The organism is Shewanella piezotolerans WP3 (assembly GCF_000014885.1).
Classification (GTDB): Bacteria; Pseudomonadota; Gammaproteobacteria; order Enterobacterales; family Shewanellaceae; genus Shewanella; species Shewanella piezotolerans.
Genome location: NC_011566.1, coordinates 5,190,589 through 5,248,102, shown reverse-complemented (window position 1 = coordinate 5,248,102; position 57,514 = coordinate 5,190,589). Strand labels below are relative to the sequence as shown.

57 protein-coding genes, 1 pseudogene and 1 riboswitch (1 of these 59 cut by a window edge) are annotated in these 57,514 nt (G+C 44.1%); of the genes and pseudogenes, 39 read left to right on the top strand and 19 right to left on the bottom strand.

Features of this window, described 5'->3' with window-relative positions:
- The 6 genes from fdh3B (SWP_RS22265) to SWP_RS22240 form a co-directional block, all read left to right on the top strand.
- Positions 1-280, top strand: partial view of a formate dehydrogenase FDH3 subunit beta gene (fdh3B, locus tag SWP_RS22265; RefSeq protein ID WP_020914971.1) — the final stretch only. It extends 308 nt beyond the left edge of the window; the window shows 280 of its 588 coding nt (coding positions 309-588); its start codon lies off the left edge, out of view; its stop codon occupies positions 278-280.
- A 50-nt stretch (positions 281-330) separates the two neighbouring features.
- A complete protein-coding gene (locus tag SWP_RS22260) occupies positions 331-1,341 on the top strand; it encodes a formate dehydrogenase subunit gamma (RefSeq protein WP_020914970.1) in 1,011 nt (336 codons plus the stop codon).
- A gap of 659 nt (positions 1,342-2,000) precedes the next feature.
- Positions 2,001-2,198 carry a twin-arginine translocation signal domain-containing protein gene (locus tag SWP_RS22255; RefSeq protein WP_020914969.1) on the top strand — a complete coding sequence of 66 codons (198 nt, stop codon included), beginning with the start codon at positions 2,001-2,003 and terminating at the stop codon, positions 2,196-2,198.
- Between the two features lie 18 nt (positions 2,199-2,216).
- Entirely contained in the window at positions 2,217-5,072 is a 2,856-nt protein-coding gene (locus SWP_RS22250; protein WP_020914968.1) for a molybdopterin-dependent oxidoreductase, read from the top strand.
- Positions 5,073-5,101: 29 nt separating this feature from the next.
- On the top strand, positions 5,102-5,671 hold the full coding sequence (fdh3B, locus tag SWP_RS22245; protein WP_020914967.1) for a formate dehydrogenase FDH3 subunit beta: 570 nt from the start codon (positions 5,102-5,104) through the stop codon (positions 5,669-5,671).
- Between the two features lie 80 nt (positions 5,672-5,751).
- On the top strand, positions 5,752-6,735 hold the full coding sequence (locus SWP_RS22240; RefSeq protein ID WP_020914966.1) for a formate dehydrogenase subunit gamma: 984 nt from the start codon (positions 5,752-5,754) through the stop codon (positions 6,733-6,735).
- A gap of 72 nt (positions 6,736-6,807) precedes the next feature.
- On the opposite strand, the gene SWP_RS22235 is transcribed toward SWP_RS22240, so the two are convergent.
- From SWP_RS22235 to SWP_RS22220, 4 genes are all read right to left on the bottom strand, one after another.
- Positions 6,808-7,131: a hypothetical protein gene (locus SWP_RS22235; RefSeq protein WP_143711222.1), complete on the bottom strand. Its 324-nt coding sequence runs from the start codon at positions 7,129-7,131 to the stop codon at positions 6,808-6,810.
- A 7-nt stretch (positions 7,132-7,138) separates the two neighbouring features.
- Positions 7,139-7,615: a hypothetical protein gene (locus tag SWP_RS22230; RefSeq protein ID WP_020914964.1), complete on the bottom strand. Its 477-nt coding sequence runs from the start codon at positions 7,613-7,615 to the stop codon at positions 7,139-7,141.
- A gap of 25 nt (positions 7,616-7,640) precedes the next feature.
- Positions 7,641-8,849 carry a radical SAM protein gene (locus SWP_RS22225; protein ID WP_020914963.1) on the bottom strand — a complete coding sequence of 403 codons (1,209 nt, stop codon included), beginning with the start codon at positions 8,847-8,849 and terminating at the stop codon, positions 7,641-7,643.
- A gap of 125 nt (positions 8,850-8,974) precedes the next feature.
- Positions 8,975-9,178 carry a hypothetical protein gene (locus tag SWP_RS22220; protein ID WP_044556192.1) on the bottom strand — a complete coding sequence of 68 codons (204 nt, stop codon included), beginning with the start codon at positions 9,176-9,178 and terminating at the stop codon, positions 8,975-8,977.
- 612 nt (positions 9,179-9,790) lie between these two features.
- Between SWP_RS22220 and SWP_RS22215 the strand changes: the two genes are divergently transcribed.
- Entirely contained in the window at positions 9,791-11,119 is a 1,329-nt protein-coding gene (locus tag SWP_RS22215) for a coproporphyrinogen III oxidase family protein (protein WP_020914961.1), read from the top strand.
- 89 nt (positions 11,120-11,208) lie between these two features.
- Here the strand turns inward: SWP_RS22215 and SWP_RS22210 are convergent, their stop codons facing one another.
- The gene (locus tag SWP_RS22210; protein WP_020914960.1) at positions 11,209-11,388 is read right to left on the bottom strand and encodes a hypothetical protein; all 180 of its coding nucleotides are present in this window, start codon (positions 11,386-11,388) and stop codon (positions 11,209-11,211) included.
- Positions 11,389-11,741: 353 nt separating this feature from the next.
- Here SWP_RS22210 and SWP_RS22205 point away from each other — a divergent pair, with 353 nt between their 5' ends.
- The 5 genes from SWP_RS22205 to SWP_RS22185 all read left to right on the top strand — a co-directional run bounded on the left by SWP_RS22205 (position 11,742) and on the right by SWP_RS22185 (position 15,902).
- Positions 11,742-12,581 carry a PfkB family carbohydrate kinase gene (locus SWP_RS22205; protein WP_020914959.1) on the top strand — a complete coding sequence of 280 codons (840 nt, stop codon included), beginning with the start codon at positions 11,742-11,744 and terminating at the stop codon, positions 12,579-12,581.
- A 222-nt stretch (positions 12,582-12,803) separates the two neighbouring features.
- Positions 12,804-14,261, top strand: a complete 1,458-nt coding sequence (locus SWP_RS22200) for a sensor domain-containing diguanylate cyclase (protein ID WP_020914958.1) — start codon at positions 12,804-12,806, stop codon at positions 14,259-14,261.
- A 4-nt stretch (positions 14,262-14,265) separates the two neighbouring features.
- Positions 14,266-14,805 carry a GNAT family N-acetyltransferase gene (locus SWP_RS22195; RefSeq protein ID WP_228371093.1) on the top strand — a complete coding sequence of 180 codons (540 nt, stop codon included), beginning with the start codon at positions 14,266-14,268 and terminating at the stop codon, positions 14,803-14,805.
- Between the two features lie 20 nt (positions 14,806-14,825).
- Positions 14,826-15,524 (top strand): MOSC domain-containing protein, encoded by a 699-nt coding sequence (locus SWP_RS22190; RefSeq protein ID WP_020914956.1) that lies wholly within the window; start codon positions 14,826-14,828, stop codon positions 15,522-15,524.
- A 51-nt stretch (positions 15,525-15,575) separates the two neighbouring features.
- Entirely contained in the window at positions 15,576-15,902 is a 327-nt protein-coding gene (locus tag SWP_RS22185) for a DUF4870 domain-containing protein (protein ID WP_020914955.1), read from the top strand.
- A 50-nt stretch (positions 15,903-15,952) separates the two neighbouring features.
- Here the strand turns inward: SWP_RS22185 and SWP_RS22180 are convergent, their stop codons facing one another.
- Both SWP_RS22180 and SWP_RS22175 read right to left on the bottom strand, forming a co-directional pair.
- On the bottom strand, positions 15,953-17,869 hold the full coding sequence (locus SWP_RS22180; protein WP_020914954.1) for a methyl-accepting chemotaxis protein: 1,917 nt from the start codon (positions 17,867-17,869) through the stop codon (positions 15,953-15,955).
- Positions 17,870-18,190: 321 nt separating this feature from the next.
- Positions 18,191-19,840, bottom strand: a complete 1,650-nt coding sequence (locus tag SWP_RS22175; RefSeq protein ID WP_020914953.1) for an electron transfer flavoprotein-ubiquinone oxidoreductase — start codon at positions 19,838-19,840, stop codon at positions 18,191-18,193.
- A 252-nt stretch (positions 19,841-20,092) separates the two neighbouring features.
- A riboswitch (molybdenum cofactor riboswitch) is annotated at positions 20,093-20,229 on the top strand.
- On the opposite strand from SWP_RS22175, the gene moaA (SWP_RS22170) reads away from it, so the two are divergent.
- The 16 genes from moaA (SWP_RS22170) to SWP_RS22095 all read left to right on the top strand — a co-directional run bounded on the left by moaA (SWP_RS22170) (position 20,217) and on the right by SWP_RS22095 (position 32,326).
- The gene (gene moaA, locus SWP_RS22170) at positions 20,217-21,197 is read left to right on the top strand and encodes a GTP 3',8-cyclase MoaA (protein WP_020914952.1); all 981 of its coding nucleotides are present in this window, start codon (positions 20,217-20,219) and stop codon (positions 21,195-21,197) included. Its footprint overlaps the riboswitch before it by 13 nt.
- Before the next feature lie 83 nt (positions 21,198-21,280).
- Positions 21,281-21,805 carry a molybdenum cofactor biosynthesis protein B gene (moaB, locus tag SWP_RS22165; protein ID WP_020914951.1) on the top strand — a complete coding sequence of 175 codons (525 nt, stop codon included), beginning with the start codon at positions 21,281-21,283 and terminating at the stop codon, positions 21,803-21,805.
- A gap of 143 nt (positions 21,806-21,948) precedes the next feature.
- Positions 21,949-22,380, top strand: a complete 432-nt coding sequence (gene moaC, locus SWP_RS22160; RefSeq protein ID WP_420804956.1) for a cyclic pyranopterin monophosphate synthase MoaC — start codon at positions 21,949-21,951, stop codon at positions 22,378-22,380.
- 5 nt (positions 22,381-22,385) lie between these two features.
- Positions 22,386-22,637 (top strand): molybdopterin synthase sulfur carrier subunit, encoded by a 252-nt coding sequence (gene moaD / locus SWP_RS22155; protein WP_020914949.1) that lies wholly within the window; start codon positions 22,386-22,388, stop codon positions 22,635-22,637.
- A 1-nt stretch (position 22,638) separates the two neighbouring features.
- Complete coding sequence (gene moaE / locus SWP_RS22150) at positions 22,639-23,088, top strand: molybdopterin synthase catalytic subunit MoaE (protein WP_020914948.1); 450 nt, start codon at positions 22,639-22,641, stop codon at positions 23,086-23,088.
- Between the two features lie 84 nt (positions 23,089-23,172).
- Positions 23,173-23,952, top strand: coding sequence for a molybdate ABC transporter substrate-binding protein (modA, locus tag SWP_RS22145; protein ID WP_020914947.1), 780 nt, complete (start codon positions 23,173-23,175; stop codon positions 23,950-23,952).
- Entirely contained in the window at positions 23,952-24,632 is a 681-nt protein-coding gene (gene modB / locus SWP_RS22140) for a molybdate ABC transporter permease subunit (RefSeq protein ID WP_020914946.1), read from the top strand. The genes modA and modB overlap by 1 nt, the downstream gene beginning before the upstream one ends.
- On the top strand, positions 24,613-25,737 hold the full coding sequence (locus SWP_RS22135; protein ID WP_020914945.1) for an ABC transporter ATP-binding protein: 1,125 nt from the start codon (positions 24,613-24,615) through the stop codon (positions 25,735-25,737). The genes modB and SWP_RS22135 overlap by 20 nt, the downstream gene beginning before the upstream one ends.
- Before the next feature lie 101 nt (positions 25,738-25,838).
- The gene (locus tag SWP_RS22130; RefSeq protein ID WP_020914944.1) at positions 25,839-26,189 is read left to right on the top strand and encodes a NirD/YgiW/YdeI family stress tolerance protein; all 351 of its coding nucleotides are present in this window, start codon (positions 25,839-25,841) and stop codon (positions 26,187-26,189) included.
- A 44-nt stretch (positions 26,190-26,233) separates the two neighbouring features.
- Positions 26,234-26,755 (top strand): hypothetical protein, encoded by a 522-nt coding sequence (locus SWP_RS22125; RefSeq protein WP_020914943.1) that lies wholly within the window; start codon positions 26,234-26,236, stop codon positions 26,753-26,755.
- Positions 26,756-26,758: 3 nt separating this feature from the next.
- Entirely contained in the window at positions 26,759-27,436 is a 678-nt protein-coding gene (locus SWP_RS22120) for a response regulator transcription factor (protein ID WP_020914942.1), read from the top strand.
- 49 nt (positions 27,437-27,485) lie between these two features.
- Positions 27,486-28,742: a sensor histidine kinase gene (locus SWP_RS22115; protein WP_044556593.1), complete on the top strand. Its 1,257-nt coding sequence runs from the start codon at positions 27,486-27,488 to the stop codon at positions 28,740-28,742.
- Between the two features lie 51 nt (positions 28,743-28,793).
- A complete protein-coding gene (locus SWP_RS22110; protein WP_044556191.1) occupies positions 28,794-29,468 on the top strand; it encodes a TIGR01621 family pseudouridine synthase in 675 nt (224 codons plus the stop codon).
- A gap of 157 nt (positions 29,469-29,625) precedes the next feature.
- Entirely contained in the window at positions 29,626-30,108 is a 483-nt protein-coding gene (gene coaD / locus SWP_RS22105; protein WP_020914939.1) for a pantetheine-phosphate adenylyltransferase, read from the top strand.
- A 36-nt stretch (positions 30,109-30,144) separates the two neighbouring features.
- Positions 30,145-31,629, top strand: a complete 1,485-nt coding sequence (locus SWP_RS22100; protein WP_020914938.1) for a capsule assembly Wzi family protein — start codon at positions 30,145-30,147, stop codon at positions 31,627-31,629.
- Between the two features lie 31 nt (positions 31,630-31,660).
- Complete coding sequence (locus SWP_RS22095) at positions 31,661-32,326, top strand: TVP38/TMEM64 family protein (RefSeq protein WP_338057148.1); 666 nt, start codon at positions 31,661-31,663, stop codon at positions 32,324-32,326.
- Here the strand turns inward: SWP_RS22095 and mutM are convergent.
- Both mutM and SWP_RS22085 read right to left on the bottom strand, forming a co-directional pair.
- Positions 32,323-33,138: a bifunctional DNA-formamidopyrimidine glycosylase/DNA-(apurinic or apyrimidinic site) lyase gene (mutM, locus tag SWP_RS22090; protein ID WP_020914936.1), complete on the bottom strand. Its 816-nt coding sequence runs from the start codon at positions 33,136-33,138 to the stop codon at positions 32,323-32,325. The two genes, SWP_RS22095 and mutM, sit on opposite strands and share 4 nt — an antisense overlap.
- Before the next feature lie 45 nt (positions 33,139-33,183).
- Positions 33,184-33,636 carry a hypothetical protein gene (locus SWP_RS22085; RefSeq protein ID WP_044556189.1) on the bottom strand — a complete coding sequence of 151 codons (453 nt, stop codon included), beginning with the start codon at positions 33,634-33,636 and terminating at the stop codon, positions 33,184-33,186.
- A gap of 572 nt (positions 33,637-34,208) precedes the next feature.
- Between SWP_RS22085 and SWP_RS22075 the strand changes: the two genes are divergently transcribed.
- Positions 34,209-34,640: a GNAT family N-acetyltransferase gene (locus tag SWP_RS22075; protein ID WP_020914931.1), complete on the top strand. Its 432-nt coding sequence runs from the start codon at positions 34,209-34,211 to the stop codon at positions 34,638-34,640.
- 1,086 nt (positions 34,641-35,726) lie between these two features.
- On the opposite strand, the pseudogene SWP_RS22065 reads toward SWP_RS22075, so the two are convergent.
- Positions 35,727-35,969 (bottom strand): annotated as a pseudogene (locus tag SWP_RS22065) (GTP 3',8-cyclase MoaA); the annotation flags it as partial.
- A 572-nt stretch (positions 35,970-36,541) separates the two neighbouring features.
- Between SWP_RS22065 and lepB the strand changes: the two are divergent.
- On the top strand, positions 36,542-37,228 hold the full coding sequence (gene lepB / locus SWP_RS22055) for a signal peptidase I (RefSeq protein ID WP_020914929.1): 687 nt from the start codon (positions 36,542-36,544) through the stop codon (positions 37,226-37,228).
- Positions 37,229-37,615: 387 nt separating this feature from the next.
- Here lepB and moaA (SWP_RS22050) read toward each other — a convergent pair whose 3' ends face one another.
- From moaA (SWP_RS22050) to SWP_RS22025, 6 genes are all read right to left on the bottom strand, one after another.
- The gene (gene moaA / locus SWP_RS22050; protein ID WP_020914928.1) at positions 37,616-38,602 is read right to left on the bottom strand and encodes a GTP 3',8-cyclase MoaA; all 987 of its coding nucleotides are present in this window, start codon (positions 38,600-38,602) and stop codon (positions 37,616-37,618) included.
- A gap of 20 nt (positions 38,603-38,622) precedes the next feature.
- Positions 38,623-40,419, bottom strand: a complete 1,797-nt coding sequence (locus tag SWP_RS22045; protein WP_020914927.1) for a bifunctional molybdopterin-guanine dinucleotide biosynthesis adaptor protein MobB/molybdopterin molybdotransferase MoeA — start codon at positions 40,417-40,419, stop codon at positions 38,623-38,625.
- Positions 40,416-41,030 carry a molybdenum cofactor guanylyltransferase MobA gene (mobA, locus tag SWP_RS22040; RefSeq protein WP_020914926.1) on the bottom strand — a complete coding sequence of 205 codons (615 nt, stop codon included), beginning with the start codon at positions 41,028-41,030 and terminating at the stop codon, positions 40,416-40,418. Before mobA ends, SWP_RS22045 begins: the two co-directional genes overlap by 4 nt.
- A gap of 97 nt (positions 41,031-41,127) precedes the next feature.
- Positions 41,128-41,853 (bottom strand): ATP-binding cassette domain-containing protein, encoded by a 726-nt coding sequence (locus SWP_RS22035; RefSeq protein ID WP_044556186.1) that lies wholly within the window; start codon positions 41,851-41,853, stop codon positions 41,128-41,130.
- Positions 41,853-42,560, bottom strand: coding sequence for an ABC transporter permease (locus SWP_RS22030; protein ID WP_020914924.1), 708 nt, complete (start codon positions 42,558-42,560; stop codon positions 41,853-41,855). Before SWP_RS22030 ends, SWP_RS22035 begins: the two co-directional genes overlap by 1 nt.
- A complete protein-coding gene (locus SWP_RS22025) occupies positions 42,557-43,369 on the bottom strand; it encodes an ABC transporter substrate-binding protein (RefSeq protein ID WP_020914923.1) in 813 nt (270 codons plus the stop codon). Before SWP_RS22025 ends, SWP_RS22030 begins: the two co-directional genes overlap by 4 nt.
- Positions 43,370-43,648: 279 nt before the next feature.
- On the opposite strand from SWP_RS22025, the gene SWP_RS22020 reads away from it, so the two are divergent.
- The 3 genes from SWP_RS22020 (at position 43,649) to SWP_RS24685 (ending at position 47,916) form a co-directional block, all read left to right on the top strand.
- Complete coding sequence (locus SWP_RS22020) at positions 43,649-45,031, top strand: sigma-54-dependent transcriptional regulator (protein ID WP_044556185.1); 1,383 nt, start codon at positions 43,649-43,651, stop codon at positions 45,029-45,031.
- 22 nt (positions 45,032-45,053) lie between these two features.
- A complete protein-coding gene (locus SWP_RS22015; RefSeq protein ID WP_044556184.1) occupies positions 45,054-47,186 on the top strand; it encodes a sensor histidine kinase in 2,133 nt (710 codons plus the stop codon).
- A 598-nt stretch (positions 47,187-47,784) separates the two neighbouring features.
- Positions 47,785-47,916: a hypothetical protein gene (locus tag SWP_RS24685; protein ID WP_020914920.1), complete on the top strand. Its 132-nt coding sequence runs from the start codon at positions 47,785-47,787 to the stop codon at positions 47,914-47,916.
- A 345-nt stretch (positions 47,917-48,261) separates the two neighbouring features.
- On the opposite strand, the gene SWP_RS22010 is transcribed toward SWP_RS24685, so the two are convergent.
- The 3 genes from SWP_RS22010 to SWP_RS22000 form a co-directional block, all read right to left on the bottom strand.
- Positions 48,262-48,720 (bottom strand): GNAT family N-acetyltransferase, encoded by a 459-nt coding sequence (locus tag SWP_RS22010; RefSeq protein WP_020914919.1) that lies wholly within the window; start codon positions 48,718-48,720, stop codon positions 48,262-48,264.
- Positions 48,721-49,006: 286 nt separating this feature from the next.
- Complete coding sequence (locus tag SWP_RS22005; protein WP_020914918.1) at positions 49,007-49,666, bottom strand: 7-cyano-7-deazaguanine/7-aminomethyl-7-deazaguanine transporter; 660 nt, start codon at positions 49,664-49,666, stop codon at positions 49,007-49,009.
- A gap of 214 nt (positions 49,667-49,880) precedes the next feature.
- Positions 49,881-51,239 carry an isochorismate synthase gene (locus SWP_RS22000; protein ID WP_020914917.1) on the bottom strand — a complete coding sequence of 453 codons (1,359 nt, stop codon included), beginning with the start codon at positions 51,237-51,239 and terminating at the stop codon, positions 49,881-49,883.
- A 418-nt stretch (positions 51,240-51,657) separates the two neighbouring features.
- Here SWP_RS22000 and SWP_RS21995 point away from each other — a divergent pair, with 418 nt between their 5' ends.
- Genes SWP_RS21995 through SWP_RS21970 form a run of 6 tightly spaced genes read left to right on the top strand, consistent with a single transcriptional unit; the run spans position 51,658 to position 57,308 of the window.
- The gene (locus tag SWP_RS21995) at positions 51,658-53,685 is read left to right on the top strand and encodes a TonB-dependent receptor plug domain-containing protein (RefSeq protein WP_020914916.1); all 2,028 of its coding nucleotides are present in this window, start codon (positions 51,658-51,660) and stop codon (positions 53,683-53,685) included.
- A 17-nt stretch (positions 53,686-53,702) separates the two neighbouring features.
- The gene (locus SWP_RS21990; RefSeq protein WP_020914915.1) at positions 53,703-55,067 is read left to right on the top strand and encodes an ATP-binding cassette domain-containing protein; all 1,365 of its coding nucleotides are present in this window, start codon (positions 53,703-53,705) and stop codon (positions 55,065-55,067) included.
- Entirely contained in the window at positions 55,057-55,752 is a 696-nt protein-coding gene (locus SWP_RS21985) for an energy-coupling factor transporter transmembrane component T (RefSeq protein ID WP_020914913.1), read from the top strand. Before SWP_RS21990 ends, SWP_RS21985 begins: the two co-directional genes overlap by 11 nt.
- Positions 55,749-56,294, top strand: coding sequence for a hypothetical protein (locus SWP_RS21980; RefSeq protein ID WP_020914912.1), 546 nt, complete (start codon positions 55,749-55,751; stop codon positions 56,292-56,294). The genes SWP_RS21985 and SWP_RS21980 overlap by 4 nt, the downstream gene beginning before the upstream one ends.
- 31 nt (positions 56,295-56,325) lie before the next feature.
- The gene (locus SWP_RS21975) at positions 56,326-57,081 is read left to right on the top strand and encodes a hypothetical protein (protein WP_020914911.1); all 756 of its coding nucleotides are present in this window, start codon (positions 56,326-56,328) and stop codon (positions 57,079-57,081) included.
- Between the two features lie 8 nt (positions 57,082-57,089).
- Positions 57,090-57,308: a hypothetical protein gene (locus SWP_RS21970; protein ID WP_020914910.1), complete on the top strand. Its 219-nt coding sequence runs from the start codon at positions 57,090-57,092 to the stop codon at positions 57,306-57,308.
- Positions 57,309-57,514: the final 206 nt, after the last annotated feature.

Here is a 57,514-nt window from a genome sequence, read left to right as displayed (position 1 = left end):
ACCTCAGTTCCCTAAGAAGACAGCATTTGGTAGTCGTGGCAAGATGGATAAGTGTACTTTCTGTGCCGGTGGCCCAGAAGAGACACATTCAGATGCTGAGCGTCAGAAGTATGGTGCAAACCGTATTGCCGAAGGTAAATTACCAATGTGTGCGGAGCTTTGTGCAACCAAAGCACTGTTAGCGGGCGATGCTGGTGTAGTATCTGATATCTACCGTGAGCGTATTGCTGCTAGAGGAAACCCTGGTGCGATATGGGGTTACACCCCAACGACGGGCTAGGGCTGAATAGGGCTATGCACTTTGGTGCATAGCCTAATTAAGGAGTGAATATGTCTATGAAATCACTGCGCAGCTTGTTCGCAATGCTAGTTATCCCGCTCTTTTTTGCGATGGGGTTGGGATTAAGCACATCAGCAATAGCGGCGGATGAGCAAAATAGCCAACAGCAAGCGGGTAAAACCAGTGAAGCTGATCTTTGGCGCGCGGTAAAAGCGGGTGACTCAGGTTTTACAACAGCCCAAGGTATTGAACCTGGAGTACTGATCAACGTTGTAGGTAACCAAGGTAAAGATGTTAGAAACGAGTATTTAACTCCAGTAATGGGGATCGCCGTCGTCGGTGTATTTGTAGCGTTTCTATTTTTCTATCTGTTGAACGGCCCTTCAAAGTTAAGTAAGGGTTTTTCTGGGAAAATGGTATTGCGTTGGTCAAAAGCTGACTTATGGATCCATTGGGTATTGGCATCATCTTGCATGGTATTGATCTTTACGGGTCTAAATATCATGTTAGGCAAACATGTGTTGCAACCTTATATCGGAGAGGGCCTTTGGGCTAGCTTGATTTATGGTAGTAAGTTCATTCACGACTGGGTCGGACCAATCTTTATTGTGTCTTGGGTCTTGTGTGTTGTGAAGTGGATGCCGATGCAGACTTTCAAAATGTACGATCTTAAATGGTTTTTAGTGGTTGGTGGTTATATCAACTTCGGTCCATTTAAAGGTCAGCATCCTGATAGTGGATTTGCTAATGCTGGCGAAAAGATGTGGTTTTGGACGTTAACTATTTTTGGTTTGTTCATTGCGGCATCAGGATTAATGTTGGTTTTGCCAGGTCTTGAGCTACCACGTGAAGCATCAATGGCTGCACTGCTGATTCATGCGATTAGTGCCATTATCATTATCGCTTTTACCATCGTACATATTTGGATGGCGACGGTATTGAGTGAAGGTGGTATGGAGTGCATGGTGTCTGGTTATTGTGATGAAAACTGGGCTGCTCAGCACCACAACGTTTGGTATGATGAGATCAAAGAGAATAACTCAATTGTCTATAAAGACTAATTAAGATTCTTTGTTAAAAACGCCTCGACATTGTCGAGGCGTTTTTGTTTCTAATCGCATCAAGTATGTCATCGATTAAAAGCTCCCGACTCCATTTTAAATGAATAAAGATTGTTATTATTGTGGATAGATATCTACTTTTTACGATGATATGGCTCTTCAGCAAAACGGTGATTTTAACGAGGATTAAACCACTTGGTTTTATGCCTGTATCGAAGGAAAGTTTTGACCTCTATTTAACGCCTATTAGTGATCACCATTGCCGTTATTGAGCACTATGTTTAGCCCTGTTAATTAGCAATCATTCTCAGTTGGAACTATCAGTAACCCGCTGTAGTTGTTACATTTTGTTAAACATTTTTAGAGGCGTATTCCAGTTAATTTTAGCGTCGTTTATCAGCCTGTTTTTAGCAAACACGTTCAGGTTAACACTTCTTGAAAAATCTGCACTTATCTGCCGTTTTTACCCTGTTTAGATCAACTTTTATAACAACATTTTTCTTTATATTTAGCGGGCAATTTGTTGGGTGCTTTTTATCGATGGATATGGTCCATTTTTTAGGGTCACTTATTAACATGCTGTTAACGCGGCAAACGTGGCAAAAAGTAGAAAGCACCTTGATATATAACCAGAGTATTCCGTTCTACCAGGAGTAAAGATGAAGAAGCAACAGCCTGATCTGAACCGCAGATCTTTGCTGAAAGCGCTCACTATTGGTGGCACCGCAGGTGTCGCAATCGCCGCAACAGGCGTGAGTGTAGCTCAAGCAAGTGAAAACAATGTCAGCACTAAGAGTGCTAATGGCTATCAAGAGACTGCACATATTCGCAGTTATTACAATAGCTTACGCGGCTAGTTTAGGAGAATTTAAGCGATGCAATTAACTCGCAAATCCAACGCGGCACCGACTGTAGAGAAAAAGACTCTAGGTATTAGCCGTCGTCAATTTATGAAGCAAGCTGGTATCACATCTGGTGGTATTGCTGCAGCTTCTTTGTTGGGTACAGGCATGATGCGTAAAGCTGAAGCCAAAGATATCCCACATGATGCACCAACTGAGATCAAGCGTACTGTATGTAGTGCTTGTGCTGTCGGTTGTGGTTTATACGCAGAAGTACAAAATGGCGTATGGACAGGTCAAGAGCCAGCTTTCGATCACCCATTCAATGCGGGCGGTCACTGTGCTAAAGGTGCTGCACTACGTGAACATGGTCACGGTGAAAAGCGTCTTAAGTACCCAATGAAATTGGTTGATGGTAAGTGGAAGAAGCTATCTTGGGAGCAAGCTTTTAACGAGGTTGGCGACCAGATGCTAGATATCCGTAAGGAATCTGGACCTGATTCACTTTACTTTATGGGTAGTGCTAAGTTCTCGAACGAAGGCTGCTACATGTATCGTAAATTTGCGGCAATGTGGGGCACGAACAACGTCGATCACTCTGCACGTATTTGTCACTCTACCACGGTAGCCGGTGTTGCTAACACTTGGGGTTACGGTGCGCAAACTAACTCTTTCAACGATATCCAGAATGCAAATGCAATCTTCTTCATCGGGTCAAACCCGGCTGAAGCGCATCCAGTTGCAATGCAGCATATCATGATCGCGAAAGAGAAAAACAACGCAAAAATTATCGTTGTTGATCCACGTTTCTCTCGTACTGCAGCGCACGCTGACCTACATTGTGGTCTACGTCCTGGTACAGATATCCCATTCATTTACGGTATGCTTTGGCATATCTTTGAAAATGGCTGGGAAGATAAGACATTCATCGAGCAGCGCGTGTTCGAGATGGAATCTATTCGCGAAGAAGTGAAGAAGTTCCCACCTAAAGAAGTGGCGAACATCACTGGCTGTAGCGAAGAGGAAGTTTATCAAGCTGCTAAGATGATGGCTGATAACCGTCCAGGTACTGTTGTTTGGTGTATGGGTGGTACTCAGCATCACGTCGGTAATGCTAACACTCGTGCTTACTGTATCCTTCAATTAGCGCTAGGTAACATGGGCGTTAAAGGCGGCGGAACAAACATTTTCCGTGGCCACGATAACGTACAGGGCGCAACTGACTTAGGTCTACTGTTCGATACGCTACCGGGTTACTACGGTCTTAAGACTGGTTCTTGGAAACATTGGAGCCACGTTTGGGATCTAGAATTTGATTGGGTTAAGAGCCGCTTCGATCAAAACGAATACTTAGGTCGCGTTCCAATGAATACTCCTGGTATTCCTTGTTCTCGCTGGCATGACGGTGTTCTAGAAACGCCTGAAAAACTAGCACAGAAAGATCGCGTTCGTATGGCGTTCTTCTGGGGACAATCAGTTAACACTGAAACACGTCAACGTGATGTTCGTGAAGCACTAGACAAGATGGACACTGTAGTTGTTGTGGATCCTTTCCCAACAATGGCGGGTGTTATGCATCGTCGTCAAAATGGTGTTTACCTTCTACCTGCAGCCACTCAGTTTGAAACTGAAGGTTCAGTCTCTAACTCTGGCCGTAGCCAGCAGTGGCGTGAGAAGGTTATCGAGCCATTATTCGAATCTAAGACTGACCTTGAGATTATGTACCGTCTATCTCAAAAGCTTGGTTTTGCAGACGAGTTCACTAAGCGTATCGCTAAAGATGCAAACGATGTAATGGTTATCGAAGACATTACTCGCGAAATCAACCGCGGTATGTGGACTATTGGTATGACAGGTCAAAGCCCTGAGCGTCTTAAGATGCACACCCAAAACTGGGGTACATTTAGCAATAAGACTCTTGAAGCTGCCGGCGGCCCTGCTAAAGGTGACACCTACGGTCTTCCTTGGCCTTGTTGGGGTACACCAGAGCAGAAGCATCCTGGTACTCAGATTCTGTATAACACGCACAAACACGTGCTTGAGGGGGGCGGTAACTTCCGTGCTCGTTACGGTGTTGAGTACAAAGGTGAAAACCTACTTGCAGAAGGTAGCTTCTCTAAAGGCGCCGAAATCCAAGACGGTTACCCAGAGTTCACCGCTGACATGCTGAAGCAGCTTGGCTGGTGGGACGACCTAACTGCTGAAGAAAAAGCTGAAGCAGAAGGTAGAAACTGGAAGACTGATATTTCTGGTGGTATCCAACGTGTTGCTATGAAGCACGGTTGTATCCCATTCGGTAACGCTAAAGCGCGTTGTATTGTTTGGACTTTCCCTGACCAAGTACCTGTTCACCGTGAGCCGCTTTACACGCCACGTCGTGATCTTGTGTCTAAGTACCCAACCTATGATGACATGCAAGTTCATCGTCTACCGACGCTGTACAAGTCAATCCAAGAGAAAGACACGGCAGCTAAGTACCCACTAGGTCTGACTTCTGGTCGCTTGGTTGAGTACGAAGGTGGTGGTGAAGAGTCTCGTTCAAACCCATGGTTGGCTGAACTTCAACAAGAGATGTTTGTTGAAATGAACCCTGCTGATGCGGCAGATCGCGCAATTCGCGATGGCGACACAGTATGGCTAGAGGGTGCTGAAGGTGGTCGTATTAAGATCAAGGCTATGGTCACTCCACGCGTTAAGCCTGGTGTTACTTGGATGCCTTACCACTTCGCGGGTGAGATGCACGGTGAAAGCCTTGCGCCTAACTACCCAGAAGGCACTGTTCCTTACGTTATCGGTGAATCAGCTAACACTGCATTGACTTACGGTTATGACCCTGTGACTCAGATGCAGGAAACCAAGGCATCGCTTTGTCAGATCGTTAAAGCGTAATTGCAGAATTAGCTAGGAGAATTGCCAGAATGGCTACAATGAAATTTTTATGTGATACCAAGCGCTGCATCGAGTGTAACGGTTGTGTCACAGCATGTAAGAACGAAAACGACTCTGCTCTTGAGTGGGGAATCCAACGTCGTCGCGTAGTGACTATCAATGACGGTGAGAAAGGCGAAGCGTCTATCTCTATCGCTTGTATGCACTGTAGTGATGCACCTTGTATGGCTGTTTGTCCTGCAAACTGTTTCTACAAGACCGAAGACGGCATCGTACTGCACGACAAAGATACTTGTATCGGTTGTGGTTACTGTCTATATGCTTGCCCATTTGGTGCACCTCAGTTCCCTCAAGGCGGCGCTTTCGGTGCTCGCGGTAAGATGGACAAGTGTACTTTCTGTGCCGGTGGTCCTGAAGAGAACCATTCTGATGCAGAGCGTCAGAAGTATGGTGCTAACCGTGTTGCAGAAGGCAAGCTACCTATGTGTGCCGAACTGTGTGCAACTAAGTCGCTACTAGCGGGTGATGCTGAAATTGTTTCTGCAATCTTCCGTGAGCGTGTTGCATACCGTGGTTCTAAAAACGCAATCTGGGGTTAATTAACTTAGGTTAATAACTTCAAATCTACTGCTTGTTGGCTCAATACGTTGAGCCAACGAGGAGTAACAGAGGACGTATTATGAACAAATGGTTTAAACAGATAGGTATTGCAATTGCACTGTTATTCAGTGTAACTGCTTTTGCCCATGATGGTGCTGAGCACACTCATGACGGACAAGCAACTGAAGGCCAAATTTGGTCACAGCTAAAAGCCGGTGCTGAAGGTCGTACGACTTCAACAAGTGAGTTCCATGCTCAGCCAATCAACACCTATGACCTACGTGTACTTGAGCTACGCAGTGATATTCTTGCACCAGCGTTAATGGCTGCCCTTTTTGGCATGATCATTATCTTTGTACTGTTTATCAAAGTGAACGGCATCTCTAAGCTGCACGGTGGTTTCTCAGGCAAGTTAGTGTATCGCTGGTCTAAGTTTGATGTCTCTATTCACTGGTTGGGCGCTATTCCGTGTCTGCTGCTGATTTTGACTGGCTTAACGCTACTTGCTGGACGTTTCTTCTTCCAGCCATACATTGGCGAAGGGTTATGGTCAAACCTAGTCTACGCGGCTAAGCAAGTGCACGACATCATGGCGATCCCGTTCATGATTGGTTGGGCGTTAATGACTGTGCTTTGGGCTAAGAACCAACTGCCTAAAATGTATGACCTTAAATGGATGATGGTTGTTGGTGGTTACATCAACTTTGGCCCATTCAAAGGTAAGCACCCTGATGCTGGTTTTGCCAACGCGGGTGAGAAGTTGTGGTTCTGGGCCTTTGCAGTATTTGGTTTAGTAATTTCGGCATCAGGTATGTTGCTACTATTCCCGAACTTGTTCGAGCCTAGCCGTACATTGAGCTTGATTGCACTCGTGCTTCACTCTGTCAGCGCTATCATCATTACAGCTTTCTCAATCGTGCATATCTTTATGGCAACGGTTATGTCTGAAGGTGGTATGGAGTGTATGGTTTCTGGCTACTGTGATGAAACTTGGGCAAGCCAACACCATAATCTTTGGTTCGATGAGATCAAAGAAAATGGAACACTTAAATACAAAGAGTAATCTTTTGTTTATTTAAAGCTTGAAATACAAACACCTCAGTCGATTTATTCACTGAGGTGTTTTTGTATGTGGCTATATGTCTTGCATTATCGGTCTAAAATGCCTTTTGCCGACAAGGATCATCACTCGTTGTTTTTCGGCCAGTGCCGAGCCTATTTTCTTGACCGCACTCTTATCTCTGTATGTATCGACTAAGGTACGAATATTGCTAAATGTACTGAACTCAGCTTGCTCAAGCAGGTGGGCAAATTTACCGCCACTGGTAATACTTTGCCATGTGAATTCGGACTGGGTTAATTTTTTTAGTGCTTGATTAAGCGCTACTGAGTTATAAGGCTTGCTATCTATATTATAATCGCTAGCAATCATGCCATCTCTTCCTAATAGCTGATTCATAGCCTCATCAAGCGCGGCACCACTTTGTACTAATTGCGGCACCTGCCTTAGTGCATAGTATACTTTGAGCGCCTCTGGTGTTGTACTTTTCTAATACAGATAAAGCTTCCTGCTTTAAATTTCCCTCCCAAGTTTCCACTTGAATGCTGGACTGTTCGGCTAAAAAGGTCATAAACCCCATCTCACCACAGCATTCGACGGCTGCTTCAATGTTGTTTTTTGAAGGCCAGGTTCCACCTTCTAATAGTACTAAACTTGGCTTAAAGGTTTCAAAAATTCGCTTTAGATCTGTCAGCTGTTGGTGTTTAACGTCGAAGGTATGTGCCACACCCAATAGTACAAAGCTACCTTCTTGCTCTGTTTGCGCTTCTGAATGTAACACCCAAGTGTTAGATTTTGGTTTGTAAGGACTGTCACCAGCCTGAAGTTGGAAGGGTAATAGCAGTAATAATAGTAAAAGGCAGTTTTTAAAATGGAGTAGCATATATTATATCCTTGCTGGGCTATTTTTAGGCGATTTGCTTGATCCTAATTTTAGGAGAGTGAGGAGGTAAAATAGTTAGTCTTTTATTATTAGACAATTTTTCTTCTAATAGGCTTTTATCTAATCCGCTTTTCAACATAATCGTAGTTAAAAAGGAAAAAAATGATTTTAATGAGTCACAGTAAACTGATTTATTATTAAACTCATTTTCTGTGCTGTATCTGCTTAATGTTGAACCCGTTCCTGAGCCTCCAACACAATAATTTTTCCAACAACAACCTTGGCAATCATTGGGTAAAGAAGTTTTTAACGATTCAAATTTCAAGAAGTATTCAGAATTTACAAACTCATATATTGAAGAGTTTTCAATGTTATATTTTGAATATTTATTTTCGATCGTTTTGAATTCATCATCTACATCAAACTGACCACTTGATGATATACCAATAACATAATGAAAGTTATCACCTCTACTTTTTATAGAGGAAGATTTAAGGAAAGAGGCAAATTGATTTAGTATCCTTACTTTTGCTTGTCGATGACCACGACCAATATGATATAACAAAATTTCATCAAGGTAATTTGTCAATGATTTATTAATATTTTTTGCACTGGTTTCATGCGTTAGCATTGGTAGTAAAAAATTTATGTTAGTAAAAAGTAGATCTTCTACCACATGTTGGTATATTTTCTTGCCAGAGACGTTTGGATCGATAACGATTAGTAGACCTGGTTCTGATATTTCTTGTCTGTGAGCTGCTGACTGGAGATTTTTTATACCTCTAAGTGTTTTCTTATAAGTGCCATTCCCTTTATGGTCTACTCTGTGAATATCATTGTATTCTTCAGGTCCATCAATGCTTACACCAATGGATATTTTGTATTTGCTGAATATATCAATCCAACTTTGATTGACCAAAATAGCATTTGTCTGCATCCTAATTTTTAGTTTTACTTTATGGGATAGTGTGGCAATAATTTGTTCACACATTTCTATGAAGCGAGGTTTCCCCATTAATAATGGTTCACCACCATGAAGTATAATATCTAATTGATCAAGATTAAGTTTTTTTATGCTATCCTTTAAAGATTGATAGACATTTTTAATAGTGTTTATGCTTATAAATTTGGGGTTTTCCTTGTAATCATCATTACCCAAATTGAACATATAGCAATAGTCGCAGTTGATATTGCATCGCTCAGATACCTTAAGAACAACCTCTATTTTCTTCATTATTAATTACTCATAGCTTTGGTTTGTATTTTTAATGCTTTTCATTGGGTATCTTTTACTAATTAGTAATAACGAACAGGGCTAAAAGCAGCACGCTATACAAGATAGCGTGTACTTGCTTATTTTTATGATCCTTTCAAAAAACCTTCTCCTGGCGAGAGTGTTCCTGTCTCATCTCCTGGTTCACAATTCAACCAAAAATCTTGACCATCTCGACCTGGTGCCCCTCCCCCTGATATTTGGCTGAAAAAATCAGAACCTAATTCCATGCTTGCCTTTTTCTCAGTTGTTAATAATTGAAGTTCAAGGTCTTTTAAAATGTTATTCATTTATTGTTCCTTAATTGAAGTTAATAGGTGCTTGAGTATAGACAACTGCTTTAAAGATAAAAGGAAATACCTTTTTTGGGATGCAGTATGCAATACTGAGCCTTTGAGCTGGGCGGGTAAATAGCACATTAGTCTGAATCGAGTGTTCAATTTTGATATTTGGCGCTACACAGTAAAACCTACCGGTTTTCAACTGTTATTATCAAACATGGATTTTCCCTGGGTCTCCTCTTTGAGCGTTTGGGCACCGGGCGCTATGATAGAGAGTTTGCAGATATGCCGCCTTTGGTTCGATGAGATCAAAGAGAACGGAACACTTAAATATAAAGAGTAATCTTTTGAGTATTTAAGGTTTGATCTGCAAACACCTCAGTCGATTTTATCACTGAGGTGTTTTTGTTTATGCTGATAAAAAAACAGACTGCTCATATTATGAGTTTTTGCTAAAGTATGACTTACTTAACAAAAAGCTATACATTTCCTTGATAGGAAACGGTAACTTATAACCAAATCACGTTTTGGGGTGATTTAAAGTGTTAATTTTGCTCTCCGCTGGTTCAATTCGTTCAGCCTCTTTTTAATTTTGAACCGCTATCTTTGATAGGAATTTTTATGTCATCAATTATTTTGCCCGATAGTGCCCAACCTTATAAAGCCAATATCACCACGCCTGATTGGATGATTAATGGTATGGAAAAGGTGATGCAATTCTATGTGGATCGCAATCTAAGACTGGATACGATTTCTGCAGAGATGATGCCAAATCCCGTAGAAGGTAAGAAATACATGCTGTATGCGCATGTGCCTTTTTGCCACACGTTATGCTCTTTTTGTACTTTCCACCGCTTCCTATTTAAAGAGGATAAAGCTCGTGCCTACTTTGTCTCTTTGCGTAAAGAGATGGATATGGTCAAAAACCTTGGTTATGACTTCGAGTCTATGTATATCGGTGGTGGCACCACAACTGTACTGGAAGATGAATTAGCGCGGACTATTGAACATGCTAAAAAGCTGTTTCCCAGTATCAAAGAGGTCTCTTGTGAGTCTGACCCACAACATTTAGATAGCCCTGGGTTTAAGCAGCTTGAAGGTCTGGTTGATAGAATGTCGATTGGTGTGCAAAGCTTTAACGATGACATTCTTACCATGACCGACAGAATCGAAAAATTCGGCTCTGGTCAGCAAACCTTTGACAAGATTATGGCAGCCAAAGAGCTGTTCCCGATCATCAATGTTGACCTTATTTTTGGTTTTAGAGGTCAAACTGATGAAGTGATCCAGCATGACTTGGATATGGCATCAAAGTTAGATCCACGGCAAATTACGACATATCCATTAATGATCACTCACCAAACCCGTAAGAGTGTGAAGGGCAAATTGGCTGCACCCCATGGTGATATGGTACGTCAATACCGTCAAATTTTGAATAGTTTAAATGGTCAATATAACCAACTGTCTGCTTGGGCTTTTGGTAAAACCAATGACGAAGGTTTTGATGAGTATGTGATTGATTATGATGAATACTTAGGTGTTGGTTCTGGCTCATTCAGTTTTTTGGATGACACGCTTTACGTGAATACTTTCTCATTGAAGAAGTATCAAGAGCGAGTGTCGAGTGGCCACATGGGCGTGGAACAGCAGAAGAATTACGGCCGTAAAGAAGTGATGCAATACCGTTTCCTACTCGGGATGTTCTCGGGCCGACTCTCCCGGAAGTATTTCCGTGAAACCTTTGGCGTAAATTTAGATACAGCACTGTTTAAAGAGATGACCTCAATGAAAGCCATTGGGGCCATCAAAAATGATCCGACCGATCCCGACAATCTTATTGTTACTGATAACGGCAAGATGATGGGTTTGTTGATGATGAAAGAGTTTTACTCTGGCATGGACAATGTCCGTGCTCAGCTACGTAAACCTCTACAAGATTGCGATATGTAGTGAGTCGGTTACGCTAAAAGGTTTAGTGCTTTAGCTGAGTGACTTGTAGCGGTAAATACAGCGATGTATTTGCCGCTTTTTATTGGGCATTAGTACTGCTGAGCGATAAGCCGCTCTAGCTTGGCGATATCTTCTCTGATCTGCACAATATAAGTATCGGTATACTTTAGTTTCTCAAATTCATAAAGACATGCTTTATAGCGTTCGAGTCGCACTTCGAGTGGTTCATGGAACTCCGTGAGTTCATCCATACTAATAATTGAGTCCATTCAACTATCCTGTTACGTGGGGATGTCACCATAGTACACAGCTCCGCTGTGGACTGGCCTGTAACTGTAAGTATAGTTAAAATGGCTGAGTTAGCAGAAAAGTTTGACAATACATAATTACTAGTACTTTCTGCTGCTTATCTTTTGGTTTTTATGAATGTTTAACTGAAACTATCTTTTTGCGCACGAGGGTTTGAGATATCTCTCACAAGAAAAGACCGATAATCACATTGTATGATGAGGGCGGCTAATCGGATTACGATGATATAAAAACTAAAGAGAGTGGCATATCACTTGGCGCACCAATATAAATCTCTTACTATCAAGTTATCGCATGCTATTACTGAGTCGTCATGGCTAATATTTTACTTGTCGCAAACTTAAACTGTGATCGTATTTTTAACCTCAATAAGCCACTAAAAACCGGTGGCAGATTTCATTATCAAGATGGTGGTCTACGGCTAGGTGGTGGCGGCGCTAATACAGGTATTGGATTAGTTTGGGCTGGTCATCAAGTGACCCTTGTCACCGAGGTCGGTCGTGACGATGTGGGTGATTGGTTGTTGGCTGAGGCAAGCACTCAAGGGATAAATTGTAGTCTTATCCAGCGCCGACCTGGGGCAACAAATGAGATGTTGTTGATGATGACGCCTGATGGAGAGCGTACCATTATCCGCCCTGAACGTCCTATCTTTGAACTGCCTATTCCGCCCAAATGGGATACGGTGGATGCGTTTTATATTAATTCATCATCTGAAGGGGCGGCTAGCTGGGCAAAGACAGCGATTGAACATTGCAGGGTAGTGGCGCAGCTTGCTAAAGATGAGCGAGCGAGACCATGTCATATTCTATTGGCGTCACTCAGCGACATGCAGGGGCGTTGTACGGTGCCACCGTGGCAGTTTGCGCGGTCAATTGCTGGGGACAGTTTACAGTATTTTATCGTCACTGATGGCGAAAATGGTGCGACATTATATAGCGAAAAACAGCAGCAGCGAGTTGCGGCGCTACCCAGCCGAGTGGTCGATACTACAGGCGCTGGAGATGCTTATGCTGCTGGGCTTATTAATGGCTTAGTTAAGAAGTTGACCATCATTGAATCAATGCAGGAGGCTTCAATTTGGTCTAGCCATGCCGTGGCTTGTGAAAGCTCTATACCCGGAAAGGAATTAAAAGCTTATCTAACGACTTAGTATTATCGACTTAGACTTAGGGATTTAATCTTTAAGGCCTAATTTGAGGCTATTCCATCTTTATGTACGATGTGGTGGGTGTGTTAGCTTCAAAAGATTCAACCTAGCTTATCGTTAATAATCAATGCGGTCAAAGTGCTTTTCGGGTAACATTCACAGTTAATTAACAAGTGTTGCTTGTTTGAGCGAGTTCAATTATTAATTGTGTGAAGTGAGCGTAGTATGGGTCATAAGGTATGGAACGATAAAAAACGGTTTATCTGGATCTTAACTGTGTTGTTATTAGGTGCTTTTGTCGTTACCAGTGGCATCAGCTATCAAGTTGCACACGACTCGCTAAGTGAACAGATCGAAGAAAATACGTTGCCGCTCACCAGTGATAATATCTATTCAGAAATCCAACATGATCTGCTCAAACCCATCTTTATTTCCTCTCTGATGGCGCAGGACACTTTCGTGCGTGATTGGACGTTAGAACAGGAGCAAACACCCGAAAAACTGGTGCGCTACCTGAAAGAGATCCAAGATAAATACGGTACCGTAACGAGCTTTTTTGTTTCTGAATCGACCCGTAATTATTATCACTCCAGCGGTGTGCTGAAAAAGATTGATGATATCGATCCCAATGATGCTTGGTATTTCAGAGTGCGTTCGCTACCCAAATCTGAGCAGTATGAAGTCAACATCGATCAAGATACCGCTAACCGTAATAGAACAGTAATCTATGTGAATTATAAAGTGTTCGATTTTGACGGTAATTTCATTGGTGTTACCGGCGTTGGCTTAGCTGTAGAAAGCGTTAAGAAGATGATAGAGCTTTATCAAACGCGCTATAACCGCAGCGTATATTTTACAGATAGGCAAGGAAACATTACCTTGCACAGTAAAGACTTTGCTGGCGGAGATACTTTGCAAAATACTCCTGGGCTAGAGAAGTTAGCTACCCGTATTTTAACTAGCCCAAGCGCTTCTTTTTCCTATCAACGTGATGGTAAAACCATTTTCCTTAATAGTCGTTTAGTTACAGATTTTAAGTGGTATTTACTGGTTGAACAGGACGAGACGATGGGGAAGCAGAAGTTGTTGACGACCTTCTGGGCAAACTTAGGCATGAGTATCTTTGTGACTCTGGCTATTTTATTGATTGCCAATCTTACACTGGGTAAATATCAACGCAAACTGGAGTTAATGGCGTCTACTGATAAGCTCACTGGTGCTGCCAATCGCCAGGCTTTTGAGGAGTATTTTAGTCGTTCACTGGCGCGTTCAGTATTAGATAGCACACCAATGTCGGTGCTATTAGTGGATATTGATCATTTTAAATCTGTTAATGATCAGCATGGGCATAATATTGGTGACCTGGTGATTAAGACCGTGAGCAACATGCTTAAAGCGGAGCTTAGGGAACAAGATTTGCTTTGTCGCTGGGGTGGTGAGGAGTTCTTGATCTTGTTACCTAATATTGACTTGAGTCACGCCTGCGAAATTGCCGAACTGATTAGAAAATCAGTTGCTGAGCGACGTATTCATGTTAATGGCTGTGAGATTAACGTAACGATCAGTAGTGGTGTTGCAGAATACAGAGTCACAGAGAAAGCAGAGGACGTTGTTAATCGTGCGGATATAGCCCTTTATCAAGCTAAAGAGCAAGGCAGAAATAGGGTGGTACTGTCTTATTAATCCATTGATAGTAGCCAAGACTGCCCGGCTGGAATTACGACAGTTTTCAGTGGCTGACGCGGAAGGTTTCTATCGACTTAATAAGGATCCTCAAGTGCTCAAATATACCGGTGACACTGCATTTGTCGATGTTGCTCAGGCCGCTAGCTTTATCGCTAACTATGACCAGTATCGTTTAACTGGCTTCGGTCGCTGGTCGCTCTATTTAAGTGATACACATGAGTACATAGGTTTTTGCGGTTTAAGTCGGCCCAATGCTATGGCTGATGTGGATCTCGGCTTTAGAATCGCACGTCAACATTGGCGCCAAGGCTACGCCACTGAGGCTGCGCAAGCTGCAATTATGCTTGCCTCTACGCGTTATGGTTTAAGCCGTTTGATTGGTCGAGCTAAGCTTGATAATCTCGCTTCAGTTTCTACGCTCGAAAAGCTCGGTTTTATTGCCGACCCAAACGTTTGTAAGGATGACATATGGCGGCACTTTTCATTAAATCTCGATGATAATTTTGCTGATTCAGAGCATGTGAATATTAGTATCATTTAAGTTTTTTAGGATAGGTATAGATGGCATCTCAAGTATTGGTAAAGCAGATTTCCGGTTTGTATCGCGGTTCAAGTATTGTTGATTTGGGATCGGTTCAGTCGGCTATCAATAACAAATCAGCTGTGGATCAGTTGCTTGTAGGTTCTGAACATGTTGAGGGTGATGCGCAAGCTGACCCTAAGCACCACGGCGGCCTTGATAGAGTATTGCACCATTTCCCGCGTGAACATTATGGTCAGTATCGTCGTTGGGATTTAATCTCAGGCTTTAAAGATGCGCCAGCGATGGGCGAGAATATCAGCACTGTTGGGCTCGATGAACACCAAGTAAACATTGGTGACATTATTCAAATTGGTGAAGTAAAACTGCAGGTGACTCAGCCTCGCTCACCCTGCTTTAAGCTAAATCTACAGTTTGACCACCAAGAGTTTGCTTTGGCGATGCAGCAAAGTGGCCGTTGTGGTTGGTTCTACCGGGTGCTGGAGTCAGGAACTATACATACGAGCGATACGATTACGCTGTTAGAGCGTTGCTCTGATATCAGTGTTGCTGAAGCGATGCATATCTATTTTTTACCGGAATTTGATGCCTTTCAATATCAACGTTTAGCGGATTGTTCGGGATTAGCTGCTTCTTGGGTGAGCAGTTTACAGCGCCGCATCAATAATAATGCCATTGAAGATTGGCAAATGCGCTTATATGGCGTACAACAAGCTTAGTTTTTATTAACCATTTCAAGGAATAGAATTGTGACACAAGATGAAAAAAACATGGGGATCGTGGTGCATTTGGCTAGTTTTTCAGGCTATTTGATCCCATTTGGCAGTATTTTAGGCCCACTAATTGTTTGGTTGATGAAGCGAGATGAGCTGCCATTTGTCGATAGCTGTGGTCGCAACTGCTTAAACTTTAAAATTAGTATCGCAATCTACGCGATGATCAGTGTTGTTTTAATGTTGGTTGGTATCGGCTTTATATTGCTGGGCATTATTGCGATTGTCGATATTGTATTTACCATTATTGCAGCGATGAAAGCCAGTGAAGGTGAGAGTTATAAGTACCCAATGTCGATTAACTTTATTAAGGCTCGCTCATAGGTATGTGATTGCCTATCGAGAGGGGTCGATAGGCAATGACGGTCTTAGCACTATACTTTAAAGTTGGCCACTAATGAGTCGAGTCTATGTGCTAGATGGGTTAATGATTGACTCGCCCGCGCAGCATCTTCAGCAGTGTCGGCAGTGCGCTGAGTAATATCATTAATATCACTGACGTTACGGTTAATATCTTCCACTACCGTAGACTGTTCTTCAGTGGCAGCTGCAACTTGAATATTCATATCACTAATAGAGCCAATGCGTTCGCTAATGCCAGTGAGCGACTGGCTCGCTTCATCAACTGCATTGACTCCTTCAATTGAACGAGAGCGACTTTTTTCCATCGCTTCAACCGCGCGGCTAGCTTCCGCTTGTAGCTTATCGATCATCACTTGCACTTCGTTGGTTGATGTTGCAGTGCGTGAAGCAAGGTTACGCACTTCATCTGCTACTACGGCAAAGCCGCGACCTGCTTCACCCGCTCGAGCAGCTTCAATAGCTGCGTTAAGTGCGAGCAGATTAGTTTGCTCCGAAACGGCTCTAATCACGTCAAGAATGCTTTCGATAGACTTAGTATGAGTAGCGAGTGATTCAATCACTTCACCCACTTGCTCGACATCATTAGAAAGTTGACTAATGGTTTCTCGAGCTCGAGTCACCACCACTTGGCCATTATTTGAATCGGTATCAGCGGCTCTCGCTGTATCGGCAGCTTGGGCGGCGTTGCTGGCAATTTCGTTCACTGTGGCCCCCATCTCGTTAATTGCTGTCACAACCATGATGGTTTGATCTTTCTGTTGCTGGCTATCCTCTAGCGTACGCTGAGCTTGATGAGAGACATCAATAGCGGAGGCGCCAAGTAATTTACTGGTATCGGCAACCTCAATCACAGAGGTTTGAATTTTGCTGATAAAGCTATTAAACCCTTTTGCTAATTGCGCGAGTTCGTCACTGCCATCTACAGGTAAGCGTTGACGAAGATCGCCTTCTCCTTCCCCAATGTTGTGCAGCATGTCTGCAACCTTAGCAATTGGGCGGCTGACGGAACTGGCAACTAAGCTAGATAGTGCAATAAACACCGCTGCAATCAGCGCGGTCCAAATTAGGATCTTATAAGCAGACTCCTCAAGGAGTGAGAAAATCTCGCTTTCGGGCACTTGTGCTACTAAATACCAATCCATTGAGGGGATATAGCTGCTAGCAATGAGCATCTCTTCGCCATTGACATTGGTTTTCATTAGATTGAAATCAGTGCGCTGCATTAAGCTCGCAGTATCAGTATTACGGTATAAATTATTAAGACTCATCTTGCCAATTTGGCTAGTATTTGGGTGTAGTTTTACCTGTCCTTGGCTATCAACTAAGTAAACAAAGCCTGATTGTTCAATTTTGAATGATCTTAACAGTTGCACCATATCGTCGAGTGACTTACCTAAGCCAACAAGGCCACGGCCATTGGGTTGCTGGTAATTGATAAACAGCTTCACATCACCGTTGGCTTCGGTGAAAACGTTAAGCATCTTCTCTTGGCCGCTATTCTTGTAGTCAAAGAACCAAGCGTCTTGTGTTGGAGTGAGAACTCTTAAAAAACCATCTTGTGTGTAGTAGGCAGCCGTTTCTCTATCGGCAAACGAGGCTTGGGCTAAGCCGTATTGACGGGCGACGTCATTAAGCTGGTTGACCACTAATGCTTCATCTATTGCAGGGCGGCCATTTTGAAGCCATTGGAGTAACATACGGTTATTGGCGAGCTGCTCTGCAGCATTCATCAAGGTTGATATATTGAGTTCAACTTTGTTGCGAATTTGCGCCAGCATATTGGGCATTTCTGAGGTCAGCATCCTCTGCTCTACCACTTGTTTAGCGCTTTGCTGGCTAAGTATGCCAACAAGGGCGGTGGAGAGTAATACTGTCACTGTGACAGTGAGGAGAATTTTCTGTTTGATCGTGAGCATATTCAATTTCATAAAAATTCGATCGCCTAAAGCAGCCGTGATTGAAGGCTGAAAGTAGTTAGTGGTAGCAGATCCGTCGTAAGGCTAGCGAAACCGTTTAACGCATATTTTTGTATAGATGGATCTATTTTGTAACGTGTAGGATGTAAGGCAGGTATCTGAATTTCAGCTTGAAATTATTACTCTTATATTAGCGCCGCGGATTATGTCTACTTTTTGTTATATTCGCAACTAAAAATGCACACCTAATGGTGTGCATTTTTGATTTACCTAGTAATCAGCAAAATTATCAAACCGTTAATAGGTTAAAAGTTTTGTGGCTAATCTCAACAACTACATGTTGGGGTAATTAGGACCACCGCCGCCCTCAGGGGTTACCCAGGTAATATTCTGGCTTGGGTCTTTGATATCACATGTCTTGCAGTGGATGCAGTTTTGACCATTAATCACAAACTTTTTCTCACCGGCTTCTTCAATGATCTCATAAACACCCGCTGGACAGTAGCGCTGTGCAGGTTCATCAAACTTGACCAAGTTTACATCGATTGGGATGCGGGCATCTTTTAAACGTAGGTGGCAAAGCTGGTCTTCCTCATGGAAGGTATTTGATAAATATACCGATGACAGTTTGTCAAAACTCAACTTCCCATCAGGTTTGGGGTAATCAATTTTGCTGTAGGCACTTGATTCAGCCATCTGGGCATAATCAGGTTTCTCGTCTCTAAGGGTGACGGGAAACTTACCGCCAAACCAGTTTTGATCGACAAAGTTAAAGGCGCCACCAAGGTAGGTGCCAAACTTATGCATAGCAGGACCAAAATTGCGCGAGCAGTATAACTCCTCTTTTAACCAGCTTTCGTCAAAGCGATCTTGTAAGCAGTCAAGATCTTTACCCGCATCAACGCCAGCCAACATTGCCTGAGCTAATGTCTCTGCAGCCAACATACCGCTTTTCATGGCGGTATGGGTGCCTTTAATCTTGGCAAAGTTTAAGGTACCTGCATCGCAACCGATAATCATGCCACCAGGGAAGGTCAGTTTGGGCAGTGAATTTAAGCCGCCCTTAGTAATTGCCCTAGCACCATAGGAAATACGCTCGCCACCAGTTAGTGTTTTTGCAATTACAGGATGGGTTTTATAGCGTTGAAATTCATCAAATGGGCTCAGGTGTGGATTGGCATAATTGAGATCAACAATTAAGCCTACCGCAATTTGATTATCTTCAAGGTGATACATAAAGCCACCACCAGATGCGCCTTCAGTTAACGGCCAACCGCCAGTGTGGACCACTTTGCCTAGCTCATGTTGCTCACTGGGTACGGTCCAGATCTCTTTAAAACCAAGGCCGTAATGTTGTGGTGTTTTACCGTTATCAAGTTGGAACTTCTCAATCAGTTGCTTGCCCAAATGGCCGCGGCAACCTTCACCGAATACGGTATATTTGGCATGTAGCTCCATGCCTGGCTCATAGCCATCTTTAGGTTGACCATCTTCGCCAACTCCCATATCTCCGATTTGAATGCCTTTGACACTGCCATCCTCGTTGAATAGTAGTTCGCTAGCGGGGAAGCCGGGAAATACTTCGACACCGAGCTCTTCAGCTCGCTCTGCTAACCAACGGCATAGGTTGCCAACACTAATAATATAATTGCCTTCGTTGTGCATGGTTTTAGGCACTAACGCATTGGGCATTGCACGGGAATCATTCGCTGAGCTCAGCATGTGAATTTCATCTTGAGTGACGGCGGTGAGCAGCGGTGCGCCTGTGGTTTTCCAGTCGTCAAAAAGTTCGCCTAATACTTTAGGCTCAAACACTGCACCGGAGAGAATATGCGCTCCGACCTCTGAGCCTTTCTCTACCACACAAACAGTTAACTCTTGGCCACTGTCTTTAGATATTTGCATTAAACGACATGCTGCTGCTAATCCTGAGGGCCCTGCACCCACGATTACAACATCGAATTCCATCGATTCGCGTTCCATCAGTTCACCTTCCTTCATTTTCCCCCGATAACTTACAGCGATTTCAACCGAGCTCACTATAAACGGGTGTTTTAATATATTGCCCACCTTACCTCAAAATAACACTATGGCACAGAGTTTAAACAGTTCCAGTGCAGTAAATTTAAGCATTTTTTGAGGTGATTAGTGTCACAAAAATTCCACACGTGCTGCTTTTTAGCGCTATTTGGGCTCAATTGACTATGGTTTGTCATCAAAATACGCCTATAATCAAATCTGACGGTTCTCCGAGCTTCTAATCCTACGTCGAGACAGATACGGGTTTTTAGCCGTGGCAATAACGCCACCGGGGTGAGAAAAGAAATGATCTCACCTCCCCTTACTTGGAAAGGTGATCATGTCCCAACTACAAGACAATTTTGGTCGACGGTTTCATTATCTGCGCATGTCAGTGACTGATGTGTGTAACTTCAAATGCACGTATTGCCTTCCTGATGGTTATCGACCTGACGGTAAACCTAAATTTCTCGATCTCAATGAGATAGAGCATCTCGTTTCGGCATTCTCGCAAGTCGGTACGCAAAAGATCCGTATTACAGGTGGTGAGCCTTCATTGCGTAAAGATTTCACCGACATTATTCGCATTATTAAAGACAACGATAGGATCAATACGATTGCTACCACAACCAATGGTTATCGTTTAGCGAAGCATGCTCAAGAGTGGTACGACGCAGGGCTGAGGCGCATCAATATTTCAGTTGATAGTCTTGATCCTAAGATGTTTTATCAAATTACCGGTGAAAACAAGTTTGATGAGGTGATGCGTGGTGTTGACGCCGCCCTGGAAGCTGGCTTTGAGCGAGTAAAAATCAATGCGGTTTTACTTAAAGGGCTCAATGATAAAGATCTACCACGGTTTTTACATTGGATAAAAAGTACGCCGATTGACTTACGTTTTATTGAATTAATGGAAACTGGCTTAGGCCATGACTATTTTAAAGCCCACCATTTAGCGGGAGCTGATATTAAAACTCAGCTTGAGCAGGCGGGTTGGCAGTTTGATACTCCAGCGGCAGATGATGGTCCCGCGCAAAACTTCAGCCATACAGATTATCAGGGGCGCATTGGCTTAATCATGCCCTACGCAAAAAACTTTTGTGCCAGCTGTAACCGCTTGCGAGTATCAGCTAACGGCAAGCTACATCTGTGTTTATTTACTGAAAATGGTGTTGACCTGCGAGATCTGCTGCAAACCCCTGAACAACAGTCAGAGTTAATTGAGCGCTTACATGGTCAACTCGCACAGAAAAAAGAGACACACTTTTTGCATGATGGGATCACTGGCGTTACCCAACATCTTGCTTCTATTGGTGGTTAATTCCTGATGTGGCGCAAATACCTTACGTCACATCGCCGCTATAATCGCTGCATTGCCTAAATTAGTTATTTAAAGAGACCGTTATGGGACATTGTACTCAGAGCCAATTTTTGCCACTCAACATTGCTGTTTTAACCTTGTCAGATACGCGTAGTCTTGACAACGACACTTCTGGGCAGTTTTTAGAAAGTGCGCTGCTAGAAGCAGGGCATAACTTGGCTGACCGTCAAATTATCAAAGATGATAAATATCAAATTCGTTCGGTGATCTCACAATGGGTCGCTTCAGAGAATGTGCAGGTGATTATCACCACAGGTGGCACTGGTTTTACCGAAAGAGATAATACTCCCGAAGCTGTAAAACCGCTTTTTGATCGAGATATCGAAGGATTTGGCGAACTGTTCCGTCACATTACCTATACCGAGCTAGGCACCTCCACAGTGCAATCACGTGCGTTAGGTGGTATTGCTAACAAAACGGCAATATTCTGCCTACCAGGCTCTACAGGAGCTTGTAAAACAGGTTGGAATAAAGTGCTCAAAGAGCAGCTTGATGCTACGCATCGACCATGTAATTTTGTGATGCACGTTAAGAAAATAATAGACTAACTTATAGATAATACGGTGCGCTCAGACAACGCATTGCAGAGCATACTGGCAATCTATTCCGTGTTTTGAAATATATTGATTAAGAAGGTTTTACTCTAATGACAAATGCTTTTACCCACATTAATGCGGATGGTAATGCGCACATGGTTGATGTAACTGATAAATCAGTCACTGAACGTGAAGCGAGAGCAGAAGCTTATATCGAGATGGCGAGTGACACGCTCGAAATGATCATGAGTGGTAGCCATCACAAAGGCGATGTGTTCGCGACCGCGCGTATTGCAGGCATTCAAGCTGCTAAGAAAACTTCCGACCTTATCCCGCTTTGCCACCCGTTGATGCTGACCAAAGTTGAGGTTGAACTCGAAGCTCAGCCAGAACACAACCGCGTTTGGATCCGCAGCCTATGTAAGTTGTCAGGTAAGACTGGTGTCGAGATGGAAGCATTAACTGCAGCCTCTACTGCTGCGTTAACCATATACGATATGTGTAAAGCGGTACAAAAAGATATGGTGATTTCTCAAGTTCGTCTACTTGAGAAACGTGGCGGTAAATCGGGTCACTTTAAGGTATAAATGAAATGATAAACGTACTGTTTTTTGCTCAAGTAAGAGAGTTGTTAGGCACTGCTAGCGTTAAAGTGGAAGCGGGCGAGCATACTCAAACAGCCGAAGGGCTGCGAGCGACACTAGCTGCTACCGATGATAAATGGGCCAAAGTGATGGCCTCGGACAAGTTACTTGTTGCTGTAAACCAAACTATCAGTCAGTGGGACACCGCCGTTGAGGATGGTGATGAAGTGGCTTTCTTTCCGCCAGTGACTGGAGGTTAAAATGATCCGCGTACAAACAACAGACTTTAGTGTTCCTGATGAATATCAACTGATTAGCCAAGATAATGGCGATGGTGCCGTAGTCACTTTTGTGGGTAAAGTGCGTGATTTTAATGATGGGAGTGCCGTTACCGATTTAACGCTTGAGCATTATCCAGGCATGACCGAATCGGTATTGAATCAAATAGAAGCACAGGCGCGTGAACGTTGGCCGCTGAACCATGTCACGATTATCCACCGCGTAGGTAAAATGGCGTTAGGAGAGCAGATTGTGTTTATTGGCGTGACCAGCGCCCATCGTAAAGCTGCTTTCGCCGCTTGTGAGTTTCTAATCGACTTTTTGAAAACCAAAGCGCCATTTTGGAAGCTTGAAGCGGGTGAAGAAGGTGCAAGTTGGGTAGAAGCGCGTGACAGCGACGAGCAAGCAGCTGATGTGTGGAATAAAAAATAGCTGACTATACCCATTCGGCTAAATACCTGTTAAATGAGTACTTGAAGTACAATGGGTATGAATAAAATTTGAGGGTGTTGCCTGATGAAGCTTAGGATTTTTTTACTATCGGCTTTAATGCCGTTGATGTTACTGAGTCAACAAGCTTTGGCAGCTGAAGATGTACCGGCTATTGCTGCAGCGTCAAGTATTAAGTTTGCCTTAGATGATGTCGCGAAACAGTTCCAGCAAGATACGGGGGCTAAAGTGCGAATCACCTATGGCTCATCTGGGAATTTCGTTGCACAGATAAAGCACGGTGCGCCGTTTGAGTTATTTCTATCTGCCGATGAACGCTACACCAACCAGTTGAGCAATGCAGGCCAAGCTCAAGGAGAGGGGGCTGTTTATGCCGTCGGCAAACTGGCCTTGGCGGCACCGAAGAACTCACCACTTGAACTGGATGAGCAACTCAATGGTGTGAAGCAGTTAATTAACAGTCAGCAGCTGAAACGTTTCGCTATTGCCAACCCCGAGCATGCGCCCTACGGTGAGCGAGCCGAAGAGGTGCTGAAAAACTTAAACTTATGGCAAGCCATTCAACCACAGCTCATTTTCGGTGAAAATGTTTCCCAAGCGGCGCAGTTTGCACTTAGTGGTTCAACCCAGGGCGGGTTAGTTGCTCTGTCTTTGGCATCCGCCGAAAGATTTAAACGCCGCGCCAATTATATTGTGATTCCACAATCTCTATACACACCGCTTAAACAGCGTATGGTATTGACGCTTAAGGCTGGTCAAACAGCGGAAAATTTCTATCACTATATTCAAACCGATAAAGCGCAGCATATTTTTGCTGAGTACGGTTTTGGCAAAGCGGATAACTAATGGATTGGGAAGCACTTTGGCTGTCGATTAAACTGAGTACGGTTACCGTGGTTATTTTAGTGCCGATGGCTATTTTGGCTGGGCGCTTTTTGGCTTATCGTCAATTTCGTGGAAAATCATGGGTAGAGGCGCTGGTGATGGTGCCGTTAGTGCTACCACCGACAGTCATCGGCTACTATTTGTTGGTGGGACTAGGCAGTGAGTCTTGGTTAGGGCAATTGCTAGAGCAGTTACTTGGTCATCAGCTGGTATTCCATTTTTCAGGGCTAGTCATAGCCTCTATTTTGGTAAATATTCCTTTCGCTATTCAACCTATTCAACGCGCTTTTGAAGCTGTGCCTGAAGATGTGCGTGATGCTGCTGCTTGTTGTGGTATGAGCCGTCTGAAAGTGTTGTTTAAAATAGAGCTACCTATGGTTTGGCCTGGTGTCCTGACGGCAATGGTGCTTTGTTTCTCCCATGTACTAGGCGAGTTTGGCGTGGTGCTGATGATGGGCGGTAATATTGCAGGCGAAACTAAAACTATTGCCATCTCTATATACGATAGTGTGCAGGCGTTTGATTTTGCCAGTGCGGGCAATATGTCATTAGTGCTATTGCTATTTGCGATTACAGTATTGGCGCTAACCACTAGTTTATCGCGACGCGTGGGAGGACAACATGTCTCAAGTCGTCGCTGATCTATACTGCCGGGTTAAACAAACAGAGCATATCAACCTTGACGCTGAATTTGTCTGTAAAGCGGGCGAGGTGCTTGCCGTTGTGGGTCCATCTGGTGGTGGGAAATCAACTTTGCTGCGAATGATTGCTGGCCTCAATAAGCCGCAATCGGGCGAAATTCGCTATGGCGACGTCAGCTGGTTTTGTGGTGATAAATCTATTCAACTCACTCCTCAGCAGCGGCATTTGGGCTATGTTCCACAACATTTTGGACTATTTCCGAATCTCACGGCTTTAGAGAATGTGATTGCAGCATTAGATCATATCCCAAAGTCTGAACGTGCGCCGAGAGCTAAAGATTGGCTTGAGCGAGTAAACTTGCATGGATTACCTGATAGATTGCCCGCCAACCTTTCTGGTGGTCAGCGACAACGTGTCGCCTTGGCGCGTGCATTGGCACGAGAGCCCTCTGTATTGCTACTTGATGAACCTTTCTCTGCCGTTGATAGGGAAACCCGAGAACGCTTGTATTTGGAACTTGCGCGTTTAAAGGAGCAGTTAGCGATTCCCGTAATAATGGTGACACATGATCTCAATGAAGCCTTGCTATTGGCTGATAGCATGATCTTGATAAGCCAAGGCAAAATGTTGCAACAGGGCTCACCTAGAGAGGTGCTGACAAGGCCACGTGATGAAGCGGTTGCTAAACAAATGGGACTGCGTAATATCTTTGATGCCCATGTGATAGCACAAGAAGAGGAGCGGCAGATTACTTGGCTAAAATTTGGTGAGCATCTGATTGCCAGCACCTATTTTGAAAGTTTAGATGTCGGTACCAAAGTCCGCTGGGTCATACCCAATCAGGGCGTTAGATTTAATTCGATTAAGCAAGGTAGGCTATGTCGCAGTTTTAACAAACTAGATATTACTATTGAATCTATGTTGATTATGGGCGAGACGGTAAGAGTGTTAGCAAGTGTTGTCGGAGTAAAGCATAAAATTAATGCTGAGGTGCCACTGCACCTAGCTAAAAAGCTGGAGCTTGTTGAAGGAGGGGAGACAACGGTAGCGTTGAAGTCTGAACTGATCCATATTTTGGAGCTTCAAGCTGAAGCAGAAAGCTAGTATTTGGCAAAATGAATGATCAAAGTTTAATCTTTACGTCACCTTGCTGTTATGTGGTTTTTTATAAGATGGACACCTAATCTTGACGGGGAGTTTATTCAGTGAAAAAAGCACTAACTGGTTCAATCATTTTATCTGCGGTATTAACCATGCCTGCAATGGCTGCTTATAATGCCCCAGGTGTAGCGGGTCATTCTTCGACCGCCGCTGATGCTGCTAAGGCAAAAGATGATACCCCCGTTGAGTTAACCGGTTATCTAGTCCAAAGTTTAGGTGATGAAAAATATCTATTTCGCGACGAAAGTGGTGATGTAGAAGTTGAAATTGATAATGCATTGTGGCGTGAAATGGACGTCTCTAGTGACACTAAGGTGACTTTGATTGGTGAAGTTGACGATGAATGGCAAGGCATTGAAATAGAAATTGACAGTATGCGTCTGGTTTCTCAATAATTCTTTATAGAAAGTGATTTAGCGTTTTAGTTTTCGGAGGAGCCATGGCTCGTTGGCTAGTTGGGTTGTTATTAGTATCAGGTAGTGCATTTGCAGGACAAGGTTTGTATCCGCTCATGTCGACCGGTGATTATCCATCGCCGATAGAGATGATGCAAAAGCTCGAACAGCTGCACCCTGGCGTGATCTCTGAATTTGAAGCCGAACTCAAAAATGGAGAGTTGGTCTATGAGTTTAAGGTGATCGATCCAGAGGCAAAAACGAAAATAGAGTATGAATACCGCACGCTAGATGGCAGCCTCAAGGAGCGCGAGGTTGAACGCTTGAAAAATGGCGACAACGACGAGCTTGCTGGCATTATGATGCTGAAAGAGAATGGAATCACATTCTCTGAGATGCTCACGATTGTTTGCAAAGACAGCGGCGGCCACTTAGTTAAAGCAGAGGTCGATAATGACCTTGGCATAAGCTACATAGAGTTAGAAATTTTAGAGGTTGATGGTAAACGTAAGTTAGCCTTCGACATGGAAAACAAGCAATTACTACCACTGCTCAAATGGGATTAAAGTATGAAAATACTCATGGTCGAAGACGACGCGACGACAGTTGAATATGTTGTAAAAGGATTTATAGAGCAGGGGCATAACATTGAAACCGCTACCGATGGTCATCAAGGATTGTTGCTAGCAACCAGCATGAAGTATGACTTAATCATATTAGACCGAATGTTACCTCAGCTCGATGGCCTTAAGTTATTAGCAGCGCTACGTGCAACTGGCAGCCAAACACCTGTTCTTATCTTATCGGCATTAAGCCATGTTGATGAGCGTGTTAAAGGCCTGCGTGCTGGTGGTGATGATTACATGACTAAGCCATTTGCGTTTTCAGAGCTGTTAGTGCGGGCAGAAAAATTGATGCAGCGCGGCGAATCTCAGCCAATGGTGACAGATTTAAGTGTTGGTCCACTGTCGATTGAATTGTTAACCCGTAAGGTGACCCTTGATGGGCAAGAGATCTTACTGCAACCGAAAGAGTTTCAGTTACTGAAATACCTGATGGAACATGAGAATCAAGTGATTAGCCGCACCTTGTTATTTGAAGCTGTGTGGGATTACCACTTTGACCCGCGTACTAACGTAATTGATGTGCATATTGCTAAGCTTAGACGTAAATTTGAAGAACTAGGCCACGGTGAGCTGATTGAAACTGTCCGAGGGGCAGGTTATCGCTTACGCCAAGGGCATTAAGCCCTACCAAAGTAGTGCGTGGCGCATTACTATTATTTTCTCTGCATTGGTGACTTTGATTATTGGCACCTTGCTTTTAGGCATGTACCGACAGTTGATTAATGAGCAAGAGTATCAACTGGATCTACACCTTGATGCAGAGAAAACCCGCTATCAACAGATGGCGCTCACGCTTGATAGACGCAGCTTTGCAACTCAAGTGCGCAGTGCCGATCCTAAAGTCGCCCTCATTGTGTGGCGCAACTCCTTTGATCTTATTGGTTCTCTAAGCATGATCCCAAATGACATGCCTATGCTACCTGCTAAGCGAGAGTTCCCGGTGTTTACCGGCGGACCTGATAAATTACACATTCTCACTGGCGGCATGGTGATGACTCGCTATGGCCCAGTGTTAATTGCGACGCGAGTCGACCAACTCGGTACCCTAATCGATAAGTTTACCAATGCAGCGATTACTGCATTGATGCTCACTGTGGTGCTAACTTTAGCGCTGGGTTACCTGTTTTCAAAGGCCATTTTGCGAAGGTTAGTGCAATACAACCGCTTAAGTGAACAGATAGAGCAGGGGCAATATTCAACTCGATTGCCGGTGAGTTGGCGTCAGGATGAGTTTGACATGTTGGCGCAGCAATTTAACAGAGTGCTGGACACCTTAGAAAAGAACTTAGCGGCCGTTCGTGGTGTGACCGACAATATTGCTCATGACCTGCGGACGCCACTGTCGCATTTGCGTATTGGCTTGGAGCAGTTACCAGACAAGCCACAAGAGGAGCTAGCTGAGGGGTGCGCCATTATTACCGAAGAGTTAGATCACTGTTTGGCAACGTTTGACGCTATGCTGTCTCTGACGCGTATTGAAGAGGGGCAACAGACCTTGGAACTACAGTCATTGAGCTTACAAAATATCAGCCGAGATCTGTTTGAGATGGCTGAGGCGATGGCAGAGTTTAACGGCCAGTCACTAAAATTGATGACGGGGGAAGAGTTTAAAGTTAGTGGCGACAAGTATCTGCTATTTCAAGCGCTATTTAATTTAGTCGATAATGCCATTAAATACTCCGGTGAAGGGGCTGAGATTGTTATCTCACAGAATCGTAATGTGATATCTATTCAAGATAATGGGCCAGGGATCCCTGTTGGTTCTCGCGATAAAGTGTTTGAGCGCTTAGTGCGCTTAGACCCAAGCAGACATCACAAAGGTACAGGCTTAGGTTTATCTATGGTGAAGGCGATTCTGTCGCGGCATAATGCTAAAATAGCCTTAATGGATAACCAGCCGGGATTAAAAGTACTGATTACTTTTTGATACCCGAGCATCTTGGTTGTTAAATTGCTCACGCCTGTTTGTGGAATTCTTATGTACCAAATCATTGCCGATGAAGCTGATTTTATCGTTATTTGTAAGTCAGCTAATATCCATTTCCACAGTCAAGATGGCTCCGCTGGTGTGGTTGCTCAGGCGGAGCTCGATCTAGGGATTAAGTTATATTCAGTACACAGATTAGATACCATGACCTCTGGTTTACTGATCCTTGCTAAGTCTTCGGCTGTTGCAGCGGAGTTTACTCGTCAATTTAGCGAACATAAGGTGCAAAAGTACTACTTAGCGCTAGCAAAGGGTAAACCCAAAAAGAAACAAGGTTGGGTGATTGGCGATATGGCCAAATCTCGGCGCAGTATGCATAAATTATTGCGCAGCATGGATAACCCCGCTAAAACACAATTCTTCTCTCACTCTGTTGGCGATGGCTTGCGCCTCTATCTGCTCAAACCTTTAAGCGGTAAAACCCACCAACTACGTGTAGCATTAGCCAGTATTGGGGTTCCTATTTTGGGCGATGAACTTTATGGCGGTGATGCGTCTGACAGAGGTTATCTGCATGCCTACAGCCTAAACTTCAGCTATAAAGCACAAGCCTATCAATACAGTGTCGCCCCGCCTTCAGGCGTTGCTTTTAACAGCCAAGCGGTGATTGAGCAGCTACAGCACTGGCAATCCCCCGAGCAGCTAACTTGGCCTAAGGTAAAGTAGTTTCAAGTTTGCTGGCAATCTCGCTTAAGGAATATCTAAGCTTCTGCATTCACAATCTAGCAGATAGCGCGTAATATAGTCGCCGCTAAATACTGTTGTTATAGTGTCTAACTGGCGTATAACTAACCCTTTTCTGTTTAAACATGAGTAGATAATTGTGCATACACGAGCCATATATCCAGGAACATTTGATCCCGTTACTAATGGTCACGCTGATCTGATTGAGCGTGCGGCTAAATTATTTAAGCATGTGGTTATCGGCATTGCGCTTAACCCATCTAAAAAGCCGCGCTTTACGCTTGATGAGCGCATTGAACTGCTTAAGACGGTCACTGCTCATTTGGATAATGTCGAGGTGGTTGGTTTTAGCGGGCTGCTGGTGGATTTTGCCAAAGAGCAGCAAGCAAGTGTGTTAGTTCGAGGCCTTAGAGCGGTTTCTGATTTTGAGTATGAATTCCAGTTAGCCAACATGAATCGCCGTCTTAGCCCTGATTTAGAAAGTGTATTTTTGACCCCAGCAGAAGAAAACTCTTTTATTTCATCGACTTTAGTTAAAGAGGTTGCCCATCATGGTGGTGACGTCAGTCAGTTTGTCCATATTAAAGTCGCTAATGCACTAATGAAGAAAGAACAGGGTTAATCAGCAAATATGAGAAAATACGCATCATCACTCGGTATGAAGTCACTCGGTATTAAGCTGCTGGCACTTTTGAGTTTATGTAGTTCGGCGATGTTAAGTGCGGCGCCATGGGTTGATACTTCTGATATTTACTTAAGAGCGGATATTCAAGCATTGGCAGATGCTGGAGTCATTACCGTGCCAGTAAATACCTATCCGTTAATGTGGTCCGGTATAGGTGCTGATCTTGCCAAAGCGGAACCTTCAACTTTGTCCCCTGCGTTAGTAGATGCTTATTCTCGTGTCAATTTTAACTATCGTAATGCGGTTGAGAATCGCGGTAATACTCGTATTAAGCTTGCTGCAGCAAGCGATCCTGCTCGTTTCCAACATTTTGGTTCGGACTATCGTGAGCAGGGAGAAGCTAACGCTTCCTATGAATACTTAGGTGATAGATTTGCCTATAAAGTATCGGCTTCGGCTAATTATGATCCGGTAGATGAAGAAGAGTTTCGTTTTGATGACTCTTATCTCGCCATGGCGATGGGTAATTGGATGGTGACGCTAGGTGCTGTTGAACAGTGGTGGGGGCCAGGGTTTGACTCTTCATTGCATAAATCCAACAACGCCAGACCCATGCCATCATTAATGTTAAGCCGCAATAATGCTCAAGCATTTGAAACGCCATGGCTATCATGGATTGGTCCGTGGAACTTTACCGCCGGTGTCAGCATGATGGAGGAGGAACGGGCTGTTCCCAATACTCTGTTGTGGAATCTACGTGGCTCTATCCGTCCATTTAGACAGTTAGAGATTGGTGTTTCTTGGACAACGCAATTTTGTGGTGACGGCCAAGAGTGTTCATTTGAGAGTGCCTTTAAATCGATTACTGGACAGAAAGATTGCCGTAATGAAGAAGCCTTAGGAGGTTGTACCAACTACGGTAACCAGATGGCCGGCTATGATATCCGCTTTAGCGATACTTGGTATAATGTGCCATTTGGCCTTTATTATGAAAGAACCTGTGAAGACTCAAAAGGGTCAATGCCATGGGATATCGTAGACTGCGGCTCGATGTTTGGTGCTGACAGCCGTTTTAACTTCGACGGTCAGCAGTACAAATTATTCTTTGAGTACACAGATACCATGGTCTTTTGCCAGGAAGATGCCAATGCTTTTAACTGTTTTTATGAGCACTCAACCTATCAAAGTGGTTCACGCTACTACGGCCGTTCGCTTGGTAGTACCTATGACAGCGATGCTAAAGTCTATGTGTTAGGTTTAATTGGACAATATGCCAATAGCAAAGGCTTTACCTCGTTGCTGCGCTACGCTCAGCTTAATAATGATGGCAAGACGCCAAGCTCTCCATGGGCGCCACAGCCACCTAAAGAAGACTTGCTGATGCTAGAGCTGAGTTACCGCATGCCTATGTGGAAAGGGATGATGAGCGTTGGTGGGACCGTGTCACAATCTGAATTTGAAACTGAAGAAAATGATACCGATGCCACTGTGTTTGGTACCTATGAATACCGTTTCTAACAGCCCTTTTCTCGCTTCACAGAGATAACAGGTGAATATTAAGCTGTTCGTCAGGCTCGTTGGACTGCTATTTATGGCTATATTGGTGGCTGTGACCGTTCAGCAAGGCTTTTTTCAGCGCTTGAGTGATAGTCAGTGGGTGGCTGATTATGTCGCAGATAATGGCTCCCGCGCTGTGGCTGAACTGGTATTGATGGGGGCTTTTTTCTCCTGTATTGCTGGGCCAAGGCAAGTACTGGCGTTTGTTTTTGGCTATGCCTTGGGTGGTGTGCAGGGCGCTATCTTTGCCACTATCGCGGCGCTGCTGGGCTGTATCATCCTATTTTACTTTTCCCGCTTTGTATTTCGCGAACAGATTAAACGCCGCTTTGAGAAGAAACTTACTAAATTAGAAGCGCTTATTATCCACAAAACTTGGCTTAAAGCCTTGATGATCCGTTTATTGCCTCTAGGCAGTAATTACATCACCAACCTGCTTGCGGGAACCACCTGTGTTAGCCCGTGGCAGTTTTTTGTGGGTAGCGGTATTGGCTTTTTACCGCAGATGTTCATCTTTAGTTTTGCCGGAGCGGGCGTTAGCCTGAGCGACGAGCATCATCTGCAGGTGAGCGTAGCGCTATTTGCAATAGCGCTAGCAATAGGCATCTACCTTTATCGCACTCGATTAGGCAAGCAGCTTATAAAAGCTGGCGATTAACGCTGTTGGCAGATGCTACAAAATACAGTGGCTCGCTGGCCTAAACGTATTTCACTGAGTAACTGACCGCAATGAGTACAAGTATCACCACCTCGACCATATACATGTAGCTTTTGGGCGAAGTAGCCCGGTTTCCCCTCGGCGTTGGTGAAATCTTTCAAGGTGGTGCCGCCTTGCTTAATCGCTCGGGCAAGGATCTGTTTTACCTCTGCAACTAATATGCTAATGCGCTCAGCATCGACCTTACCCGCCTCTGCTTGTGGGTGAATACCCGCTGCAAATAGCGCCTCATTGGCATAAATATTACCGACCCCAACTACGATATGATTGTCCATCAAGCACAGTTTTATCGCCTTCTTTTTGTTTGCTAAAGCGCTCAACAGATAGCTGCTGTTGAATGCGCTTTCTAACGGCTCGGGTCCTAACTTAGCTAATAGTGGGTGAGCCTGTTCTGGTAGCTCGTTCCAGAGCCATGCACCAAAACGTCGTGGATCGTTGTAACGTAATATTTTTCCGCTAGCGAGTACCAAATCGATGTGGTCATGTTTTTCAACTGGGCTGTTTATAGGCAAGATCCGCAAACTTCCTGACATGCCAAGATGGACAATTGTCGTGCCAGCATCAGTATCTATCAGTAAGTACTTTGCACGGCGTCGCACTGCTCTAATCGTTTGGCCGATTATCTGTTTAGCAATATCAGGCACAGGCCAGCGCAGTGAAGGGTTGCGAATGATTAAATCCGTCACCCTGTTATCAATTAAATAAGGAGAAACTCCTTGCTTGGTGACTTCTACTTCGGGGAGTTCCGGCATTGTTTAATCTCTTATTCATTTAGGCTGTGGGCTACAGAAAATGGCTTAGTTAACTTTGGCTCGAATAATGGGTGCTAATTGTTCTCGTAAACTGGCCGGTATAAGGTACCAGTTACCTGTTGGTGACTTTAATAAGCCTTGGTTATCAAACAGGATCCAAAGTAGTGCAGTATCAATATCGGCAATTTGGATCACCACTTCCTGTGGTTCGCCTTCGGTTTGTGGTTGCTCGGTCAAAGCCGAAATATGCAGCTGTTCCCATGCGTTAGCCCATTCTAGGCAGTTAAGCACTTCTTCGCTGCATTGCCAGCCAGATTGACGTTTTTGCAGCCAATGGTCGCCAAGTTGCAGCTGTGACAGCGGCGCTGATTGATCGAAAAGAGCCTGCGTCTGCATGGTTGGTTGGTGGCGATTGTCTTCAATGACAGTGAGGACTGAGATCATTAAGATAGATGCCAGAATAATAATGGTATTCCACTTTTTGCGGGAAAAGGCCATAGGGATATAATTCAAAAGGTTACTTAACTATTAAGTGTATCTGCAAGTTGGGTGAACCACAAATTTCGGATGGTGGTGGCCATTGGGTACTTTTTAATCAAACTTCGTTTGACGAATGCATCAGGCTTCGCCTGACTAAAGTCGTGAGCTTCCTGCTCACACTCGGCCAAAAGGGGATCAACAGCAATCCCCTCTTGGATCACCTCTGCCGCCCCGACGAAGTTGTTGATCCTCAGCCATTTTCGAAAATCGCTATCGCCTCATATTCGCCATCCCTGGCTCACCTGAGGCTATCTCGGCATCCATGTCTCGCTTACGCAATTTGTCTTCAATGACTTCGGCAACTTCGATGGGAGAGCTGATGTTTTCTGTGATTTGTGAGTGGATGTCGATTTCACTCTTTCTATGGCTAACCTTGAGCTCATTGAAGTCACTATTGCTCGATTCCAGCAATAGATAGTAAGGTGATCAATAAAGCTAGATCATATACCCAAGGTAGAACTATTGGGGTTGCTGGCATAAAATACACTGGCGGCTGCACATCAATTTCAGTCAACTATCGAGACAAAAATATGATTGTAGAAAGTGTACTTCCTGAATATTACGCAGAAATGCTTGCTGTTTGGGAAAACTCAGTCCGAGCCACTCATGATTTTATTACAGAAGAAGATATTGAGTTTTTTAAACCAATAATTATCGAACAAGCCTTTCCTGCAGTAACACTGCGGTGCATTAAAAGCGAAAGCGGTTCAATCCTTGGTTTTGTAGGTGTTCACGATGCCAAGGTTGAGATGCTATTTGTATTAAATGAAGCTAGAGGCTTAGGCGTTGGTACAGCGTTATTGCAATATGCTATTGAGCAATTAGCCGCTGCCAAGGTTGATGTTAATGAGCAAAATCCGCTTGCAGTAGGCTTTTACCAGCATATGGGGTTTAAAGTTATTTCGCGCTCACCAATCGATGATATGGGTAAACCGTTTCCGATTCTGCATATGGAGCTATAGGCTCGATACATTGTAGCCAAATTTGTTAGAAGAAACGCCCAAAGCTAATAACTTTGGGCGTTTCCGTATCTGATGTTGGTATATCATTGAGCATGATATTTGGGCATCCATGCCTCGCTCACGCAATTTGTTTTCAATGACTTCGGTAACGCCAATGGGGGAACTGGTGTTTTCTGTGGCTTTTGAGTTGATGTTGTTGTTCGTCTGGCTCGCTAATCCATTTTACTTTTTTCAAAGTATAGTCACTTAATAGTCATCAGATGTTTGAGTAACGAGACTTTTGCTCGTTTTTCTTAACCTACCAGGCTACGCCTGACTTATAAGTCAGACTTCGTCTAACAACTAAGGTCGTGGGATTCCATCCCACACCAGGGCAAAAGGGGGGCAACAGCTTCCCCCTCTTGCATCTCCCGAGCCGCCCCGACAAAGTTACATGCATTAAGTACAGGCCTCATACTCCATTAAAAATCGCCTAACGGCTCAGATGGGACATCCATGTACGCCCGAGCCTGAATCATCATCCATGATGGTTCTACGGCATTTTTATCTGCGTACTTCGGCAACTTCGATGGGGAATTGGTGTGTATTGTTAGTACAGAGTTTTTCGTTAGGTTTTTTGTTTTTAATTAGTGAAGCCTAAGTCTAAATGCTTTTCCAACCCGGTGTAGATGCGGCTGCGGCCTTTGGTGGCATGGATGCCATCGTAGAGCGGTCATGGCCAATTCTGTTCCATACAGAATTTGGCATTTCCTCCATCCTTGGAGGTCAGATGTGCTTGCAGCGAGCCCCTGTAGCGTCTGCACATACGGTCGTTCATTTACATCCATGTGATCACGACATTCTAGCATCCTGCTCATCACCTGCCGCAGGCAATTGGAACCACTGTTATCTGACATTACTCATTCGTTTCCAAAACGACTTTTGTTTAACTTTTAGATTAGTGCTGAATCAATCGTGGGGTATCAACCAGTCAAATAAACAAAACCCGACGCTTTTGACGTCGGGTTTTATGTTTAAACTCATTGAAACGGCCAAACACTTACGGCTAATACAAACACCATCAGCGGCATAACCGTTCAAGAACGCCTAACCACCTGTGGCATTCATAAACCTTAAGATCTGGGTTTCGCCGTTGGGATCGAAGTGGTGCTCTTTTGGTTTGTGCTTAATACCATCTAAAATGGCGGTTTTTAACTTTTCTATGTCACCTGGGAATTTGCGTACAATCGCTTTTAAATCGACGGAGTTTTCGTTACCAAGACATAACAGCAAACGCCCTTCAACCGTGACGCGAACGCGGTTGCATTCATGGTAGAAGTTGTTGCTGTTCACTTTTGCCTAAATTGAGCGTTACAGCATTTAAGGCTCTTTTAAATATTATTACTCTCTTCATAAAGTTTATAGAAATTTTTCATTATTTTGGCGAGGAACTTATCATCGGAGTATTTGTAATATACCGAAATGTTTATTCTGATAGAGATGTTTTAATGAGAATTATTCACTTGATATATATATATTCTCAACTACTCTGGTTCCCGCTGCTGAATACTGCGGTTCGAAGTTGTAGGTATTCGTTGGTATAAGGCAAGAAGATATTCATTAAATATTAAAAGGAAGATTAATATGTTGAGTAATAAGGTTCTCACATTAAATGAAGTAAAGTCCGTCTATGGTGGTAATGGTGGGAACGACGGAGACCGTGGCGAGGCTGGAAGCCCTGGTATATGGGATGACTTCTGGGACCATATGGACAAAATTGATCAAAGGGCCAGTGAAACTAGAAATGGATATGTAACAGGTGGAACCAAAGAAATGCCTACTTGTGAAAGGCCTTAGATGACGGTATTAGGGTTGTCTAGCGATAGCCCTAATTTAATAGGTCGCCATAAGAGTGAGTAAATATGAGGGCGTTAAAACTAAATTTTGTTATTGTAATGTTTTTTATTACTCATGTGCTAATTTTAAGATGGAACGATCACTTCTCTAACTTTAAATCGTTACAACATTACCCGATAATGTTTTTGTTTCTGTTTTTGATTTTACTGGTGATTCTTTTGGTAGCGTTTAGAGATATAAAACTTAAAGCACTAAGTTTAGCTTTGCTATATTTAATTGGTTATACTTATTTACTTAAAACGGAGCACTTTTTTCTTTTTGGTTACGCTATTAGTGATGTACAAGGGCGTTCAATGGAACCAGTTTTAAACTCTGGCGACCGTTTGATATACAAGATAAGAGAGGGAGATGCTATAGAAAGAGGTGATATCGTTACCACAACCGTTAAAAAACTGCATGAGGAAGGAAATATAGGTATCATTAAAGCTGTTGCAGGAGTTCCTGGTGATAATATTTTTGTTTGCGATTATGAGGTGTTTATCAATGGTGATTCTTTTTACAATGAATATAAGCCACTCTCCGATTGTTTGCATATCGAAAAAATTCAGCTGACAGATAAATCATATTATTTATTAGGATATAATAAGTATAACAGCCATGATTCTAGATATTTTGGTCCCGTTAAGCTGTCCCAAATTGAACTTTTTTTAGCTTATAAAGTATCCGAAGAGTCTGCTGTTACTTACTTTTAGTAGAGCTACTACATAATGTTACCACTATATAAAAATTAACGAGCAACCCCTAATGCGCTATCGTAATCTATTATAGATGTGAGCGTCAGCAACTGAGTTGTGTACCTGCCGAATTTTAGTTCGATTATTATTGCAGAAAGGCAGAGTTTTTATAATCCTTCTCCTGATTAACGATGAGGCGCCTCCTGTAAGTAACCAGAGTGTGGCAGATAGCCCAATGGTAAACTGAGGTATGACTTCCACTCATCCATGTGTAAAAGTGAGCTGAAAACTAGATAAACAAAACCCGACGCTTTTGACGTCAGGTTTTATGTTTAAACTCATTGAAACGGCCATACACTAACGGCGAATAAAAACACCTAAAGCGACATTGCCATTCAGCAATGGTTATCCACCAGTGGCATTCATAAACCTTAAGATCTGGGTTTCGCCGTTGGGATCGAAGTGGTGCTCTTTTGGTTTGTGCTTAATACCATCTAAAATGGCGGTTTTTAACTTTTCTATGTCTCCTGGGAATTCACGTACAATCGCTTTTAAATCGACGGAGTTCTCGTTGCCTAAACAAAGCAATAAGCGTCCTTCAACCGTTACGCGCACGCGGTTACATTCATGGCAGAAGTTGTTGCTGTGAGGCGAGATAAAACCAACATGAATATCGCTGCCCGGCATAGTGTAGTAACGTGCAGGGCCACCGGTGCGGCGATTAGATCTGTTCAGCTGGTAGCGCTCGCGAATTAACGCCTTGATCTCTTCACTACTGCAATGACGGCTGCGTTTCCGCTCATCAATAACACCTAAAGGCATCTCTTCGATAAAAGCGATATCGAGTTCGCGTTCGCGGCAAAATTCAATGAGATCTAATACTTCATCATCATTTTGGCCACGCAGAATTACTGCATTCACTTTAATCTTCTTAAAACCTGCAGCGCGGGCGGCGTCTATACCTGCAATAACTCGATCAACTTTGCCGTTGCGGGTCAGGCTGGTGAACAGATCCGGTTTTAGCGTGTCTAGGCTGATATTGAGCCTGTTAAGCCCTGAGTCATGCATCTCGTGTGCAAAGCGGGTTAACCGTGAACCGTTGGTGGTCATCGACAGCTCTTCAAGTCCCGGTAGTTTACCAAGCAGTTTAACTAACTGATCGCAGTCAGTACGTACTAGCGGCTCGCCACCCGTTAAGCGAATCTTCTTTACCCCTAACTCAGTAAAGGCTTGGCCAACCCAGGCTAGCTCTTCAAGACTAAGTACATGCTCTTTACTTAAGAAGCACGGATCTTCGCTCATGCAATACACACAACGAAAATCACAGCGGTCTGTGACTGACAGCCGTAGGTACTCGACTGTGCGGCCAAAGTTATCAACAATCAAACTCATACTACTTACCTATATGACCTTTATAGAAGGTCGGCAAAAGGTTGGATATAAACTGTGTCACCTGGTTGTAACTGATCATCTTTTTCACCTATCACGATGAGGCAGTTTCCTTTTACCATAGAGCTAAGCATCCCTGAGCCTTGAGCACCTGTTGTGGTTACATGTAACTTACCATCCGCTGCTAGATGGTATACTCCGCGCATAAACTCGGTACGACCGACTCGGCTGCGCAGTGGTTTATCTGTGGTTGCTGGCACCATCGTCGGTGTCCAGTTTTGCTCGCCTGCAAGCTTGCGAATGGCAGGTTGTACAAATTGCAGGAACGACACCATCACTGCAACTGGATTGCCCGGTAGCCCGAAGAACAAGCTGTTATCGATTTGGCCAAATGCCAGCGGACGACCCGGGCGCATGTTAATCCGCCAGAAGTTAATCTGACCCACCTGCTCGAGTACCGTTTTGATGTAGTCGGCATCGCCGACCGATACACCACCTGAACTGATCACAATATCAGCTTGTTTCGCTGCATTTTTAAGTGCATCAGCTAGCGCAGCTTCTGAATCTTGAATAATGCCCAGATCGATGACTTCACAACCAAGCTTTTTGGCCATCGACTTGATGGTGTAACGGTTGGAATCGAAAATGCAGTTAGGCTTCAATGGCTCGCCTGGCTGGCAAACTTCATCACCTGTTGAGAACACCGCAACAGTTGGACGTTTAAAGACGGAGAGTTCACCAAAACCAAGAGATGCAAGCAGACCTTGCTCTGCAGCGTGTAGGCGAGTATTGGCGGCAAGCGCAGTGGCGCCTTGGGCAATATCTTCACCCGCCTGTCTGACGTGTTGACCTACAGCCATCTCGCCTTCGAAGCTCACTTGGCCATCTTGTTCGTTAGCCAGTTCGCGTAATTGCACAGTATCTGCGCCAGCAGGCACAGGAGCGCCTGTCATGATGCGTACTGCTTCGCCTGCTTGAATGGTGCCTGCATAAGCGTGGCCAGCCATCACTTCGCCAACCATCTTATACGCTTGGTCGTCAGTAGCGAGTTTAAAGGCGTAGCCGTCCATCGCCGAGTTAGTGTGCTGGGGCACGTTAACGGGTGAGATCGCATCACTTGCGAGTACTCTATTTTCCAGCTCATCTAGTGCAACGGTTTCAGTCGAGGTAACAGGACTAACGTAAGAGAGAATTTTATCAATCCCTTGGCGTACCGACAGAGTCGTGCTGTTATCGAGTTCGCAACCACAGCTTGGCGCCATTGGTAGGTCGATAGGGCACGGCTTCCAGTTCGCTATGTAGTCACAGACGTAATCGACTATCTGCGGCACATTATTAATATTTAGACGTCTTAGCTCAGCTGGTAGCTCGGTATCATCGCAACAAGCAATCGCTTGAATGTTGTCGTCATGGGTATGGATGAACGGTTTCCCATGGGCAGCGCGGTGCAATTCAATTTTTGGCAGTTCGAGCTTTTTAAAGCCTTCAACCAAGACGATATCGACTTTGTCAGCTTCAATCTGATTTAACAGGTGAGGCAGCTCTGGGTCAGAGTCGCGTGCATCTTCAGTCATTAACGCCCAACGAACATGAGAGGCGACTAGCATCTGCTTGGCACCTGCTTTACGCATCTCAAAACTGTCTTTGCCTGGAATATCGACATCAAAATTATGATGAGCGTGCTTGATAACAGCGAGGCGAATACCACGGCGGTTAAGCTCTGGAATCAATTGCTTTAATAAAGTGGTTTTGCCTGTGCCGCTGTAGGCACAAAATCCGAGAACGGGAATAGGTAACGGATTAGTAAAAGGTATGCTCATTTACACCTCAGGTTATTCTTTTCGTTGGCGATAGCTTCGCTAAGTTGCTGCTTCTGTTCTGGCGTATTGACGTTAATAAAGGCATTCGGTTGGTCGCTGAAATCAGTCACTATGTAATTGTGCTTGGCGTACCAAAAATCGATTTTTCGTTCGCCAGCATCTAAAAATGCTTTCATTGATGCCCGTAAACTCGGCTTTAATAGCATCACTACGGGTTGTTCGCGTTTACCATCGCTTGCAACTGCAAGCTCTGCATCTGCTGTAGTCAACTGCGCCAGCATTCTGTTTACTAAATCACGCGGTAACAACGGACAATCGCAAGGCACGACCATTAAATAGTCTGCTTGTGTGTGACTCATCGCTGTGATCATTCCTGCTAAGGGTCCAAGGTAACCGCTGTCTTGATCACTGATGACCTCAAAGCCGAATTCAGAATACACCTTTTGATTACGGTTTGCGTTGATCAGGATCTCCTTAACTTGAGGATTTATCCTGTCAATTGCATGTTTTATCATCGGCTGGCTTTCTAATTCAACTAAGCCTTTATCGTTGCCACCCATACGTCTGGCCATACCGCCGGCGAGGATCACTGCATCGATCGTTATCGTCATCACTTCTTCCTGTTATTAGGGGCTTACTTAACAATAGCAATCATACTCCGACGCGCAGCAACTTAATGCTGACGAGGTAGCAAATTTAGTACAGCTATTAGGCCATATTGTTGAGCATATTTGGATTAATATGAACTGCTAATGTAGGTGGTGCTTCAGGCACCTTATTATTACTGCTTATTTTATTGTTATCGATAAGCCATACATGGTCGCATATTTGGGTCAGCATACACGACTGATGACTACTAATTATCATGCCTGTACCCTGTTTTTTAAGGTCGGCGACCATCTGCAAGACTAAGTGTTGCGAGTGCTTATCCATATTTGATGTCGGCTCATCGAGCATCATTAGCTTAGGCTCGACAATCCAAGCGCGTGCGATTGCCAACCTTTGTCGCTCACCACCCGATAAACTTGAGGCAGATTGGTCTAACAAGTGACCTAATTGCGCCATCTCAATCGCTTGCTCAGTGCGAGTGTTAAGTTTGACTTTATCGTTATCTGAGAATGCTTTTGCGTAGGCTAGATTGTAAAGCACTGTGCCATCAAATAGGTAAGGGTGTTGATGCAGATAAAGTGCCTTACCGACGATGGAGTTACTGCGCCACCAAGGAGCTAATGAGTAGCCAATTGCTTGCACTTGCCCTTGAGTTGGCTTAATCAATCCCGCCAGTAATTTCATTAATGTGGTCTTGCCACAGCCATTATCACCTTGTAGGTGGATAACTTGGTTTTGTGAAAATATCAGTTCAGCAGCGCTGAATAGATGTTTATCACCAAATCGCATCTCAAGATCTTGTGCAATAATTTTTGCCATGCTGATTAATGACTCCTCGGCTCAGCTTTGCCTCTTAGGGTACCTAAGGCAAAGTTTAGCACTAGTGCTAATACTAGCAGGACTAGACCAAGCGCTATGGCTTGGGCAAAGTCACCTTTACTGGTTTCTAGGGCGATAGCTGTTGGGATATTTCGAGTTACACCGGCGATGTTACCGCCGACCATCATCGAACAACCCACTTCAGTCAGAATGCGACTAAATGCTGCGATTATCGCTAACAATAGTGGCACTTTTAGTTCGCGGCAGACTGCCCAGATTGCGTTATACCATGGCGCGCCTAGCGTGCGAGAGGTTTCCCAAGCGCGGCGGTCAACGCTGGTGAATGCGGCTTGGCTCATGGCGACAAGTACAGGTGCACAGATCATCATCTGCCCTAAAATCATGCCTTTTTGGGTGAATAACCATTTAAGATCGCCAAGTGGTCCCATACGAGTGAGCAGCAGGTAGACCAATAGCCCGATGACAACAGTGGGTACAGATTGCAGGGTTTGAATCAGGTTGGTGATAAGCCAGCGGCCACGGAAGCGAGAAAAAGCCAGCAGAAAACCGAGTACCATTGAGGGCAGCAAGGTGATAGCTAACGCTGCAAATGATACTGAAAAAGATACCGATATAATGGACCAGACTTCTGGATCCAATGAAAACAGCAGGCTTAACGCCTGCTGTGTTAGGGCTAACCAGCCTTCATTCATTCGCTATAAGTTGCCTTGAACAATTGTTCTCCCTGAACTTTGTAGTTATTGATCATCCCTTGCGCCTCTGCGCTGATCAACCAATCACTTAATGCTTTAGCCCCTTTGTGGTTTAAATCAGGGTATTTCTCAGCATTAATCAACATAATTTGATAAGGGTTAGCCAATGCTTTGCCACCATCAAAATCTACTGCTAGGTCAATCTTACCTGAGTAGGCAACAAAAGTACCACGGTCAGAAAGTGTATAACCTTGTAATTCGTTTGCCATTAATAGTGTTTTGCCCATGCCTTGGCCAACAGAAGTATAGCCCGCAAAATCAGGCTTAACATCGGCTTTATTCCAAAGAATAAGCTCTTTCATATTGGTGCCTGAATTGTCACCACGAGAAATGAAAGGCGCACCCGATTTAGCTATTTTGGCAAATGCAGCTTCGGCTGAATCACTCGGGCGAATTTTAGCTGGGTCATTTTTTGGACCTAAGATAACAAAGTCGTTTTCCATTATCCCACGTGGAAGTCTGCCATAACCTTCTGAAACGAACTTAGCTTCAGCCGCTGGTGCGTGAGTCATTACTACATCAACGTCACCTTGGCGAGCAAGTTTAAGGGCTTTACCAGTCCCTGTTGCAATTACCTGAACTTTATAACCTGTTTCGGCTTCGAAGGTAGGTAAAAGGTTCTTCAACAAGCCTGAGTTTTCAGTACTGGTTGTGGTTGCTAGCTTAATAACTTCATTGGCTTGAACAGGCATTCCAACAAATAATGCAGCAGTCACAGCAAGACCAATAACGCGTTTAAGGTTTAACATTTTTACTCCTTGGCAAATATAAATGGGTTGCTCTATACCTGAGTACCCACTGAAAAGTGAAATCACTTGTGTAAACAAGAGCAAGTTTGATGCCATTTATATTTTCTAGGATTTTGTATCACACCAGTCGCCTAAGTGTGAGCTTGATCCCATGCTTATCAAAAAGCATTCAGACAATATGTCCCAATGCTGCTAAACCGTGGTTCATAGTGACCTATTTCCAGCCGTTAGGTGGTAGACTTTGTTCATTATGAGTCAAAATGTCCTGTTTAAGACAAGATGAGCCAGAGAGTAAATACTATGAAGCCAATTCCTTCCGCTGTATCAGTACTAATTGTCGACGATGAACCTGGTATGCGCAGCTTTTTGAAAAAGGCGCTGGCAAAGAAGTTTGCGTTGGTGGAAATCGCTTCCAGTGTTGAGGATGCAGAACAGTTACGCTCACGCTGTCACTTTGACCTGCTTATTGTGGATATTCGCTTACCTGGGCGTTCGGGCATTGAATGGCACGAAGCACTCAATGATCAAGAGCGACGATCTGACATCATCTTTATGACAGGTTATGCCGATATGGATGTGGCAATAAAAGCTCTGCGCGCAGGGGCATCCGATTTTATTATGAAGCCGTTCCATCTAGAGCAGATGATGAAAGCCGTTGATCGCTGCATTGAGCGTCGCTTGCTAAAGCGAGAAAACTTAATGCTTCGCCGCGAAGTTTCTTTTAATCAATCCTCTACCATTATTGGCCAGAGCGATGCGATGACCGAAGTGAAAGATGTGATTGCTCGCGTGGCGCCAACCAATGCCGTGGTATTGATTGAAGGTGAGTCAGGCACTGGTAAAGAACTGGTCGCCAGACAGCTGCATACATTAAGCGGTCGCCAAGGGCCATTTGTGGCAGTTAACTGTGGTGCCATCGCCCCAGAGTTACTAGAAAGTGAGTTATTTGGTCACTCCGCCGGTTCCTTTACCGGCGCAAAAGGTAATCGCGAAGGTTTGTTTAGTTTTGCTTCGGGTGGCACTATTTTCCTCGATGAGATTGGTGAAATGCCGCTAAAAATGCAGACGGCGTTACTGCGAGTGTTAGAGCAAAGAACCATTAGACCTGTGGGCAGTGAGAAAGAGATTAATATTGATGTCCGGGTGCTGGCAGCGACTAACCGCAAGTTATCTGAGGAGGTTGAAGAAGGCAACTTTAGGCGTGATCTATACTACCGCCTCAACGTGCTTGATATTGTGATCCCCCCACTGCGTGATAGACCTGAAGATATCGTAGAGCTGACTCATCACTTTACCTGTCAGCTAGCCTCAGAGCTTGGCGTTAAAGAGGTGGTATGGAGCCATGAGGATATGCTTAAACTGCAGCAGCATGAGTGGCCAGGTAATATCCGTGAGCTGCGAAATATGATTGAACGCTGTATATTGCTCGGCAAGCCACCGGCAGAGTACTGGAAAGCGCAGCCTAAAGCAGAGATGGTGGCTGAATCTGGTTACCCGCTGCAGTGGGCGTTAAAAGATGTTGAACGCGACCATGTGACTCGAGTTGTCGATATACATGGCGGTAATAAATCTGCTGCAGCAAGAGATCTTGGTGTATCGCGTAAAACGCTAGACCGCAAGTATAAAGAGTGGTTTGGCGGTGAAAAGAATATTGAAGAATAAGCCATTGGGCAGGAGAGTTTAGGTGTCATTTTTTTCCAATATATTTGGTGTTAGTTGGCAGCAGATGCAGGCTAAGGTGCGTTATCGCATTCTTATTCTCACCCTGCTCCCGATATTGTTAACACTCGTCAGCCTAGTGTTTATTACCATTTATTGGAATATCAGTTACACCGGCAAACAGCTGTTTATGAAAGTGAAAGCTGACTTAACTGTTGCCAATAACACCTTGGATTCAGTGCAAACGATTCAAGAAAAACGACTTGAGTTGGTGATGCAGTCGTGGAATTTTCAAAATGAGTTTAGAGAGTTAGATCCTAAAGCACGTGTAACAAGGAAAACGTTGCAGCAGCAGTTAGCACTGACCAAAACCGAGTTAGATCTCGATTTTCTGCGCCTGATCACCGTAGCAGAGGCTGCTGCTGACCCTGATTTACGGCAGATGTTGCCACACATTGTGGATGACCAGCCATTTTCAGGTTTGATGGTGTTATCGCCAAGTCGATTGTCTCGTATCGATCCTGCGTTAGCTGAGCGAGCAAAAGTGACCGTGATGAAAACACAACGGGCACAGGAACCAAGCAAAGTAGACGAGAAACGCGGCTTGTTGAGTCGTTCGTTACTGCCCATTCCTGATGCTAATGGCCATGTAGCTTGGTATCTTGATGGGGGGATCTTATTGAATCGAGATACACGCATCGTCGATCATATTCGCGATCTGGTTTATGACAAAGGAACCCTGCCAGAGCGTTCTATTGGTACGGTGACTATTTTCCTCGATAACATTCGCATCAGTACCAACGTACCACTGCACTTTTTCCCTAAAGATGATGATAAACGTGGCCGAGCGCTCGGGAGTCTAGTGTCTTCTGAGGTGCGCGAAAAAGTCTTGAACCAAGGGTTGTTGTGGGTCGATCGTGCTTTTGTATTCAATGATTGGTTTATCTCCGCTTACGCGCCTTTAGAAGATGTGCAGGGTAAGCGTATTGGTATGATTTATACTGGTTTTTCTGAATCACCGTTTATCCATAACTACCTGTTGAATATCATTGAGCTCGGTACCATCTTGATGCTGGTATTACTGGTTTCAGGCTGGTTGGTGTATCGCGGTGCCTATAGTTTATTGCAACCAATTGAACGTATTCACCATGTAGTAAAAGCGGTGCAATCGGGACGGAATTTACGCATCGGTTCGTTAGGGCTTGATAGCGGCAATGAGTTGTCTAATCTTGCTGAGCAGTTTGATCGTATGCTGGATCTGCTGCAGCGACGTAACACTCAAATTCAGGCCGCCGCAGAACAACTTGAGGTTAAAGTTGAAGAGCGTACTCGCAGTTTGCAGGAAAAAACCGAAGAACTGCAAGCTAACGTGGCTTTGCTTAATGAGACTCGTCAGCAGCTTGTAATCAATGAAAAGTTAACAGCACTCGGTGAATTGACCGCGGGTATCGCTCATGAGATCAACAATCCAACTGCGGTGATCCTCGGTAATATGGAGCTACTGAAATATGAGTTGGGGGATAATGCCGATGTTGTCGAAGAGGAGATTGAGCTTGTCATCCAACAGGTCGGTCGCATTAGCACCATCATCCGTAGTCTATTGCAGTATAGCCGCCCAGGAGAGTTCAACGCACCACTAGAGATGCACCAAATTACGCCGATTATCGAGGAGATGTTAGTGCTCGTTCGTCATTCGATACAGAAGCAAGAAGTGGTACTAAATCAAGAGCTCAATGCAAGCTACCCAATTCAGGTGAATCGACCACAACTATTGCAGGTGCTGATTAACATTGTTGTTAATGCCGCTCACGCTATTGATGATAAAGGACGGATCTGGATCCGCACCTATGACTGGGTACAAAGAGGCGAACCAATAGGGGTAAAGATTGAGATAGAGGATGAAGGTAAAGGGATCCCGGAAGAGGAGCTTAACCGTATTTTCGATCCATTCTACACCACTCGTAAGGATGGGACTGGTCTGGGCTTATCTTTAAGCTACGGTATCATCAAACGTATCGGTGGCACTATTGATGTGACCTCTACAGTTGGTAAGGGCAGTATGTTTACTATTGGTCTTTACCACACCGCAGTTGAAGCACAAACCGATACTCCTTACGAAGGGCTGCAGTTCCATGGTAGTGCGGATGATAAGCACTAGCTAGACTTAATAGATAACTCAACATAATACCAATGGCATTAAAATTTTGACCATTCAGCGTGAATTCAAAACGCTGCAGGCAAGTAGTAGGATTTGAGCTAATAGTTATTCTCGGCTCTGGCATCCTGCTTCGCTCTCGATAATTGCTCCTGCATTATTCTACCTTCGACCATCCTTGGTCTCGTACCTCCTAAATCTGACCGCCAAGGAGGGCCGGAATGTCTTATTTTGTATGGAACAAAATAGACCATTTAGTTGCATATTCAAATCCCATAGCAAAGCATATAGCGTTTTGCCCATTTGTTTAACCTCTGCCGCACTACGTGAGACCCACAGTCTTTCGACTTCTGCTTTGCATTGGCTTAAAAGGGAATACCATTTCTTTACCAATGCGCTTTGAATTGAAAAGACAGAGGGGCTCTGAACTGCTCAAATACTTAATGCAATTGGTATAACAAGCCAGAACTTACCTTCTGGCTTTTTTATACTCGTCTAGCTAAAGATGATCGTTTCAGGGGCATTAACTCGAGACGGTTAGGAATTTTAGGCAAAAAAAAAGCCAGAATAAAATTCTGGCTATAAAGAGTGTGTGTGAGCAATGTCGTGCAAAACCCGTCGCAATAAATTAATGCTAAATAAGCAGTTATCTAGTGCTCTTGGTAAAAAACTCAAACTTGCAGGAGATGAGATGCCTTTAAGTTTTGATGAGTTCTGGAACGCATGTAAATAATAATCATTATCATTTGGTTGTGCAAGCTTTTATTTGAAGAATGCTAAAATTAGTTGACTAAAATGGTGTGTTATTTTATTAATTCCTTTTATTACAGTAGCTTAATTGGAATTGATTATTTATAACAACAAGATTAATTGTGGTGGTAAATTACAGGCAAAAAAAAGCCGGGGAAAAATCCCGGCCACTTAAGAGTGTGTGAGCAATGTCGTGCTTAATAAAACTCGTTAGCCATTAAAGATGATGAGAACTTTAACAATTAACTTGAGTTCTGGAACGCAAGTTAATAGTAATCATTCTCATTTGGGTTTGCAAGTCTTATTCTCAATTTTTCTTCAATAACGGCTATAGCTGTTTTTGAAGGTGTAATTTATGCTGGCTCAATTGCTGCTGATCCGGAGTCATCGCGGTGATCTGATACTGACTGTTAATCAACATTTTTAGCATACGCGGGAAGCAGTTACGGGTTTTAACTTCCACTTGAGAGTATCCTTGCTGACTTGCCCAGCTCTCCTGATACTCAAGCATACTCTTGGCGAGTCCTAAGCCTCGAAAATCAGGTGAGATCCCACCTAACCAACTATAGAAAACATCATCAGAAAGCTGGTAGCCGAGCTTAAAACCTGCGATTTCGCCCTCTACTTTTGCAATTAATAACAGGGCAGGATTTGATAATAGTCTGTCACTGATATCTTGACTTGAATGGCTGTTTTCAAATTCAGGGATCGATTCATATACGCGCTTTAGTTGCGCTATCGCTGCTGGGGTGATCTCTGTAATTGCTTCAATTTCAACTGTGTACATTGTAACTCTCGCTAGTTTCGCCAGTTCACCTTAGTTGTTTCTTCTAAACAATAATACCAATCGTAGTTAATAACTGTTCACTCTAGCTTGTTAAAATACTCGATAACGTCGTTATAAATTTTGATTGTAGAATAACTACTTATCAAAAATTCCCGCCTTGTTCTCAAGCACTTTTCCTACGCTATTTCTGAACACTTAGCTACTGTAATTGGTATAAGAAGCAAAGGTGAACGAATTGGCGAAATTATAACAGGTCTGTCCAGTTGCTGTTAAGCCTCAATTAGCGTTAGAGTGCGGTTTTGGGAGCTGTCTCTTGCAAAATCTTATCTTGCAACACCTTCAGTAATAGACCGTAGGCGGGTAAGAACAAGCCTAGACTAACGATAAGTTTGAAACCGTAGTCAACCGTTGCTATTTCCGGCCAGTTGGCGGCCATAAAGCTATCTGTTGAAGCGTAAAAAGCGAGAGAGAAGAACACTAATGTATCGACGAGGTTGCCGATAATCGTTGATGCTGATGGTGCAACCCACCAAGATTTTGTTTGTCTTAGTTTGGCAAATACAAAGATATCCATCAATTGGCCTATCAAATAAGCCGCAAAACTGGCAAAGGCGATTCTAAAGACAAAACTGTTGAACTCTAGTAACGCAGCGGCACCTTGAAAGCTACCTTGATGAAACACAACACCCATGAGATAAGAGATGATTAAGGCTGGAAGCATGGCAAGAAAGATGATTTTTCGTGCTGCCTGTTGACCAAAAATTCTAACGGTAAGATCGGTTGCAAGGTAAACAAATGGAAAGCTAAAAGCGCCCCAGGTGGTATGCAGTTCAAAGATCTGAAACGGAAGTTGCACCAAGTAGTTACTGGCACAAATAATAACAATATGAAAGCCTGCTAAAAGCAGTAACGCACGGCGAACCTGCGTTTGAGATAACATCAACATCTTGTGGCCTTTTTTAATAAATCGGGCGGGGTGAGGGAACCCGCAATAGCAAGTATCGCTATAATTTTACAATTTTTGGTTAATCAAAGTAGTGTGAACCCATAATCGGGGCGGCAAATTATAGAGCAGAATTTTTTCAGAGCAAGTATAAAAATGATGTAGCAGTTGATTAACCACTACATCATAGGATAACTGATTGATTTTTTTGTTGGCACTAAAGCTCGGTCAGTATCGACAGAATGGTGGTTAGCTTGTTTTCCAACTCGCTCCACTCTTTATCGGCCTCAGAGCCAGTGACAATCCCCGCCCCTGCAAATAGATTGATACGACCTGGCTCAATACGTGCACTGCGAATAGCGACTGCAAACTCGCTTTCATGTTTATTGAAGTAGCCGCAAGCACCAGCGTACCAGCCTCTGACGTATCCTTCCTGTTGGCGAATAAAGTTCATCGCTGGTTCTTTAGGTAAACCACCTACTGCGGGCGTGGGGTGCAGTGCTTGAATGAGCTGAAAATCATTCACTCCCGCTTTGAGTTCGGCTCTAATAGAGCGATGTAGATGTTGGATATGGCTTAATTTTAATACTGTTGGAAACTCTTCTGCACCAACGTAATGGCTTAAAGGGTTCAATACATCAACGATTTGTTGCCTAACTAACTGATTCTCATGACTGTTCTTAGTATCGTCCAACAGCTCTTGTGCTAAGGCTTTATCTTGCTCCTGGTTAATACCTCTAACGGTTGTCCCTGCTAGTGCTTCGGTAAACAACTCCCGTTGTCTACGGCGATATAAGCGTTCAGGAGTACAAGAGATAAAGGCGCTTTCGGGACTAAACTGAAAGCCGAACTGGAAACTATTTGGGTTTCTTCCTTGCCAACACGCAAGCAGTGTCCAAGGGTCGACCTGTTCGTTTATCTCAAGCTGAGTTTGGCGAGATAGCACTACCTTCGGAGTTTCCTTAATAAACTTTGGGTGAGTGACTTGATTAACCAGTTCAGTCCAGCGATAACGATCAGGCTTATCGCTGCGACCCATTAACGCGACTTTATTAGGTGGCGCTAGAGGCTTGGGTTTATCCAAACTGGCTATCGCGTGTAGCGCATAAGCAATCTCTTCTTCGAAACTATTTTCGGTAAAGTTAAGATTGACGAGCAGTTTAAATTCATTGCCACTGCGGCGTAATTCAATGCGAGGTAAAATAAAGCGCGCCTTACCAAACTCTGGCCAGCTTTCATTCTTGCGATCGAAAGCAACGCCACCATAATATCGAACGTCTTGATTATTCGTCAGTGCTCTTTGTTTTTGATACTCAGCCGACATCTCTAGATCGTCAACATCATCACCAAAAAAGAAGTCTTTACAACAACCAATCGCGGCAACTTCCTCTTCCGTGTCTCGTCCTTTCCAATAGATCCTCGGATACGTAGACTGGGCTGCTAACCAAGCAATTACCGGGATCGCCGACACCGTCACCGACAGCTGGATAATGGGGTCGCTGTGTGGTTGAAGAGTAAAGGATGTGAGCTTGTCGGTTAAAGACTTAATAGCGTGAGACAGCAAAGGGGCGGTCAATAAAAACTCCAAATCGTATTTCTTATGGCTTGTATGAGGTGCTGACCTCTATGTGTCATTCAGCCAGTTTCAAAGTGGTAATAAGAATCTTTACCACAAAGTAATATCCGCTGACTAGAGTGTCAAGTCGGTTGCTTTGCTGCTGTGAGCTATGACTGACTATTTTATGCTCATGCTATGGTTTTTTCTATTTGTAGAAAATGAGCTAAGCCTAGCTTATTCATTTTATTGCTTTTACTGTGTCTTTTTGTCTGTCACTAAATGCATGTTGGACATATTGTCCTTTGGTGCGTTGCCTCTTTCCTTCCTTTGTTTTAATTAGTTGATCTAGGTTTATATTTGTAAGTTATTGTCTTGTGCGCTGCCGCGCTCTTTCTAACAATAGACATTAATAATGTCGTTAGGATGATGAAAAACAATGAGAAATAGCAACAACAGTTTAAAGCTATCAGTAATAGCTTTGGCTTTGAGTATTAGTTATCAAGTGCAAGCCGATGAGATGGAGCGAGATCCAATACTCAATGTAACTGAAGTCATAGTGGTCCATGGAGAGAAAGCGGCGGTAACTGAATCGGCAACCACTCATTGGAGTCTTAACGAAGAAGAGATCAAGGCTACCGGAGCGCAAAGCTTAGATCAGTTACTCAAAAACGTTCCTGGACTGTATGTCAGAGTGGGCGGGCAAGGAAGTCCAAGGGTTGATGTGCGAGGTTTTAAAGCGCGTCATGTAATCTATTTAATCAATGGTGTGCCTGCAAATGGTGCCGAAGATGGTCAATTCGACCCAAGCTTAATACCTGCTAGTCAAATCGGTTCTGTTGAAGTTTCGGTAGGGCCAACTTCTGTACTTTATGGGCCAGGTGGTGCAGGGGGCGTGATTAATATTATTACTAAACAGGGCGAGGATGCACCGAGTTTATCTGGTCGACTTGAAGCCGCCGAAGATAATACTTTTAACGGTGATATCAGTGTGGCTGGAAGTGGAGATAGCTGGCAGGGGGTGATTAATTATAGCCGCCAGCAAACTGATGGTTGGCCAATGTCGAGTGACTATAACGACACTGAGTTTCAGCAGGGTGATGTACGTAATAATGCCGACAAAACCTTAGATAATGTATATGCACAAGGCAGCTATCTGCTGAGCGATAACACTCAGTTAATGGCTAATATGAGCTTTAAACAGGGCGAGTGGGGCAAGCCAAGTCGAGATGGTAGCGGTTCAGGGAGCGCTAAGTTTGAGAGGGTTGACGATTACCAAGCAAAAACCTTTCAACTTGGATTGGCACATAAGTTCAATGAGATGTTTACCCTGCGTGGTTTTGGCTATTACAACCAGAGTGATGTATTAGAGTCTCAATATAAAGATGACTCTTACCAAGCGATAAAAGCGCAGCAAGATGGCCGCTCTACTGTAGAGGGCGGTAATCTACAGTTCATTTCCAACTTTGACCAAGCTGGTATTGTCACAACGGCAATTATTGCTGAAAAGCAAAGCTGGCAGTCACAGGCACTTGCAAGTAGCAAAAGTAGTAAAAGCGGTTCAGGTAATGGCGGTGGAAGTGGAAATGGCGGCGGCAATGGTGGTAACGGCAGTGGCAACAGCGATAACTTTGATGACTCTGCATGGTTATATACCGCGGCGTTAGAGTACCAATACCAAGCAGATAACTATGGCGTAACGCTCGGCGGCGCTTTTCATGACCAAGACAGGGTGTCTGAATCTGAAAGTGATTACTCAGGACAGTTATCACTCTACTGGCAAGCATTAGAGCATACCCGTATTAATATGGGGGTGGCACGTAAAGTCCGATTCCCTTCTATGCGCAATCTCTATGCTCAATCCTCAGGGAATACAGATCTGCAGGCGGAAGTTTCACAGCACTTTGAGTTGGGCTTATTGCAGGATATTGGTTACTCAACAGAGCTGAATATCGCAGGCTTTTATACCGATGCCGAAGATTACATTGCCAAAGACTTAGCTGGTACTTATCAAAACATGGGCGACTATGCTTTCAGAGGGGTCGATCTGCAGCTGCAAAATAATAGTATCGATGACCTGTCGATGACTTTTATGTATAGCTTTTTAGATACTGAAGACAAATCTGCGGCAGAGACATTCCAAACTCTAGAATATCGCCCTCGCCATCAACTACGGTTTCAAGCGCAATATCAACTGCCATTTGCAATGCGTATCAATCTAAATGTTGAGCGGATCATGGATCAAATCTACTACGCCCAACACAAGGTAGCAGGAGAAAAGATTCTGGTAGAACAGTCGTTAGATGACTACACCTTGGTTGATCTTAATTTGGTGCAGCCATTGCTTGAGGACAAGTTAGAGCTGTACCTAAGGGCCACTAATTTATTGGATGAAAATTACTATCAAAGTGAGTCATTACCTCAAGCGGGTCGCCAAGTGTTTATTGGTTTGAACTGGCAAATTTAGTAAACCGGAGGTCGCAGATGCAATTAATTGAGCTAAAAGGGATTCATTTTGGCTATGACACATACCAGGCTAAGGTCTTGGATGACCTAAACTTGGTGGTCAACCATGGTGAGTGTCACTGCATCAGCGGCGCAACTGGCTGCGGCAAATCGAGTTTACTACATCTTATTGCTGGAGAGTTGTGTCGCCCTTTTGAGGGGGAGATGATGCGCCATCCTGCGTTAATGGTAGGGCTGGTGATGCAAGATCCTAATGTACAGGTTCTACGTCAAAGCGTAGGGGCTGAGATTGCATTTGCGCTAGAAAACCTCGGTGTCCCCTCAAACGAAATGTTAGACAAAGTACAGCAAGTACTGCGACGGGTTGGGCTATATGTCAGTATTGATACGCCAATCGATGTGCTGTCTTTAGGGCAAAAGTACCGTTTAATGCTTGCTGCTCAACTGGTGTTTGAGCCAAATTTACTGCTGCTAGATGAACCCTGGACTCAACTTGATAACCATGGAGTGCAGGAGCTGTACTTTGTACTTAAGGGGTTACTTCGTGACGGTGTCTCCATTGTGATGGTGGAGCATCAGCCGCAAGCATTTGGCCAGATTGTTTCCCACCTATGGCAGTTAGAGAGGGGCAAGTTAGTCGCGGGTCTATACCAGCCTTCAGGGCAGCACAAGCAAAGGCTGCCAACATTAGCTGCTAGAGGTGTGGATGCAACAGAGCAAAGGCTGTTGATATCACCGCACCGTTTTCAGTTTTCTGCGGGTTCGGCTTTATTTCGCTGTACCGAGTCATTAAGCGTGGGAGCAGGAGAGATTGTCGCCTTAGTTGGAGATAATGGCACAGGTAAAAGTAGCTTTTTAAAAGCGCTGGCAGGGATGCAGGCTGATATCGGGCAGTTACCATTTTTAGTGTTGGGGAAACGGCCTAAATTAGGCATTTATGGCGCAAATCTGTGCCTGTTGTTACAAAGGCCGAACCGGCAACTGTTTGAGCCGACAGTATTGACTGAGATGCAATTTAGCTTGCGTCGTTTCAGGTTGCCTTTATCTCGGGCTGAACGAATGTTGCACCAGCTATCTCTAAGCCACTTATCGATGGCGTCACCCCATAAATTGTCCTACGGACAGCAGCATATTATAGCACTGGCATCACTTGCCTGTTTGCAACCCAAAGTGTTGTTACTTGATGATCCATTTGCCGGCCTAGATAGCTTGCATTGTGACAAGGTGTGGCAGCTTTTGCTGCAGCTACGTCAAAGAGGCTGCGCCATCTTACTCACCTCTCACAGAGAGGTGTCATACGGTGATGTAGACAGGATCTGGTATATCGAATCAGGTTACTTGACAGCTATAGCTGCGCCGACGGAACAGGCCGATGCGGGCTAAATGGCCAGAATCTTCGGGTCTTAATATGAAGCATAGGGCAAAGTCGGTGCGAATTTGCATGCGCCAGAGTCACCGCTGTGCTTTCGCCTTGGTCTTGAGCTTACTGTTGGCAAGTTGCGCTTTCTTTGTACCGAGTAGTGCATTGTGGATATTAGTGAGCATTAATGCGGGTTTAATCGCTCACGGACTAGTGCTAAAGAAAAAAATAACCATGTTGCTGCGTTTAGCGGCCGTGCAATTTATTACCACTATGGGGCTTTATTATCTGTTTTATGGTGAAAGCCAGCTTTTAGATGGCGCGGTGGTGGTACTTAGAGTCCTATTGGCAATGTTACCAGGCTGGTGGCTTTCAAGTACTCAAAGCCCAGAGCGACTTGCAGAAGTGTTAAGTTGGCTGCTGCCACACAAGTGGGCATTTGTCATTGCGGCTTCACTAAGTCTACTGCCGTTTATGTCCCAAGAGCTAAAAGAGATCTACCAGATCCAATGTATGCGCGGTGCGAGGATCACACCTAGAGCACTTCGAAACCCAAGCAATTGGCCTGAATTTATTTATTGCGTGTTACTGCCGCTATTGATCCAACTATTAAAGCTATCGAAGCAGATGGCGCTGTCGGCAAAGTTACGCCATTTTGGCAGCGGTAATCATGTAACGCATTGGCCTTCAACGAGAGACGAAAAATGAAACTTCACTTCGAACTGCAAGATGCGTTATTTATTGGCTTTTGCGCGACCTTATTGGTGATTTTAAAAAGTATGTTGCGGCTTAAGCTAGGGCTTAGTGGTCACTCAATGTTCTTAATGACCTTTTTCTATCTACTTTGCTACGGTGCGGTAGGTCGAGTGGGCAGTATTACTGCATGTGGTTTACTGGCTGGCATGGTGGCAATGATGCTGAGTGTTGGTAAAGGCGGGCCGTTAATTCTGCTCAAATTCGGCATGCCAGCCATCGCCATGGATTTAGCGTTAATGGTGATTGCGGGTGTTTTTAAATTACGTTGGCAGTGTGTATTGCTGGCTTTGGCTGGTTGTTTAGCGTGGGCGAGCAAAGGTTGGATTGAGAATATGCTTGCGGGAATGAGCCAGCAGATTGCTTTGACCAAGTTTGCAGTTAACTTTCTGCAAGGGGGGCTGTTTGCGCTCGGTGCTGCGTTGATTGTTCCTAGCGTGCTAAGGCGCCTGCAATCTCACGACTTACTGCAAGACCGACATCAAACCCTTGAGTAACCAATCGCAATTAACATCTATAGGATTAAGAATGAAAAACTGGCTAATTTGTATCGATGATACTGACGATATCGGCACTAAGGGCACAGGAGAGATCGCCGAAGAGATAGCGAGTCTTTTACAGCAAGAGCCGCTGAAAATGGCTGAGCATAAAGGCCACTGCATGGTGACTCGTCACCAGTTATATGTTCATCCTGACATCCCTTATACCTCCCATAACAGTGCCATGTGCTTTCAGCTTGAAAGTCATCTCGACTTTGCCGATATAAAGCAAATATGTGTCGCTCACCTGATGCAAGAATCGGCAGCAGCTTCGGATCCTGGCTTGGCAATACTTGATATGAGTTCATCTTACGATATCAATGCCTTAATCGCCTTCGGCCAGTCAACCAAAGAGACTGTTAAAACCAAGGTGCAAGCCTATGAATTGGCCACTGAGCTGGGTATCGACCTGACCGAACATGGTGGTACGGGGCAGGGGGTAATAGGGGCTTTAGCCGGTCTTGGCTTACGTTTAAGTGGTCAAGACGGTCGTGTTAAAGGTCAGTTTTGTTTAGGAGAGTACAATAAAGACGCTGACATTGAATTCACAGTGGCTGATATTTTAGCGAACACTCCTTTGCAAGCGGTGCTCAGTGATAGCGGTGAAATATTAGCAGATGATGAACGAATACTATTAACTGGCAAGGTAAAGGCAGTATACCGCCAGCATATGTTTGCGCTCTTAGTCAGTCGTCATGGTTCTGCTTGGGTGAATGCTTCTAAGCAAACACTTAAAACATATTAGAGGCTGCTATGGATAAATGGTTTACCTATATTGATGGGGTGTGGCGATTTAAGTTCGATACAAACTCATATTCGGCTTCGCGAGAAGCGGCAAAAGCATGTCGCTTTTTTGCTGAGGATGATGAAGATGAGCAAACTGACGACCATTCTCAGTCTTGCTTCAACTGCCTTTACCGACGTTGGGGTTTAAATTGTTTCGATTGTTATAAAAAAGTAGGCTCACTCTGAGAAGGGTTTCTCACATTAGTATTTGATATTTAACCATTGTCATGGACTATCTTTTTGTTTTCTGATCTTGCTCTACATTAACCAAGTGTTTTAGTTGGCTTTAGCTATGGTGATTTTTTTTCACTCGGAATAGAATGTCTGCCTCTACGTAAAATAATAACCATAAGCTGAAGATATATTCGGCAACATAAAACTAACAGTTTGTA

Coding starts and splice junctions, on each gene's coding strand:
- SWP_RS22260 (WP_020914970.1), top strand. CDS start 331: ATGTCTATGAAATCACTGCGCAGCTTGTTCGCAATGCTAGTTATCCCG.
- SWP_RS22255 (WP_020914969.1), top strand. CDS start 2,001: ATGAAGAAGCAACAGCCTGATCTGAACCGCAGATCTTTGCTGAAAGCG.
- SWP_RS22250 (WP_020914968.1), top strand. CDS start 2,217: ATGCAATTAACTCGCAAATCCAACGCGGCACCGACTGTAGAGAAAAAG.
- fdh3B (WP_020914967.1), top strand. CDS start 5,102: ATGGCTACAATGAAATTTTTATGTGATACCAAGCGCTGCATCGAGTGT.
- SWP_RS22240 (WP_020914966.1), top strand. CDS start 5,752: ATGAACAAATGGTTTAAACAGATAGGTATTGCAATTGCACTGTTATTC.
- SWP_RS22235 (WP_143711222.1), bottom strand. CDS start 7,131: ATGAATCAGCTATTAGGAAGAGATGGCATGATTGCTAGCGATTATAAT.
- SWP_RS22230 (WP_020914964.1), bottom strand. CDS start 7,615: ATGCTACTCCATTTTAAAAACTGCCTTTTACTATTATTACTGCTATTA.
- SWP_RS22225 (WP_020914963.1), bottom strand. CDS start 8,849: ATGAAGAAAATAGAGGTTGTTCTTAAGGTATCTGAGCGATGCAATATC.
- SWP_RS22220 (WP_044556192.1), bottom strand. CDS start 9,178: ATGAATAACATTTTAAAAGACCTTGAACTTCAATTATTAACAACTGAG.
- SWP_RS22215 (WP_020914961.1), top strand. CDS start 9,791: ATGTCATCAATTATTTTGCCCGATAGTGCCCAACCTTATAAAGCCAAT.
- SWP_RS22210 (WP_020914960.1), bottom strand. CDS start 11,388: ATGGACTCAATTATTAGTATGGATGAACTCACGGAGTTCCATGAACCA.
- SWP_RS22205 (WP_020914959.1), top strand. CDS start 11,742: ATGGCTAATATTTTACTTGTCGCAAACTTAAACTGTGATCGTATTTTT.
- SWP_RS22200 (WP_020914958.1), top strand. CDS start 12,804: ATGGGTCATAAGGTATGGAACGATAAAAAACGGTTTATCTGGATCTTA.
- SWP_RS22190 (WP_020914956.1), top strand. CDS start 14,826: ATGGCATCTCAAGTATTGGTAAAGCAGATTTCCGGTTTGTATCGCGGT.
- SWP_RS22185 (WP_020914955.1), top strand. CDS start 15,576: ATGGGGATCGTGGTGCATTTGGCTAGTTTTTCAGGCTATTTGATCCCA.
- SWP_RS22180 (WP_020914954.1), bottom strand. CDS start 17,869: ATGAAATTGAATATGCTCACGATCAAACAGAAAATTCTCCTCACTGTC.
- SWP_RS22175 (WP_020914953.1), bottom strand. CDS start 19,840: ATGGAACGCGAATCGATGGAATTCGATGTTGTAATCGTGGGTGCAGGG.
- moaA (WP_020914952.1), top strand. CDS start 20,217: ATGTCCCAACTACAAGACAATTTTGGTCGACGGTTTCATTATCTGCGC.
- moaB (WP_020914951.1), top strand. CDS start 21,281: ATGGGACATTGTACTCAGAGCCAATTTTTGCCACTCAACATTGCTGTT.
- moaC (WP_420804956.1), top strand. CDS start 21,949: ATGGTTGATGTAACTGATAAATCAGTCACTGAACGTGAAGCGAGAGCA.
- moaD (WP_020914949.1), top strand. CDS start 22,386: ATGATAAACGTACTGTTTTTTGCTCAAGTAAGAGAGTTGTTAGGCACT.
- moaE (WP_020914948.1), top strand. CDS start 22,639: ATGATCCGCGTACAAACAACAGACTTTAGTGTTCCTGATGAATATCAA.
- modA (WP_020914947.1), top strand. CDS start 23,173: ATGAAGCTTAGGATTTTTTTACTATCGGCTTTAATGCCGTTGATGTTA.
- modB (WP_020914946.1), top strand. CDS start 23,952: ATGGATTGGGAAGCACTTTGGCTGTCGATTAAACTGAGTACGGTTACC.
- SWP_RS22135 (WP_020914945.1), top strand. CDS start 24,613: ATGTCTCAAGTCGTCGCTGATCTATACTGCCGGGTTAAACAAACAGAG.
- SWP_RS22125 (WP_020914943.1), top strand. CDS start 26,234: ATGGCTCGTTGGCTAGTTGGGTTGTTATTAGTATCAGGTAGTGCATTT.
- SWP_RS22120 (WP_020914942.1), top strand. CDS start 26,759: ATGAAAATACTCATGGTCGAAGACGACGCGACGACAGTTGAATATGTT.
- SWP_RS22110 (WP_044556191.1), top strand. CDS start 28,794: ATGTACCAAATCATTGCCGATGAAGCTGATTTTATCGTTATTTGTAAG.
- SWP_RS22100 (WP_020914938.1), top strand. CDS start 30,145: ATGAAGTCACTCGGTATTAAGCTGCTGGCACTTTTGAGTTTATGTAGT.
- mutM (WP_020914936.1), bottom strand. CDS start 33,138: ATGCCGGAACTCCCCGAAGTAGAAGTCACCAAGCAAGGAGTTTCTCCT.
- SWP_RS22085 (WP_044556189.1), bottom strand. CDS start 33,636: ATGGCCTTTTCCCGCAAAAAGTGGAATACCATTATTATTCTGGCATCT.
- SWP_RS22075 (WP_020914931.1), top strand. CDS start 34,209: ATGATTGTAGAAAGTGTACTTCCTGAATATTACGCAGAAATGCTTGCT.
- lepB (WP_020914929.1), top strand. CDS start 36,542: ATGAGGGCGTTAAAACTAAATTTTGTTATTGTAATGTTTTTTATTACT.
- moaA (WP_020914928.1), bottom strand. CDS start 38,602: ATGAGTTTGATTGTTGATAACTTTGGCCGCACAGTCGAGTACCTACGG.
- SWP_RS22045 (WP_020914927.1), bottom strand. CDS start 40,419: ATGAGCATACCTTTTACTAATCCGTTACCTATTCCCGTTCTCGGATTT.
- mobA (WP_020914926.1), bottom strand. CDS start 41,030: ATGACGATAACGATCGATGCAGTGATCCTCGCCGGCGGTATGGCCAGA.
- SWP_RS22030 (WP_020914924.1), bottom strand. CDS start 42,560: ATGAATGAAGGCTGGTTAGCCCTAACACAGCAGGCGTTAAGCCTGCTG.
- SWP_RS22025 (WP_020914923.1), bottom strand. CDS start 43,369: ATGTTAAACCTTAAACGCGTTATTGGTCTTGCTGTGACTGCTGCATTA.
- SWP_RS22020 (WP_044556185.1), top strand. CDS start 43,649: ATGAGCCAGAGAGTAAATACTATGAAGCCAATTCCTTCCGCTGTATCA.
- SWP_RS24685 (WP_020914920.1), top strand. CDS start 47,785: ATGTCGTGCAAAACCCGTCGCAATAAATTAATGCTAAATAAGCAGTTA.
- SWP_RS22010 (WP_020914919.1), bottom strand. CDS start 48,720: ATGTACACAGTTGAAATTGAAGCAATTACAGAGATCACCCCAGCAGCG.
- SWP_RS22005 (WP_020914918.1), bottom strand. CDS start 49,666: ATGTTGATGTTATCTCAAACGCAGGTTCGCCGTGCGTTACTGCTTTTA.
- SWP_RS21995 (WP_020914916.1), top strand. CDS start 51,658: ATGAGAAATAGCAACAACAGTTTAAAGCTATCAGTAATAGCTTTGGCT.
- SWP_RS21990 (WP_020914915.1), top strand. CDS start 53,703: ATGCAATTAATTGAGCTAAAAGGGATTCATTTTGGCTATGACACATAC.
- SWP_RS21985 (WP_020914913.1), top strand. CDS start 55,057: ATGCGGGCTAAATGGCCAGAATCTTCGGGTCTTAATATGAAGCATAGG.
- SWP_RS21980 (WP_020914912.1), top strand. CDS start 55,749: ATGAAACTTCACTTCGAACTGCAAGATGCGTTATTTATTGGCTTTTGC.
- SWP_RS21975 (WP_020914911.1), top strand. CDS start 56,326: ATGAAAAACTGGCTAATTTGTATCGATGATACTGACGATATCGGCACT.
- SWP_RS21970 (WP_020914910.1), top strand. CDS start 57,090: ATGGATAAATGGTTTACCTATATTGATGGGGTGTGGCGATTTAAGTTC.